Below are 57671 nucleotides of genomic sequence, written 5' to 3' on the forward strand. Positions count from 1 at the left end.
CACTTACGTTTGGCAACTTTGGAACATTAAACGTCACGGCCGGGATCTTGTATCTGGCGGCACAGTCCGCAGCGACATATCCTCCCAAGGCATGTCCCGTCAGGATCTTGTCATAATGGCGGTATTTTTCTTCACTGAAGATCTTTTCTTGCAAATATTTACGGGCCGCAATCACTTGCGCATTGACGGCATCCTGATCAAATCCCGCAGCACCTTTGCCCGTTTTTCCCGGGAAAGTCTCCGTGTCCCGGAAAGCAATCATCATCTCGTTGGTGCGGGGGTTGACAAACACATCGGCTTGCAAGCCGTTCGGAAGCTCTTCCCTTAAACCGGAAACAGCCTCCCAATCTTTTCCCGGCTTGTCCACGGTTTTCTGCCCGACGGTTCCCCCCTTGGATGCCATGGCGGCGATCGCCAACTCCCGGTCGGTCACTTTCCGGTCTTTCAATGTGCCGTTCGGATACAGCCGGTTCTGCATCCTCTGCTTCAGACTGCTGTATGCTCTTTGGACAGTGCTTTGGATCTGCCGGCCGAACTTGCCGAACAATCCGGCGAGGGCTGTGACCACCAGCATCATTCCTCCCGTTATTTTCCCGGCAGTGGATGTCGTCCAATCCCATGCTTGCCGGGCCACATTTTTGGTGGCCATGATGGCGGAATCCCATGCCTTTTGGACCCCGCTTTTTAATTGGTTGAAAAAGCCGGAAATCCCGTCCGCCGCACGATCCGGAAAACCTTTCCCTTCCCCGGTTTCCGCCGTCGGTGTCCCTTTGTCGGGAGCCGGTCCTTCTTTGATCTCACGGAAATCCTCATTGATTTCGGGAACCTCAAACCCTCCGCCGACGGCATGGGCTGAAACCGGAAAAATAACCATGGAAGCGAAAAGAAACAAGAACAAAAGGCTCCCGTCACGTAATCTTTTCATCTTGGCAACCTTTCACCTCTTTACCTGTGAGTCCGTTTCATTAAAGACTTTGAAATCGATGGATTTTCTTCCTTTTTCTTTTGCCAATATTAATAATTATAATAAAAAATTCCATATTTGAGTTAAAAAATGAAGGAATAACTTGATAAATTATCCTTTGTCGACTTGCGATAAGGCAAAAAGATGGACAGAACAAATTTTCTGCCCATCTTTTTTAATGTTGGATCACGGTTTTATATTGATCCAAATCAAGGTTTTCGATATTCACTTTTTGGATGTTTGGGATGTGAATGTTATAGCGATATAACAAATATTTATTTTCATCTTTGGCAAGATCAGCGTTTAACCGGTCATCGTAAACATGGAATTCGAATCCGATCTCATGAAAATTCATATCCCTTAATTCTTTTAGAAATGACTTGATATTTTCGGGAGTCTGTCCTCCGTTTTCATATATTTCACCGGTCACCTCCAAGATATACTTTTCATTCCCTCCATTCTTCAACACGTCAAAGATGGAAGGAATATTTCCGGTATATCTCGTGTCTTTGGCAGTTCCGTCATTATAGGAAACATGGTCAACGCTTCTCACACTCATATGTTTGTTCAACATATCTTTGATTCTCGGGGTCAATTCTTTCGTCCATAATTCCGTGAGATAGGTGTCATCCATTTCCTCTTCTTTTTTCCAAAAAACCGTCGCTTCCGTATCTTTTCCGTCTTTCACAAATCCCCGTACACGGATGAGTCCGGCAGCTTGTCCCTTGTTCACTTCACTCACTTCAAATTCTTTGTTATATGTATCCTTGATATACTGAATGGCTTTTTCTTTGATTTTTTTCTCTTCTGCCTGATCTATATCTCCCTCTCCTCCCGTTCCTGTGCATCCAGCCACAAGGAATACAAACAACAGAATGAAAACGATCCAGCTTCTTTGGATATTCACCTTTTCCACTCTTTTCTTCTCATCAAACAACCACTAAGGTCATTATATAAATGCTGTCCAAGTAATTTAGCCATAAATTTAGGGATGGGCCATTTTTCTTTCGCCCATCCCCGTTTCTTTATTCTTTGATTACTGTTTTATATTGATCCAGATCGTGTTTATCTATATCTATATTTTGGATGTCATCTATAGGAATATTATAGCGATATAAGAGGTAATCACTCTCTTTGGCACCCTCTGGTGCCGTTTTTAGCTTGTCATCGTAAACAAAAACAGCTACTCCGGTCTCATTAAAATTCAACCCTTTTAGTTCTTTTAAAAAGTTTTGGATTCCCTGTTCATATTGGCCATTCTTTTCATAAACATCTAATGTTATGGTTAATGCAAAATCAGGATCCCCTCCGTTTTTCAACATTTTAAAAACAGAAGGTATGTCCCCTTTATATTTATCTTTTTCCGTTCCATTTGAATAAACAAAATGCTCAATCTTTCTCACATCAAAATACTTTTTAACTAATGTTGTTATCGTTGGTTTTAATTCTTCGGTCCATAATTCATCCACATACGAATCTCTGATTCCATCGGGTTCGATAATAATTAACACAGAGGTGTTTTGATCATCTTTTATATTTCCTTCAATGGAGTATGTCTGTCCCGTAAATAAATCTTTACTCACCTCGGATACTTCAAAATCTTTGTTGTATGTATCCTTAATATACTGTATTGCTTTTTCTTTGATTTTTTTCTCTTCTGACCAATCCATGTCCCCCATGCCTCCTGTGCCTGTGCATCCGGCCAACAGGAATACAAACAACAGGATGAAAACAATCCAGCTTCTTTGGATATTCACCTTTTTTCTACTCCCTTCCTATCATCAATCAATCCCTAAGGTCATTATATAAATTCCGCTGTCCCGTTGACTTAGCTATAAATTTAGGGATGGGCGATTTTTCCTGCCCATCCCCGTTTCTCTATTCTTTGATTACTGTCTTATATTGATCCAAGTCAAGACTGTCAATATCCACTTTTTGAATGTCATCGATCACAATATTGTAGCGATACAGAGTATAGCTGCTTTCCTTAACGTCTTCAGGGGCCGATTTCAATTCATCATCTGCAACAAATACTTCCATCATAACTTTATTAAAATTCATTGATTGAGCTTCTTTCAAAAAGTTTTTCAGACCTGATTCATACTGCCCATTATCGTTATAAATTCGTGCAGTAATCACTAAAGTAAAGTCCTTATCTCCACCATTTTTCAACACTTCAAATACAGATGGAACTTCTCCGCTATATTTATGGTATCTCTTCCCATTGCTGTATGAAATACTTTCAATCCGCCTTACATCCATATATTTGTTTAACATTGATGTTATTTTGGGACTCAATTCTTGCCTCCATAACGCTATTACATAAGTATCTTTGATTTCATTGTCCTTCTCCCAAATCACCGTCACTTCCGTATCCTTTTCATCTTTCACTTTTCCCCGTACACGGATGAGTCCGGCGGCTTGTCCCTTGCTCACTTCACTCACTTCAAATTCTTTATGATATTTTCGTTTTATATATTGAACAGCTCTTTCCTTGATCTGTTTCTCTTCCTCTTGGTCCATTGCCTTTGATGAAACATTGATCCCATCCGTCTGGCAACCCGAGAACATCATAACAATTCCAAAAATGATGGGAATCCACCTTTTTCTCAACATGTTCACTCCCTTGAAACAAACATTGCCCTTATGATTTATTTCAGCATGCCCTTTTTGTTCAATTTTTGATTACAGTTTTGTACTGATCCAAATTGTGATGATCAATATCGATTTTTTGGATATCGTCAATAGAAATATTATAGCGATATAAGATGTAATCCCTATCATTGGTACCCTCTGGAGCTGTTTTTAGCTTGTCTCCATAAACAAAAACTGCAACTCCAATTTGGTTAAAATTCAATTCTTTTAGCTCTTTTAAAAAGTTTTTGATTCCTTGTTCATATTGGCCATTTTGTTCATAAACATCCAATGTTACAGATAAATCATATTTGGGATCTCCTCCATTTTTCAATATTTCAAAGATAGAAGGAATCTCTCCTGTATACTTATCTTTTTCAGTTCCATTTGCATAAGTTATATCCTCAATTTCTCTTACGTCAAAATCTTTTTCAACCAAAGATGTAATTTTGGGCTTTAATTCCTCCGTCCATAATGCAGCCACGTATGTATCCCTGATTTCATTCGGTTCCATAATAATGGATACTTGAGTGTTCTTTTGATCTTTGACATTTCCTCTAACTGTATAAGTTTGTCCTGTGAAACGGTCCTTACTTACCTCGGATACTTCGAAATCTTTGTTATATGTATCCTTAATATACTGAATGGCTTTTTCTTTGATTTTTTTCTCTTCTGACCAATCCATGTCCCCCATGCCTCCTGTGCCTGTGCATCCGGCCAACAGGAATACAAACAACAGGATGAAAACAATCCAGATTCTTTGGATATTCACCTTTTTTCTACTCCCTTCCTATCATCAAACAATTGTTAAGATCATTATATAAATTCCGCTTTCCCATTGACTTAGCCATAAATTTAGGGATGGGCCAATATCTTTCTTGCCCATCCCCATATTCATCTAAATCAGTATACAGTTTTATATTGATTCAAATTTATTGAATCAATTTCCGCTTTTTGAATATCATCAATCGAAATTACATATTCGTATAATAAGTATTTTCCTTCATCTTCTTTTGTTGTCGATGTTTTTAATTGATCATCATAGACATAAATCGTTACTCGTACCCTATTAAAATTCATTTCTTTGATTTCCTCTAAAAAGTTTTTTATTGATTGTTCATACTTCCCTCCGTTTTTATAAATTTCTCCAGTCCATTTAAACAAATAATCCTTATCTCCCCCGTTTTTCAGCACTTCATACACGGATGGAATCTCTCCGGTATATTTATTCGTTTTTGTCCCATTGGTATAAGAGATAGTTTCGATTCTCTTTATTTCAAAGTGTTTATTTGAAATTTCCTTGATTTTTGGTTCTAACTCCTGATCCCATTTCACAAGCACATAATCATCTTTTATCTCTGGAGGCATCCAATAAACAGTTATTTCTGTATTGTTCTCATCTTTCACATTTCCCGTTATAAAACAATTGGAATTAAACTCTCGAACACACTCCACTTTTGTTACAACAAACTCTTTATTGTATGTACTTTTAATATGCTGAACAGCTTTATCCTTCAGTTGTTTTTTTTCCTCTTGACTCATTTGCTTTCCCTCTTCCTTTGGTAATGTATCAACGGAATTTGTTTGACAACCGGTCAGCATCATAACAATGACACAAACACAAATGATTGGTATCCACTTTCCTCTCAACCGAATTCACTCCCTTGGGGCAATATTTCCATTATTTTTCTCATATAAATTTGGAATGGGTGTATCTAATTTTTCCTTTGTATCTTCATCGTACCCGGTTGTGAAATTAGAAATGCCATGACTTCCTGAAGAAACATTGATATTTAATTTGTTATCTAGTCCCTCATCTAACGTTACTTTACCGGCTTTATCAATATCATAAGTTTCTCCCAGTCGATAGCCAACCGATCCCACTACATCATCATTAAAACGATAGTTGCGAATCAGTTTATCATATGCGCCTGTGGACTCTTTAATAATATCCACTTGTACATGAGGATCTGTAAGATTTATCACATAACTTCCAGCAGTTAACACAGCAGCCCCTTTAGGACCACCTAAAGATCCAAGCAAAGTACTCCCATTCACATTTGGGAACAGGTTTTTTCCCGGGGCATTAAAAGTGACTGCTGGAATTTTATATCTGGCTGCACAATCAGCAGCTAAATATCCTCCTAAAGAATGCCCCGTAATGGTCTTTTTATAATGCTTATACTTTTCATTACTTAAAATCTGTTCTTTCACAAAAATGCGTGCCTTATTTACTTGTGAATTAACCAAACTACTGTCATTCCCCAAAGCAATGGGCCCATCACCGATTACAATATCTTGCCACTGATCAGGTTCTGTGCCCCGGAAAGCAATAATCATTTCTTTTGTGGTGGAGTTAACAAACACATGAGCTTGTAGCCCATTAGACAAGTCAAGACTTAAGCTTTTATCTTCTGACCAATCTTCACCAAGATAAGTTTCTATATTTTTCTCTGAGATTACATCTTTATAAGTCATATCTGATGCAAATGCCAACTGTCTATCAGTCACTTCACGATCCTTTAACGTCCCATTGGGATATAACCAATTTTCTATTGACTGTCGAACACTGCTATATGCCCGCTGAACTCCATTTTTTATCTGGTGTCCAAACTTACTGAACAATCCGGTGAGTGCTGCGATTCCAAGCACAATTCCCCCGGTGATTTTTCCTGCTGTGGAGGTCATCCAATCCCAGGCTTTTTGGGCCGCATTTTTGGTGGCGGATGCGGCGGTGTTCCAAGCTTTTTTCGCGCCGTTTTTCAGGTTGTTCCAGGTGTTGGAGACCCCGTCTTTTAATTTGTTCCAAGAGCCGGAGACAACGTCTCCCATTTTGCTGAAGAATCCTTTTTCCTGCTTGGACGGGGCAACGTTCAGCTCCTCCGTCGGTGTGGGAGCCGGAGCCGGTTTTCCCTGGTTGAAATCCTCATGGATCTCTGGAACATCGAAACCCCCGCCGCCGGTTGCATAGGCGGTTGGTGTGACCAGGGCACATGCAACCAAAATGAAGCATAAGAAGAGTTTCCCATGATGTATCGTTTTCATTTTGGCAACCTTTCACCTCTTTACCTGTGAGTCCGTGTCATTAAAAACTTTGAAATCGATGGTTTTTCTTCCTTCTCCTTTTGCTAATATTAATAATTATAAAAAAATTCTAAATTTGACTTTAAAAAACGAAGAAATACGTTGGTGAACGATACTTTTCCTCCTGCAATCTGCAAAAAAGATGGACAGATCCCATTCTGCCCATCTTTTTTAATGTTGGATCACCGTTTTTGATCCAAATCAAGGTTTATCCATTTAACCTTGTTCTTTCGGTTTCCTTTTGTGATGATCCGAAGAATATAAAAAACCCCCGCCTTTTCAGCAGGGTTGAAAAGACGGGGAGAATTCTCATTCATTGGAGGAAAAGAGTTTGGACAAGGCTTCTTTGAGAGCCGGATTGGACAGTTCCTCCTGTTGTTTGAGATAGCGATTGATTTCTTTTCGCGAGACTTTGCTTTTTTGCTCTTTTTCCATCCGTTCTTTGAAAGAGGCGTATTTTTCCCGAAAACCGCAAGAACAGACAAAGATGCGCCCCTCTCCTTCCCCGCGCAGTTCCATCCGCTTTCTGCATTCGGGGCAGTGGACATTGGTGATGCGGGCCAGGTTTTTCCGGTAACCGCAGGACCGGTCCTGGCAAACCAGCATTCTTCCTTTTTTGTTCTTGACTTCAAGCAGCCGCTTGCCGCAGTCCGGACAGCGGGTGGCCGTCAGGTTGTCATGGCGGAAGGTGCGTTCGCTGGCTTTGATCTCATGGACCACCCGTTTGGCATAATCCCTCATCTCACGCAAGAAGCTATCTTTTTTCAATTTCCCGTTGGCGATCGACTGCAGTTTTTGTTCCCATTTCGCGGTGAGTTCCGGCGATTTCAACTCCTCCGGGACCAAATCGAGCAGTTGTCTGCCGGTGGAGGTGAGGTAAATGTATTTTCCTTTCTTTTCAATATAATAGCTGTCAAACAATTTCTCGATGATATCCGCCCGGGTGGCCACGGTTCCGAGCCCGCCCGTTTCCCCGATCGTTTTGATCAAATCTTTCCGGTCGGTTTCCATGTATTTCACCGGATTTTCCATGGCGGCGATCAAGGTGCCTTCGGTAAAGCGTTCCGGCGGCTCCGTTTCGCCTTGCGTCAACTTCAAAGACCGGACGTTCAGCTCCTCGCCGGGCTGAACCCGGGATAATGCCGGGTTGATGTCGGCTTCCGGTTCGCTGCCGGCCACTTGTTTCCAGCCGGGGGACAACACGGTTTTCCCGCCGGCGATGAATGGTTCCCCTCCGATGGTTCCCTCCAACTTGATCTCCTCATATTCAAAGGGTGGGAACAACACGGCAAAAAACCTTCGCACCACCAGATCAAAAATCTTTCGTTCCCGGGGGCTGAGGTCTTCCAACCGGACCGGCTCTTCGGTCGGAATGATGGCATGGTGATCAGAAACTTTCCGGTCATCCACGAAATGGGCGCCGGCTTTCACCCCTTGTTTTGCTTGCCGGGCAAACTCCGCATACGGACCCACCCGGCAGGCTTCGATCCGCTCTTTTAACGTATCCACGATGTCAGAAGATAAATAACGGGAATCCGTGCGCGGATAGGTGACCACTTTGTGTGTTTCATACAATTGCTGAAGCGTCGACAAGGTTTCTTTGGCGGAAAATCCGTACCGCTGGTTGGCTTCCCGTTGCAATTCGGTCAAGTCGTAAAGGGCAGGCGCCCATTTCTTTTTCTTTTTCCGGCTGGCATGGGTGATGGAAAGTTTCTTTCCTTTGCCTGCGGACACGATGTTTTCACAAACCTTTTTGCGAAAGCTCCGGCCTTTTTTCCAAGTGAATTTCAATCCTTTGTCCGTGACCGCTTCCACCCCGTAAAACGGCTTCGGCCGGAAATTTTTGATCTCCTCTTCGCGGCGGGCAATCATAGCCAATGTGGGAGTCTGGACCCGTCCGCATGAAAGCGAGGCATTATACTTGCTGGTCAACGCCCTGGTCGCATTAATGCCAACCACCCAATCCGCTTCCGCCCGGGCCACCGCGGAACGGTATAAGTTTTCGTACAGTTTTCCGTCCTTCAGTTTTTTAAAACCTTCTTTGATCGCCTTGTCGGTGACGGAGGAAATCCACAAACGCTTGACCGGCTTTTTGACCCGGGCTTTTTCAATAATCCACCGGGCCACCAGTTCCCCTTCCCGGCCGGCATCGGTGGCAATGACAATGTTTTTCACATCCGGTCGGGACATCAGCTTCTTGATCTGGTGAAATTGTTTGCTCGTTTTCCGGATCACCACTTGTTTCAAGGGTTGGGGCAAAATCGGCAGATCTTCCATCCGCCAGACTTTGTACTTTTTGTCATAGGCTTCCGGTTCCGCCAATGTGACAAGATGGCCGAATGCCCATGTCACGATATATTTGTCTCCTTCCATAAAGCCATTTCCTTTTTTGCGGCAACCGAGGACACGGGCAAGATCCCGGCCGACGGAAGGTTTTTCTGCAAGTACCACTGATTTTTTCATCTTGATTCTTAACATCCTTTCAATCCACGCAAAAAAGATTACCAATCTCACTCTACCACTGTTTTCGGCAGAGTACCAGTTTGCATCCCCCCCTTGTGGAAAACAGGCAAAAAAAATAAGCCTGATCCATCCCATACAGGCTTATGGTTCATCCCGCCGGTGGACATCGTGGGCTGCCCGGATTCCGGATTCAATCGCTCCCTGGATCCATGTTCTCGTATAGGAAGCATGTTCCCCTGCAAAGTACACCCTTCCTTCCGGCGCAATAACGGCCGGAAACAACTCGCTTTCCTGTTCCGGTTTAAACATCGAGAATCCACCGTTGGTATGCGGATATTTTTGCCAACTGAAGGAAGCGCCCGTCACGACATGGTTTTCGATCGAGGGGCCGAAAACTTTCATCAGCTCATCCATGCATTCTTTGATTTGTTGATCCAGGGACAATCCATCCCAAATCAATGCATGATCCTCCCATGTGTAACTGGCCAGCACCACGCCGGTGTCACTGCCAAACCCATGGCTGGGAAAATAGGTGAAGCGGGTCGGCTGGTCGGTGATCATTTTCCCGCCAAACAGTCCCGCGTCTTCCCAAAACCGTTTGTTAAACTGGATTCCGATTTTGGTGGAAGCCACATAATGCAATTGCCGGATCGCCTTCCATTTGGCATGCGAAAAGGAATCGTACGGCTCGACGTCCACATATTGAAAAGCGGAAAAAGGAATCGTGATGATGGCAGCATCTCCGGTCACTTGAACCGTCCTCGAATTTTGATCCAGGGCATAAATGGTGACTTCCCGTTCATTTTGCACAATCCGGGTCATCTTGTGCCGGAACAAAATGTTGGGCCGAAGTTGCGGCAAAAAGGCTTTCGGCAATTGATCCATCCCTCCGGCCACCTCATAAAAAGAAACATCCGGGCTTTCAAGAAGGATCAGTTCACGCAACGCCTCTAGAAAAGACAATTCGGGAAGCCCTTCCAAATCCGCGAGCACCAGGATTTGTTCAATCGCTGCCGGCGACAGGGTCCATCCCACCGGATTGTACCGGAAAAATGAATCGACAGAATATTTGTCAAATTCTTTGATCACCGTAATCCACCGCTGTTCCGGATCTTCTTCGATGAACTGAGTGATCGGGGAAACGGCCAGTTTGAGCAAATTGCTGATCGTTTTCCCTTTTTCAAAGGCATTTACCGGAAACCTCAAGACATCCGGATTTCGTTCATACTCTTTCTGCCGCACCAACACATTATTGACAAAAATCAGATCGTTGGGAGTGGAATTCACAAACGGCCGAAGCATCAGCCCGAATTTCCGGATATACGCCAATGTCAAATGATGGGTATTGGGAATGCGCATGGCTCCGGCCTCCATATACTCCCCGTTTTCAAACGGTGACCGGATGGTATAAACCCTTCCTCCCACACGATCTGAGGATTCCAAAAGGATCACTTCATGCCCGGCTTCTTTCAACAAAGAAGCAGCCACCAATCCGGCCATTCCCGCTCCAACCACAATGATCCGTTTCGGTTGGGATGTCCGGCCGAGTCCTTTTTGGATGATGGAGATCATTTCTTCATTGGATAACGAGGGGATAAAAGGATTCATGATTTACCTCCAAGGACATGGAATACTATATCCTATGCGTTTCCAGTCCTTTTAAGCATCCAAGTCCCCAGTTTTTCCCCATCCGGTCGGATTTACGCGAAAATATCGTAGGACTTAAATTTCCACACCGATTTTTTCTCTTCTTTGAAAACCTCCAAATCCCAACAGGGAATTTCAATCATTTTCCCGTCTTCAGTCTGAATCCGGACCCGGGTGTGTTTCACTTTTTTGGCCTCACAACAAACCTCGGTTCTTTCTTCATTGCCGTCGCGTTTGACCGCGACATACAAGTACATTTTTTGCATGTCCTGCAAAAATTTCTCCACTTCGCTTTCGGTTCCTTCGATGTTTAACTTCAACACGGTTCACTGTCCCCTTCCTTGGATTTTCCATGAAATGGTTGAAGATTTATCCGAAAATAGTATATAATTTACGAAAAATATTTGCAAATTTAGCAAAAATAATTAAATTCTCTTATTTATTCATGATATTTCTGAATGCGAATTAAATATTTAAACAAACCCTCCGGATATTTGGATTACCAAACCAAATAAACGGAATGTTCCCACAAATATATCAACAAAACCGGACGGAAAATTTTTTGAGGTGAATGGAATGAGCAAAGAACAAATTGATCGCTTGGCACTCGGGAAGTTTGTCCGCCAGCAGCGGAAAAAACGAAAACTCCGCCAGACGGATCTGACGGATGAAAAGTTGACCCAACCCGTTTTAAGCTCGATTGAAAACGGCAAAGGGCAAGTCAGTGAGGAAAAATTGGAATATGTCCTGAAAAAGCTGGGAGTGGAAGAAGACTTAACGTGTTTTTCCATGCAAAAGACAAAAGAAGAAAAGATCAATGAGACCGTCAAATTGAAGCTGACGGCCGTCGAAACGATCATCGATCTGATCAGCCCGGACCCGGGACTGGCACAATTAAGGGAACTGAACATTCACGATGACCATCCGCTCTCTGTGTGGGCGCATTATTTGAAAGGCAAAGCTTACGCCGGGAAAAAGAGGGGGAAAAAAGCGCAGAAACATTTTACGGAGGCGATTTTACAACTGGAACAACAATATCCGGAGATGGCCGAAAGCAACTTGCATTCTGCCAGTTACAACGGGTTAAGCCGGCTGGAGTACATGGCAGACCAATACGGTTCAGCACTCCGGTATGCCAAACAGGCACGGGAATGTTTTCAGGAAGAGGGGGAAAGAAGGTATTTAAAAGAAATCATTCTGGTCAATCAGGCCATTTATCTTGAAAAACTGAACCGCCTGGAAGAAGCGCAAAACACCTTGAATGAATTGAAAAAAGAGCAAGCCGGATATCTCAGCAAAGAAGCTCTCCTGCATCATTATGACGTCCGTTCTTCCATCTTGGCCAAAGCCCGGATGCACGCTCAGGCCATCCAATCGGCATTAAAAGGAATTGAACTGGCCCGCGTGGATAAGATGGCGGATCGCCTGATGAAGTTTTGGGGAATGCTGGGCCGGATTTACATCGATTCCGGACAGCTTCATCAAGCGGAAATCTGTCTGGAAACCGCGCAACAGTTGGAAAAAAAGGTGCGAAAGGCGGGATTGTCCGCTTATCTTTACATACAGCTGGCCACGTTGCATGAAAAAAAGAAACAAGCGGAACCGGCCCGCAATTATTCCCTCAAGGCGTTTGCATCCAGCAGAAAAGCAGGCCTGGCTTACCATGAGTGCGAAGCCTTGATGCTCATGGCAAACAGCTTTTTTCTGCAAAACGAAAACCTCAAAGCTTTTCAAACATTAAAGCAAGCGCTCCAAATCGCGACAAACTATTCGTTTTCCGACTTAACCGACCGGATCCATCTTCTGATCGGCACGCATCTGGACAAGCTGGGAGAACTTCATACCCATGCCTTTGCCTTGGATTTCCTCCATTCCCATGTCAAAGGCAGGAAGAAGGAAGAAACCCTGCCCGTGATCCTCCCCGCCGACTCCCCTTAAAAACACGAACACCTCCCGGTCTCATCCCCGGGAGGTGTTCTTCATGGGATATCAGCAATGTTTGTCTCTATAAATATAACATATTTTCGACTTGTCAATCTAAATGATCCACATCCCAGCCTTTAATTTTGCACCTTTTCTTCCAATTGCCGTAACCGCTTCTCCCCCAACAGGGCTTTTCCGGCTTCGCTCAGAACCAGCCCGATGCTGTCGCGGATGAGTTGATCCGCCAAGGAATCAAGCGGTGTGGCACTCTGGTTGATGATGATAACATCCGAACCGGTTTCATGGGCGATCTCCACCAACCCGGCAAAAGGATACACTTGCAAGGACGTGCCCATCACGAGAATCAGATCCGCTTTCTCCACTTCCAGAACTGCCTCATTCCAGGAAGCCGTGTCCAGCGGTTCCCCAAACAGCACAATCGGCGGCCGGAGAGGAGCCTGGCACTGCTCATCGGTACAATAATAAGTGCCTTCACGATACGAAGTGGCCGGATACTCTTTTCCGCAGCCGGAACAAACCAGATGGCGCATGTGACCGTGAATCTCGATCACTTTTTGGCTTCCCGCCCGCTGATGGAAACCGTCAATGTTCTGCGTCAGGATCGCTTTCACCATGCCTTCTTTTTCCAGTTCAGCCAACACATAATGGCCGATATTGGGATGATGTTTCAACAACTCTTCCACCCGCATCTGGTAAAACTCAAAAAAATCTTTCGTCCCGATGGCACCCGGGGTGGCAATTTCATTGGGATCCCTGCCGCTCCAAAGCCCGCCTTGTGAGCGGAAATCCGGGAGCCCGCTTTCCGTGGACATCCCCGCCCCGGTCAAAACCACGAGATGGTTGGCATTTTGAACCTTTTTCACCCATTCTCTCATGCCCTTACCCTCCTTCTCCCATCCATGTTAAGACGATTTTGATCCGGAAGCCAGTCTCGGCTTTATGAACAGATCCACCGGTTAACGCGGTTGATGATGTCTTGGTATTTCGGTTTGCACTGAATCATCATCCGGCTGACCGGATGATGCTCTCCATAGCGCTTCACCACGTCCCGGACCCTTTCATCCAAACTGACTTTTTCCCCTTGCGGCGAGGTTTGAACATCACAATAAGTGACCAAGTCTGTAAACAGCCGGTCTTGTTCATCCAACAGTTCATGATTCAAAGAATAGGTTGGAAGCAAATCGCTTCTTTTTTCCTTGACCGTTTCATAAGCTTCCGAATGAAAAAGGACTGCGGCAATCACCGGCTTGTTAAAACCGGCCTTAAGAGCAAAACAAGCTCCGTCAAAGGGATGAAAGTTGGTTTTGTTTAACTTGGGACTATAACCGATATCGTGGAGAAAAGCGGCTTGAATCAGTTCTCTTTTCACTTCCTCATTCAAGTTTAACTTTGGCAAAATCTCTTTCATAGAACGGACAACACCCAAGATATGATGATACCGGTTTTCTTCAGGCGAAAGAAAGTCTGCCAGTCTATCCGCATTAAACGGTTCGGGAGTTTTCCCGGACGATCTGAGAAGTTTCATCTTCACCAAAAATTTCCTCCTCATTCAAACCGCAATGATTGAAGAGCTTCCTGCCCGATCCCGTACCGGGCCAATGTTTTGATGGTACTTTCACCGGTTAATTGTTCTTCCTTCACTCCAAGCTGTAAAGCCACTTGGATCACATGCTCTTTGGACTCTCCTTCAATCTCCAGATACGGAGGGATACCCGGCCACTCGTCAATCTCCAGTCTCGCACCACTGAGCAAAAAACGGGTTCTCCGGTTTTCCTGGTACCCCTTGGAACGATACCCCAATTTCCCGAGCAACCGGTCGGCCTCCTCAAAGCTGCTCACGGTGATCTCAATCTCTTCCGTTCCGCCGATTCCGTCATGGTACACTTCTTTCACCGCCAGCGTGACTTCTTCACCCGTATCGCGCAGTCGGATCCATTTGCTTTGATCTCCCGGAGTGATTTCATAGACATAACGCCGCATCAAAAATTCGCCGGACTTTTCCCCGCCTGCTTGCAAGATCCGTTCCATCATTTCAGCCGGATCGATTTCCAGGACTTTGGCTTCAAATTCAATGGGCATATGGACTTCCCCCCTTTCTTTTTATTATAAAATCACGATGCTGCCGGGCCGAACCGATTTCCCGCAGGTCTGCACACCGGAAGACCATTTTGTCCAACACTTGGTCCCAGGCTTGAATGAATCGGCGGAGTTGATCCGCTGTCCATTTTTTCTCCCGCTCCCCGATGATGGCCTCAACCGCTTTCGGAGGTTTTTGACATGCACGGCCGATGACCCGGTTTTCGTATAGAAGATGCTTGTCCCGGTTGTATACTTCCAAAACATCAAAAAGTTTTTCTTTCTCAATCCGTTCCACAGTTTTCAGCATACCGCGATAAGCCGCATCATGCGACGCTTTGGCCACCGGCCTTCCATATCCGAAAATTTGTTTTTGTTCTTCATGCCGCTCATAAGTCCCCAACAGGCTGACACACGCATGTACCGCCATCACTCGGACGATCACACGGTAGCCTTGTTGTTTCAAACGCTGAAGCGTGTTGCAAATCGGGCCGTCGGTTCTCATGGTTCCCTCAAAAACGAGATTCCGCTTGGTTCGGATCGCATATTCGAACACATCCCTTGTCCACCGGCGGACGTCAGGATCCGTCAACCGGGCGTAATCCTCCTCTTGCTTTAGCAAAATTTCTTTACTCATGGGATGTTCTTTCCGGAATTCATCGCCATTGATCACCACAAAAGAATGACCGGAAAACCCGTTTTCCGCAAGTGCAATCAGCCCGCCTTTCCCGGCTCCGGGCTGGCCGCCCAAAATCACGGCGGCCGGATGTTTTGCCGGAGCGGTGAACTCCTCCACTTCCTGTTTCAAACGCTCCAAAATTTCGTTATGTTCTTCCTCCGATAACGGATCCATGCATGAATCAACCCGTTCAACCCCCGTGTATTTTTTTCTCACCTTGTTTCCGTATACGGTTAAGATCTTGTGGATGACCTCCCGGTTTCCTGAGTACATGGCTTGTCTTTCTTGCAACAGTTTCCTTTTTTCAGCTTTTAACCGCTCCAGTTTCTCCCGATCGGGCTTTTCTTTCTTTTCCTCGTTCGCGATGGCCCGTCTTTGATCCGAGAGCACTTCGGCCATGACTTCAATAGCGACATCCAGTTTCACCCACTCCGGCATCGCCCGCACAACATCCTCCAAACTCCGGAAGCAAACATCCGACACGAGCACGTTCCCTCCTGTTCCCGTAAATTTTGCCGATAAAACCACTCCTGTCTTTATTCGCCAGACTGTTGTATATTCTTTGTAACAACCTTAACAAGGGAGAATGGACATGACAAAGTGGACAAAAAAAGAGTTCGTCGATGAAGATTTCAGCCATCAACGCATTCCCGACGTATCCATGGAAGACTGCCATTTTCTCCGCTGCCGTTTCAGACAAACGTTTTTGAAGGAAATCAGCACCATCCGTTGTGTCTTTGAAGAATGCCATTTTGCTCATGCAATCCTGAACGGCTCCACGCATCAGGGATCGGCCTTTTTCAATTGTCAATTTGAACACGCCCGGTTGTTTGCTTCGGTTTTTGAAAACTGCAAAATGACCGGCTCTTCCTTCGGCGAGGCCGATTTCACCGGGGTTTCCATCCAAGGCGGAGACTGGTCTTACACCTTGTTGCGAAATCAGCATTTTAAACGTTGCGACCTTTCCGGAATCCGGTTCAAAGAAGCCGACTTATATGGTACAGAGTTTGAAAAATGCAATTTAAAAGAGGCGGATTTATCTTACGCGAATATCCAAGGGGCTTCTTTCAAAGGATCCGATTTGAGAGGCGCCGTCTTGGAAGGAGTGGATTTGAAAAGCTCCAACTTAAAAGGAACCCGCATCGACCTTGCGCAAGCCATCCAACTCGCTCGCTCGTTTGGTGCAACAGTTGAGTAAATTTCAGACGGTTTATCTATGAAACATGTAACTACATCTATACTGATAAAATATCCGCCAGGTTAAAACAACAAAAATCAACCCGGTGACGGTTGGTTCGCCACCAGGTTGATGAAAAGGCTCCGGGCTTCAGATGGTAAACAGCAGGTACAAAGCCGTGCCCCACATAATGAAAGCCGACACCTTGTTCAACATGTTGATCACGTCGGCGGATTGATGGAGCCTTCCCACTTGCTTTCCCATCCATGCCAGGGAAAAGAACCAGATCCAGGATACGGCGACACAGGCAAGCGTAAAAGCAAGCTTTTCGACACCGGTGTAGGAAAGGGAACTGGTGCCGATCACCCCGATCGTATCCATGATGGCATGCGGATTGAGCAATGAAACGGAAACAGCAAAAGCGATTTGCTTTTTGGGGGAAAGCGATGACTTTTGCGGCTGATCCGGGTCCGGTTGGCTTTTGAAAGTCACCCATCCCATATAGATTAAAAAGAGGGTGCCTGCGAGGATCAGCATCACCTTGACCCAATATACGCCAAAAACCACAACCGATACGCCCAAAACAGCCAAAGAGATCAGGAGCGTGTCACAAACCGATGCAGTGAGAACCACCGGCAAAGCCCGGAGGAACTTGGGTTGCGTGGCCCCCTGATTAAAAACAAAAACATTCTGAACCCCGAGCGGCAAGATCAGCCCGAAAGACAAAATGATTCCATGAATCACGGCTTGGATCATTTTATACTGCTTTCCTTTCCGGATCACTTTCAGATTTCTGTTTCTTAACAGAGTAATTTAATTCAGCAAACGCTAAAGAATCCCCTTCTTGAAATCTAAAATCATTTCGCAAAAAAAGCATATCTCTTCAGCTGGATCACAAAAGCAGCCGTCTTCTGAAATCAGTGATCTTCTATTGATCTTTTTCTTTCAGTCCAACCGAAGCTGTCAAACCATTTGCCTTTTTTGTAGTTATCAATGGCCCTTATCGTGTTTACCGGTAATTGATCCAACGGGAAGAACCTTAAATCATCTCATTTATGAGGTTCTTGATTCTTTATTTCTCCTTCCCATTCTTTCATGGTTGCAAAGAAATCGATCCGCTCATCCCCGGCTTTGCGATGCATGACACCGACGATTTCAATGTTCTCTTCTGTCAAATGTACTCCGGCTTCTTCCTTTGCTTCGCGAACGGCAGCTTGTTTAACGGTCTCTCCGCCATCCAAATGACCGGCGACAACAGAGTAATTCCCGTCTTCATAACCCGTATTGAAACGACGAAGCAACAAAATTTGATGATCCTTGATAAAAAAGAGATGAATCGTGACCGGTGCAGTAAATCGCTTGGTTGCCATCTCGGACAACTCCTTTTAGATCAAATCCCGAAATAATCATTATTTTACCAATTCTCTTTCTATCTGTCTATTTAGTACCCCAATCATTGTCCAAAAGAAAAAACACCTCCTCAAAGAGAAGGCGTTTTTTGATTCAAGTCTCTTTCTTTCCAAAAAAGTGCTTCAGCGCATCATAGACTTGCCCTTTTTCCCGGATGACAAAGTGGGCAAAGCGCGGCACTTTCAAATGGCGATACGCACTCATCAAGGTGGAATGGCGGTTATATTGGTTGACTTCCCCGTAGCCAAACATATTGGAACGTTTGAGGATTTCGCGCACCAATTGAACGCAGCGTTCATTATCCGAACTTAAATTGTCTCCATCCGAAAAGTGGAACGGGTAAATATTATACCGGTCATGCGGATAGCGGGAATCAATAATTTCCAGAGCTTTCCGGTAGGCGGAGGAACAAATGGTTCCGCCGCTTTCCCCTTTGGTGAAAAATTGTTCCTCGCTCACTTCCTTGGCTTCCGTGTGATGAGCGATGAACACGATCTCGACATTTTCGTACTTGGTGCGAAGGAAACGGGTCATCCAGAAAAAGAAACTACGGGCAATATATTTTTCAAAAACCCCCATCGATCCGCTGGTGTCCATCATGGCGATTACGACCGCATTGGAATGCGGCACGACGATGTCTTCCCATGTTTTAAAGCGGAGATCATCAACGGAGATTTGGGTCTTTTTGCTTCCTTTCAGTGCATTTCGTTTAATGGCCGCCAGCAACGTGCGTTTTTTATCGATGTTTCCCATCAATCCTTTTTTGCGGACATCATTGAAGCGGATGTCGTCCACCGACATATCCTGGCTTTCTTTACTTTCCAGGTGCGGCAGTTCCAACTCGGAAAACAACATGCCTTCCAATTCTTCCACGGAGACTTCCGCTTCATAATAATCGTGTCCTGCTTGATCGCCGGCTCCCTGTCCTTTTCCCGGCCCCTGATTGCCGGAACCGGGTTCTTTCCCCAACACATCTCCCACCTTGCTGTCCCCATTTCCTTGTCCCACATGCTTCCCTTTGTTGTAGTTATAACGGAAACGGTATTCTTCAATGGAGCGAACCGGGATTTTCACGATCTGCTTCCCGTCCGACATAATGATGCTTTCTTCACTGATTAAATCCGGCAGGTTTTTTCGGATCGCTTCTTTCACTTTTTCCTGGTGCCGCATTTGGTCCTGATATCCTTTGCGATGAAGGGACCAGTCTTCCTCAGAGACAATAAACGGGGGGTGCGCCATGGATTTCACCTCCCTGAAATCAAGCCCTTTAGACTGTTGCGGCAAGGATCCTCCTTCCGACAGAAGAATCCTTGCCGCAATTTTTTGACCATCAGCGGTTTAACAAACTGCCCACATATCTTAAAAGCTCATTGGCACTGGCAGGCGTGTATCCGTATTCGGTCACCAGCCGGTTGATCACTTCATTGATTTTTTTCAATTGGTTTTCATCCGGGGTTTTGGTGGATGTCGTGATTTTCACCACGTCCTTGAGATCGGCAAACAATTTTTTCTGGATCGCCTCACGCAGGCGGGGATGCTGTTTATAATCAAACTTTTTCCCTTTGCGTGCATAAGCCGAAATGCGAATCAAAATCTCTTCGCGGAACGCTTTTTTGGCGTTTTCCGAAATGCCGATCTGCTCTTCAATGGAACGCATCAACTTTTCATCCGGCTCCAGTTCTTCGCCGGTGATCGGATCGCGGATTTTTTGCCAGTTGCAATAAGCTTCCACATTATCCAGATAATTTTCCATCAGGGTTTCTGCCGACTCTTCATAAGAGTAGACAAAAGCTTTTTGCACTTCTTTTTTGGCGATTTCGTCGTATTCTTTCCGGGCGATGGAAATGAAATGGAGGTATTTATCGCGTTGCTCAGGAGTAATGGAAGGATGTTGGTCCAAACCGTCTTTGAGGGAACGAAGAATATCCAGAGCGTTGATAAAATTGGTTTCCGTCTTGATGAGTGCACTGGAAATACGGTTGATGACATAGCGGGGGTCAATGCCGGACATGCCTTCATCGAGATGTTCATTGCGCAATTCATCCACATCGATGTCTTTGGATCCTTCGACCACTTCCCCGTCATACAGGCGCATTTTCGTCAAAAGATCCACTTTTTTCGATTCTTTCAACCGGGTCAGAATGGAAAAGATCGCTGCGGCTCTGAGCGAGTGGGGAGCAATGTGGATGTGGGCCAGGTCACTTTGTCCAATTAATTTTTTATAAATTCTTTCTTCTTCCGTCACGCTTAAATTATACGGAATGGGCATCACGATGATCCGTGATTGCAGCGCTTCATTTTTCTTATTGGCAATAAACGCTTTGTACTCGGCTTCATTGGTGTGGGCGACAATCACTTCATCCGCGGAGATAAGTGCAAAACGGCCGGCTTTGAAATTGCCTTCCTGGGTCAGTGACAACAAGTTCCACAGAAACTTCTCATCGCACTTGAGCATTTCCTGGAACTCCATCAACCCGCGGTTGGCTTTGTTCAGCTCGCCGTCAAACCGGTAAGCGCGCGGATCGGACTCCGAACCGTATTCGGTGATGGTGGAAAAGTCAATGCTTCCCGTCAAATCGGCGATATCCTGTGATTTGGGGTCAGACGGGCTGAACGTTCCAATCCCGACCCGTTCATCCTCGGACAAGATGATCCGTTTCACGGGAACGTCTTCAATCCGTCCGTTGAATTCTTCCTTCAACCGGAACCGGCAAGACGGGCAAAGTTTTCCTTCGATCTTTACGCCAAACTCTTTTTCAAATTCGGGCCTCAACTCTTCGGGAATCAAGTTGAGCGGTTGTTCATGCATCGGGCATCCTTTAATCGCGTAAACGGCCCCTTCGTCGGTCATGGAGTACTTCTCCAACCCCTTTTTCAACAGCGTGACGATGGTGGACTTTCCTCCACTGACCGGTCCCATCAGCAGAAGGACCCGTTTTCTGACATCCAAGCGCCGGGCGGCGGAGTGAAAATACTCTTCGACCAGGCGGGTGATGGCCTGATCCAGCCCGAACAGCTCTTTTGTGAAGAAATGGTATTTTTTATTTCCTTGTGAATCGGTTGAAACACCGTCTTTTATAATCATATCGTAAACTCGGGAATGAGCGGTTTGAGCCACGCGGGGATTTTTCTTCACAATGTCCAGATAGTCAATGAAGGTTCCTTCCCATTCCAAGCTCTTCTCGCGGTTGCGATACTCCTCAAGGCGTCTGAGGAAATGATCCATGGAAAGCCTCCTCTCTAAACTTTCAAACCAAACCGTTGACTTTTCAAATCCCTGGTGACTAACAATCTGAAAAAGGAAAAGAGACTAAGGCGTGATTTTCTATCATATATATGCGCTATTTAGAAAGTTGTTACTTCTATTTTATCAGAATTTAAAGGAAAAAGATAGAAAAACCTCAGGAAAAAATCTGAGGTTTTTCAAAAATCTTCAGCGGATGGATGGCTCAGAATCTCTTTTTTCAAATACGCCGGTTTGCTGTTGGATCGATTCCAACAAGGTTTGAAGATCCCCGGCATCATCAACCGGATACGTCGGTTTTCCCCGGTCAATTTGGTATTCGGATTTCAAATAGAATGTTTTCATTCCCGTGGTGGAAGCCACCATGTCTTCCTGCATATCGTTGCCGATCATGACACATTCTTCCGGCCGGACCCCGATCCGCCCGGCAACTTCCAGATAATATTTGGGATTGGGTTTGCAATAGTGGGCCTCTTCATACACAGTCACCCATTGAAAGGGCAGATCATTGATTCCGGCCCATTTCAACCGCTCCATGATTGCGGCCTTCGGGAAAACCGGATTGGTTGCCACTGCGACTTTATACCCGTGATCCACCGCGGCTTGTACCACTTTCCGGGACAAAGGACTCACCTTTGTATATTTGGAAAGTTTCGGGAAATCTTGTTCATAAAATTGATTGAATAAAGGCCAGATGATTTCCCGGTCCAGCCCCGAACGTTTGAGAAACTCCCGTTCAAAAATTTGTTCGTTGGTCCTTGTCCCGTCCCCGCTTTTAATCATGGCTTCCGTCGCTTCCCAAATGGTTTGGATCAGTTGATCAGGAGCGATCAGGTGCTTCACCTTTCCCGCCAGTTCTTTTAAGTAAATGCGTACGAAAGACTCCGTGTCAAGCGGCAGCAGCGTACCGTCCAAATCAAACAAGCATGCTTTGATCATAAGATGTCCCTCTTTCTGTGTGAATCTCCGTCAGACCAGGTTCTTAAAGCCGGTTTGTCTCAACCCTTCATACAAAACAATGGCAACGGAGTTCGATAAGTTTAACGAACGGGAGACCGGCCGCATGGGAATCCGAATCATGGTATCCTTGTGCGCCTCCAAAATTTCAGGCGCCAATCCTTTGGTTTCTTTGCCGAAAACAAAAAAATCATTTTCCCGGTAAAACGGTTCGGTATAATGTTTTTTCGCAAAGGTTTCCACACAAAAAAAGCGCCCATCCGGGTACTTTTCCTTCAATTCGTCAAAGGAATCATGATATTCGATATCGAGTTCATGCCAATAATCGAGACCGGCCCGTTTTAATTTGCTGTCATCGATCTCAAAACCCAGCGGACGAACCAAATGCAATTTCGCCCCGGTCACCGAACAAGTGCGGGCAATGTTTCCTGTATTTTGCGGAATTTCCGGTTCAACCAGCACGATATGAAACGGCACAGTTTCATCCCTTCCATCTGTCCAAACTTCCTGTCTATTTTACCTGAAAAAGAAAATCCGCTTCAACTGTTCCTATTCAATGCGGAAAAACACATAGCGTGTCTGTGGTGTCCAGGCGGGGGAATCACGATACTCCCAACGGCGATGCAGGCTGTTTTGGGTATGCGCATTGACCAGCGGCTGTCCGTCTGCATCATACGCCGTTACAATCGTATTGTGATTGAAACGCCCGTCTCCTTCCCAATCATAACAAATCACATCCCCCAATAAAAGCTCCCCGGCCGACCCGACCATTCGGCATCTGCCCGTGGAACCCCCTTTTTTCAAAAACAGATACAAACTGTGGGCAACCGACCAGCTGAAACTCCATTGGTGGTTCCTGCTGTCTCTCCGGTACCACCATCCCTCTTTCCTGCTCCCGAAAACCATGGGCATTCCGCCTGCATACAGGCATTGGGAAACAAAATTGGTACAGTCATCTTCAAAAAGCAGATATCCGGGATGGTGGCTGTTCCAGTATCGATTGGCAAAAGCGACCGCCCGTTGCCGGTTGTAAACCATGCTCGTCATCCACAACGCTCCTTTTTCGGTTTTTACAAACATCCTATGAATCCGGCAACGGGATCATTCTCTATTTAAAGCGGCCCACCCAAACCTCCCCCACTTTGACACTGTAAATGGTCTCTTTCTTTCCTTCGCACAAGTGAAGCTCGGTCTGCTGATAAACTTTGCCCAAAATTTGCTTGATCTCTTGGGAAGCGAGGGAGCTTTTTTTCAAATCGCTTTTTGTAAACACATCACTTTCGATATGAAGATTCCAATCCAGTTGATCCAACCGCGCCTTCAACCGGGGAAACCAATTGCCGGGAAAAGGTTTCGGATCCGGATCGGGGTCAAACATCCCCCACGGCGGACGGGATTCACCTGTCGAGACAACAATTTGCGATTCCGTCATGTGCGGAAGAAAAAGCCACAGCTGCAGTTCACAATCTTTCCGGGCTTGCTGCAGTTTTTGCTGCCAGTATTCACTGACATCCAGCAATGCTTCCAATAACAATTGCTGATACCACAAAGGGGGCTTCCTTCTCTTTAAAACATGCAACGGGGGAACACGCTCGTATTCTTCCAATTCCCGAAGAGGTAACGCCATCGCCGCCTGTTTCCAGTGCTCGATTTTCCGGACTTGTCTTTTCCAACCCCGGATCTTTTTCTTTTTTTTCCTGTGATGTAAAATCATATGAATTCCCCCATTCAAAAAGAAAAACGGATGTTTCCATCCGCAGGATCCGTGTTTTGCTTTGTTTATGGTTTTAACCAACCTTCCAGTGTCAGCAGGTATTCTTTAATATGGAGGCCGCCTCCGTATCCGACCAGCGAACCGTTTGAACCGATGACCCGGTGACAAGGGATGACGATGGACAACGGATTTTTATTGTTGGCCCCGCCCACTGCCCGCACTGCTTTCGGCGACCCGATGGCGGACGCGATCTCTTTATACGTCCGGACTTCGCCGTAAGGAATGGTGGAAAGCTGCCGCCAAACCCTTTTTTGAAACGGGGTTCCGTACAGGTCAAACGGAATCTCAAATGTCTTCCGTGTTCCCTGAAAATACTCATCAATTTCGTCCATATACGGGAGCAATGCCTGCTCGTTCTTTTCCAGTGTGTAATGGCGAAACCAATGATTCAACCAGATCCCGGCTCCCAAAACGGGATCGTTTTGTTTGCAAAAGTCCAAGTAAATAAGCCCCCGCTGATTCGCCAACAGGGTGATCAAACCGACCGGACTTTCCATGTGACTCCAAACCATACGTTGCGTCCCTGAGGCCATGAAATAAACCTCCCATTCGGGATTTCGTCACTTGACAAAAAACATCTTCAGATTATAGACGAATCGATTTGCAATATGTTGCAAGAAATTCATATTCAAGGGGTGCTGCCGTCCTGATAAAGGAATACCAACCATCGCATCTTCCGGATGATTGAAACCGAAGATCCTTAAAAGTCTGTTTCACATGCATTATTCTCTAGTGTTTAGAATGAATTCTCTTTATCTGTAAAAACTCCTCTTGATCAACTTGGTTTCAATCGGATGAATCTTTCAGGAGACAACCGGGTCCCCGGCAAAGAATTCCAGGCCTTTGTCAATTTCCCGCAAGACGTCCGGATCGGTTTCTTTTTCTTTGGCTTCAAGCAATGCTTCTTTCGCTTCATCTCCTCCGATTTTGCCCAACGCCCATGCCGCCGTTCCCCGGATGACCGGGCGCGGGTCGTCCCGAAGCAGCCGGACAAGACCGGAAACGGCGGAGCGATCCCGGAAGTGGGCCAAAGCCAAAATCGCATTTCGTTGGATCGGTTTTTTCCCCCGCCATGAACCGGCCATCGATCCGTACGTTTCCTTAAACTCCCGGTTGCTGATGGAAAGCAGCGGCTTCAAAAGCGGCTTCACTTTTTCCGCATCCGGGCGAAATTCCGGTTGATGGTCAAAATCGATCTTCCGGTTTTTCGGGCAAACGATTTGGCAGGTATCGCACCCGTAAAGACGATTTCCGATTTTCCCCCTGTATTCATCCGGCAAAAAACCTTTCGTCTGGGTGAGATAAGCAATGCAGGATTGGGCATTCAATTGCCCCGGTTGCACCAGCGCCCCGGTCGGACAGGCATCGAGGCAAAGCGTGCAATCGCCGCATCCGTCCGTCACCGGTTCATCCGGAGGGAGATACACATCGGTGATCATTTCCCCCAAGTAAACCCAGGAACCAAATTCCTCCGTGATGATCGCCGTGTTTTTTCCGCTCCAGCCGATGCCTGCTCTTTCTGCCACGGCCCGATCCGACAATGCGCCGGTATCCACCATGATCATGGTCCGCGCTTCGGGCACCCACTCTTTTAATGCCGCTTCCAATTGGCGGAGCCGTTCTTTTAACACATCATGGTAGTCCTGCCCCCAAGAAGCCCGGCAAAAATACCCCCGATAAGCCCCTTCTTCCGAGCGCGGGGCATTTTTTAACCGGGAGGGATAACTCAGGGCAATGGCGATGATTGTTTTCGCTTGAGGAAGAGACAGACTGGGATCCACCCGTTTTTCGATGTCCGGCTCTTCAAAACCGGATGCATATCCTTTTTCCCGGCTCTCCTTCAGTCTCTCCTTGAGCTCAGTAAACGGATCCGCGCTGGCAAAACCGATTTTGTCGATTCCGATTTCCTTTGCTTTTTCCTTCAACCGTTGCTTCAATTCCTCTGCATTCACCTTTCTCACCCCCTTTTTAACCTGTTATTATATCACTGTTATCTATCCATTTGATCCATCAGTTTATTCCATCACTTAGGTACAGCCGCACGGGCCAGCTCATCGCAGCGATTGTTCCACGTCACATTGCTGTGTCCTTTGACTTTGACAAACTCCACGTCATGCTTTTCCATCAACGCAAGCAATTTTTTCCACAAATCTTGATTTTCCACCGGCTTTTTCCCGGAGGTCATCCAACCGTTTTTTGCCCATTTCTCATACCATTTTTGCTGCATGCAGTTGACAATGTATGCACTGTCTGAATGCACCTTGACACGGCAAGGTTCTTTCAGCCGGGATAACGCCTCGATGACTGCGGTCAGTTCCATCCGGTTATTGGTGGTCACTTCCTCGCCCCCGGAAATTTCCTTATGGTGTTCTTTATACATCAATACGGCCGCCCATCCCCCCGGGCCGGGATTGTGGGAACAGGCCCCATCGGTATAGACAATCACTTCTTTCAACGCCCATTCTCTCCTTTGACCGCCAGCGTCCGCATCCGGTTGACAGCCGCTGCGATTTCGTATTTGCGGGGAAGTGCCAAATCCCCGGGATGCCCGCGAAACGGGGAAATCCAGTCCAATCCTTTTTCCTTGATTTCCGATTCGATTTCCTCCAGCAATTGCCGCAATGATTTCCTGCCATCTGCTCGCTCTCCGAGCAAACGCAAAATTTGGGCGATGGCACGGGTTTGGCTGGGATCGACCAACTGTTCCAAGTAGGTCAGATCAATCGTGCCGGAACCCAAAAGGATGCTTTTCAATCCTTTGGCTTCCGCCTTTTCTTTCCGGCCCTTTCTCGCATCAAAACTTTTGGCAACCGGGTTGCGGCGGGAAACCTCTCCGAAGGATTCTCCGCCTTCCGGTGCTCTGCCCGATTGATGGACACCGGCAATTTCTTTGGCCTGACGGGTCACATCATAAGGCAGGTAATGGTCCATCATGATCACATGATCCGCCACATCGAAGTAATCCCCGGATCCGCCCAGGACCAAAATGGTGGACACCCGGTTTTCTTCATAAAGCTGGCGCACTTTGTCAATAAACGGGGTGATCGGTTCTTTTCCTTTGGCCACCAAAGACTGCATCCGTGCATCCCGGATCATAAAGTTGGTGGCACTGGTATCTTCATCCACCAAAAGGCAGGTGCTTCCCATTTCGAGGCTTTCCATGATGTTGGCCGCTTGGGAAGTGCTTCCGCTGGCATCTTCGGTGGAGAATTGATCCGTATCTTTGCCCAGAGGCAACCGGCTGATAAACGGGGAAATGTTCACCTTTTCCACCCGGCGTCCGTCTTCGGCCCGAATCTTGACGGCATCTTCCACGGTAATCACATATTCCCTGCCGTCTCCGGCAACATGGTTGTACACCCCGCGCTCAATGGCCTTGAGCAAGGTGCTTTTTCCGTGATAGCCCCCTCCCACGATGAGGGTGATGCCTTCGGGAATCGCCATGCCGGAAATCGGTTCGCCATGCGGCACCGGAATCACCGCTTGCAATGACTCCGGCGAGCGGAATGGAACCACTTTTCCGCTTTTTAAGGGGCGGTTGCTGATCCCGCTTTCACGCGGCAAAACCGCTCCGTCCGCCACAAACGCAACCCATCCGTTTTCTTTCAGCGCTTTGCGGATCGCCTGCTGGTTGTCTGTCAGTTTCATCCGGTCTTCAATCTTTTTTATGTCCTTCTCCGACAGCTTCATTTCTCTGACAATCCGGGGCAGGAAATCAAGCAGCATTTGTTCCGCCTGCCTGCCCAAAACCGTCCGTCCCCGGGCCGGCAATCCGATATGTATCCGGGCTTCCATATATTCCGGTTCCACCACCACGGCCGTTCTCTCCAAAATTTCCTGTCCCGGCCGGTCCATGGTCATCAATCCGCTTTTTCCCGTGCCGGAAGCTTTAAAGGAATACTTCTCCAACCGGTGCGACCATTTCCGGGCCAACCAGTCTTCCAATGCCACTTTTCTCTCCCGGGTTTGAATCCAGGACAGATCGACGGGAACCTCTTTCCGCTCCAATCGCACCCGCACTCTGGACGGAGTGGCAAAAGGATCTCCCTGAACATAATCGATGAATAATTGAAAATCCGGAAATTGATAGGTCCCCTGCAAGTCTTTGTAGGCTTTGTACCCTTTTCCGTCAATGCGTTTTAAAATTTGGCTTAACTGTTTCATTGCGGTTCACCATCCTCATGCTTGTCCTGTTTGGAAGCATTATTTAAAAGTTTTTTGTATACATCCCGGATCTGCTTGAAATCTTCCCAAGACTCCCTTTTGGCGCTTGGGTTCCGGAGCAGATAGGCCGGATGATAGGTTGGCATGAAGAGCACCCCTTTGCGCCGGATCCATTTTCCCCTGACGCGGGTGATCCGGGCAGACGGATCGATTAAAGCCCGGGTGGGTGCTGCACCTAACGTAACAATTATTTTGGGACGAATCAATACAAATTGCTGCCGTAAAATGGAAATACATGTATTCATTTCTTCATCCTTGGGCGTCCGGTTTCCCGGCGGACGACATTTGACAATATTCGTAATAAATATTTCTTGACGGGGAATTTCGGCAGCTTCTAAAATTTTATTCAACAGTTGTCCCGCTTTGCCGACGAAAGGGCGGCCTTGGCGATCCTCATCGGCACCCGGTCCTTCACCGACAATCATCAAAGGAGAACGGGGATTTCCTTCTCCCATCACCACTTGGGTTCTTCTTTGGTGTAACGGACACATGGTGCACTGCTCGTATCTTTTCGCCAATGTCTCAAGGTCCATTCTCTTCTCTCCCTTTTCTTCCGGTTTCTCCTCTGTCAAGAAATATGTTATACTCTTAGGAATTCCATTTCAAAAGCTTTAACAAAAACTCAACCTCCTGTTGATCTTTCTGCTTTATTCCGGAAATAGCAAAGGAGTTGAAAATCATTGGAACTGTTACCTTATCCTTTCTTTGTCTCAGATATTGACGGCACCCTGCTTGACGATAAAAGACAAATTTCCGAAGCCAATAAAAATGCCATCGCATCCTTCCGGAAATCAGGAGGCGTTTTCACCCTCGCCACCGGAAGAACGTATATGGAAGCCAAACGGTTTATTGGAGAATTGGAGATTCAGGTTCCTGTCATTTTGTGCAACGGCGCCGCCATGTACGATCCGGTTTCCAACAAACAAATGCCGGTCAAAACCTTTGAGCGCCAAATGATTCTCCAACTGGTGAAGGAATGGAAGAAAACCATTCCTCCCCAAGTGGACATTTTTGTCTACGGGTTGGACCGGGTTTACGGAACCAAAATCGGGTATGTGACCCAAGCCAGCATCGACGAAGGATTTGAACCCGAAATCATCTCTTCTTTTGATAAATTGCCGGACATTCCTTATTTGAAAGTGGTGGCAATCGCCGAAAAGGAAGAGATGAAGGCCATGCTCGATTGGTCCAAGCAACGGTCGGACGCATTTCCGTTAGATTGCATCTTGTCTTCGGATGAATACTTTGAAATCCTGCCTTCCGGAATCTCAAAAGGAAATGCCGTGTTGCAACTGTTGGAAAGCATTCATCTTCAGGCCGGCCAAGCCGCGGCCATCGGAGACCACTTGAATGACTTGTCCATGCTGGAAATCGTCGGCTTGCCGGCCGCAGTGGCCAACGCCCATCCGCTCGTGTTGCAACAAGCCGCGGTGCATGTGCCGCCACATCACCAAGACGGGGTTAAACATTTCATCCAACACCATTTGCTTCCCCACAAAGCCAAAGCATCGTTATAGAAAAAAGGACGACAGGGACGGATCGGACTTCCTGTCGTCTTTCTTTTGAACATGATTTTTAACACGGAAACGGTTCGTTCCCAAACGGGACAATGCGGTATTCATCCAGAAAAGCCTGCATTTTGTCAACCTCTTGAGGGGTACCGGCCACAGCGATATAGCCGTCCGGCCTCACCAGAAAAACCGAGTTTTTCTGAACTCCTGATTTGCCCATGTCCGGCGTCCATTTCACTTCATGCAAAACCATCGCGTTTTTATCTGCAAACTTTCGCAGGGACGGGGTGGTTTCGCCATAAAGATGAAGTTGCCAATCCACCGATTGCAATGGTTTATAGTTTTCCCCGCCGCCGGTTTGCACCCACGGCAAACGGTCGCCCCCTTGGATCGCTCCGGTTTTTCCGGCGCTGAGCAAACTGCCCCGATAATTGACTTGTGTTTGTGAGACAGTTTTAAAGAACTTTTCTTTTGCTCCCGGAAGTTTGACCAGTTTGGGAAGGAGACGAGGAATAAACACTTCTTTATAAAAGGAGGAAGACAGTCCTTTTCCTTCCATCACCCGAATCACTCCTTTAAAGAACCGGTCCGTGGTGGCGACCAATGTTTTGGCAAAGATCAACCGCTCCTGTTCATATGAATCCAATATTCGTTCATCCGCTTTCTTTTGCAAAACCGCGGCAATCTTCCAACCCAGATTCATCGCATCCCCGATGCCGGTATTCATGCCTTGTCCCCCTGCCGGACTGTGAATATGCCCCGCATCGCCGGCTAAAAAAACCCGGCCGACGCGAAACTTTTCACTGACTCGGTGATGGACTTTGTACGAAGAGTACCAGTTGACTTCTTCAATTTTCACCGGAAAGATTTTTTCAATCAAGGGAATCAGCGGCGTCAAGTCCTCCGGAATGCCCCGGCTTAAAACTTCTTTCGGAATCAGCCCGATAAACCGGGCATGCTCCTTGTCGCGGAGATTGACAGCCAAGCAAAATTCTCTTTCTGAAAATCCGGCTCCCATCCCTTGCAAAGGATTTTTGGTTTTGACATCCGCCACAAAAAAGACTTGCTCATAGGTTCCGCCCGGAAAGCCGAGCCCCAACGCTTTTCGAACCGTGCTGTGCGCTCCGTCACACCCGCACACATAATCATAAGATGGTTCCTCTTTCATTCCCTGCCTTTGAATTATGACATGAACCCTGCTATCCGTTTCCTTTAAATCCAACAGTCCGGTTTCCCACTCGACCCCAACACCTTTGGCATTTAAATATTCGATTAATATGGCTTCATGCTCATCTTGGGCCAGACTTAACAGATAAGGATAAGGGCTGATGTTTTCCGCCATTTTTTCGCCCAATTCCACTTTGGATACCGATTCCGCATCTTTAAAAATTTGTAATTCGGCCACTTTGATGCCGGCCTCGATCAACCGGTCCGCCAAACCGAACTGGCTGTACAGCTCCAAGGTTCTGGCATGAACCGCCATGGCTCTGGAAAGTGTGCCGGGCCCCCGACTTTGATCAATGATCCGAAAAGGAATCCCTTGTTTTTGAAGCGAAATGGCCAGCGCCAAGCCGGTGGGGCCGGCACCGACAATGAGTACTTGGGGTTTCATTCCTTTCCCTTCTTTCCGCTTTAAAGTGAACCATACCATTTTTCACGCCGATTTTTACTTCCTGTATAATAAACAACAGGTTGTTCATTTTCATTATAATTTTTGGATTTCATCCGCAACAATGATCAAAACGGCGGAATCTGTCGGTTATGGAACACTTCCGGATGCAGTGTCGTCCAAAAAGGGAAGGAGGAGCCCGATGCGAAAAAATCAAACGGATCTGCGTGTACTTCGAACGCGGAAAACGATTAAAGAAGCATTCGTGGAATTGATGGAGGAAAAAGGCTTTGACGCGATCACCGTAAAAGACATCACCACGAGAGCCGGGATCAACCGGGGAACCTTTTATGCGCACTATCAGGACAAGTTTGATCTCATGGACAAATATCAGGAAGAGATCCTGACGGAGATGGCAGAAATCGTCAAACGGAATCTGCCGAATGCCCTTTCTGAAATCAATGACTCGTCCCCCACTTTAAAACCGGTGAGCACGATTGTTTCCATTTTGGGATATATCAATCAAAATCACCGGTTTATGAAAACATTGTTGGGCCCCAAAGGAGACTTGACTTTTCAAAACCGATTGAAAGAATTCATGTGGAATGCACTCATCAAAAACAATCCAAACTCCATATTGAAAGAAGAAAATTTGCTGGTTCCGGGACATTACCTGATTTCTTATATTGCTTCCGCCCATATCGGAGTGGTTCAGCAGTGGTTAAACAGCGGAAGAAAAGAATCCCCCGAGGAAATGGCGCGTATCCTATCCACCATCACTGTGAACGGACCATTCTTTGCCGCCGGTTTGAAAAAAGCTTGACCTTCCCTTTGCAAATAAATAAAAAGCGCAGGCCTTTTCTCAAGACCTGCGCACATACCATGAATCCGTCCAGATATCGTTGGTCGGGACGACAGGATTCGAACCTGCGACCCCCTGGTCCCAAACCAGGTGCTCTACCAAGCTGAGCCACGTCCCGCTAACTGGTCGGGATGACAGGATTCGAACCTGCGACCCCCTGGTCCCAAACCAGGTGCTCTGCCAAGCTGAGCCACATCCCGACAATTCGGTTATTTCAGGGCCTCAATTTTCAAACGACGAGTCCCATTTTAACATGCCATCCTTTCCAATGTCAATCATCAATTCTTTCTGCCTTGAAGCCGGAAAGGCTGTCTTCAAAATGCAAAAAGACGTTCACGGAAGCATCCGTGTGAACGTCTCAAAAAATCCTTTCCATTATGATTTGGAATCATCTTTGTACCATTTGCTTTCCGTGGTGGGATCATTAATAATCCCGAGCGCTACCAGAATGGCGATAATCAGATCCACAATCGCATTTCCCTCAGTGATCCCCAGGTCAAAACCGGCATACCGAAGACCTCCGGCAACAAATGCCAACAATGATAACCAGAAACCATAGTTGCGAAACCGAGTCATCCAATTCATCCCGATTCGCCCCCATTCCCTGAATGTAAGCCGGCTGAAAAGCCAGCTCCAGCATCATCATATGCAGGGAAAAGAAAAACATTTTCTGATCAATACCCATTCGGTAAAAAAAGACGTCCGTCCAAGATCCGCCGAAATTCCTCCGGGCCCATCCAATCTCCTTTCATCCCGGAGCATCAAACAATAAAAAAACGGTTTCCTTCATCAGGAAACCGTTTCGCTTTGGTGCCGAAGGTGGGAGTCGAACCCACACTCCATAAAGGAACACGATTTTGAGTCGTGCGCGTCTGCCAATTCCGCCACTTCGGCATGACAGGCGGTTAAAAAATTTCAATCTCGCTTGGAACGATTTTTATTATATACGCTTTATTCTCGAATGTCAAATAAAATTTTTAGAGATTGCCGGACATCAACCGAAGATCCTATACCCCCGAAAACCCCGGATAAAAAGCGGATTTCGGCCCACCCTTCCGATCCATTTCCAACCCGCACTCTTTATTTACGCAATATTAAAAATATATTTTTTGGCAAGATTGACCCATTACGTTCCATCCACCGGGTCAGACGCTTTATTCAACCTTTCCGCAAGGCGGTGCAAAGTTTCATAATCGCCGTATTGGACCGGATATGCTTGGCGATCGTTATTGTGGTAAGTGGCAACTTTTGACTGATCGTGATATGGATACCGTTCCCACAACCAGCCCATGTTTTCGACGATATCGCGTTTATGCCCTGCGCACCAAACACCGGCATGATACAAGCCGACCTTTTGCTCATAAAATTGTTCCCGATTCAGTTCTCCGCTTATCCTCTTTACGTAAAAATCAACAGCCCGCGGAGGAAACCCCAGCGCAAGACCCAACAGGCGATGAAACTCTGTGCTGTCGCGGGAAAGGTTTTCGACTGCTTTGGCAAACCCGTCACGCTCCGGCTCATCCCGAAAGAAAATGTCATAGCCGGGATAAACGGAAAAACGCGGGAACTTTTCGAGTTTTTTCAAAGCATCTGGTGGCAATTGGGCCAAGCATTCATAGCTAGACGGCTTGATTCCCGCAAGAAAACTTTCAGTCGGCATCCATTCCATGAGCGATCCCTCCGGTTAGTTTGATTTCTCTCGACTATCTCATCTTTGCGCAGCATTTGATAGTCGCAACATTTAAAATGCAGTGCGTGTTTTAGTTATATTTTTTATGTATAAATTCATGAAAGAAAATTACTCACGTGATCATACACTTCTTTGGCTGTTTCCAGCAATCCTCGCACGGCTTGTACCCGTTCGGCTGCATCGCGTATCCCCAATACATTAATATTTTGTATTGAAACATTTTTATACCCATTAATGGAACCGTATCCTGTAACAGACCCGATACCTAATATCCTCGTCTTACGCACTTCGCTTGGCATCAAGCACAACCATTCGTGTTACGCCGGCAAAAAATCCTTATCCATTTTTGCCTCACATGAGCAGGCACCTGAAAGGCCTGCTCATGTTTTTCCGATCCGGATTAACAATCAATGACCAACAGGGTATGCGGATGTTGAGACCGGTATTCCTCTTTCCACCCGAGCTTGATTTTCTTCCATGTCTTTCCGGCATCAGCAGACCGGAAAAGCCCCAGATTGTTCAACGCGTAAAAAACCCCGGATTCCGACGGGTCGTTTGCCAATGCAGAAATCAGCATTCCTTCCGGCCCCGGCAAGCCGTCAACCGATTCCATCCATCGATCCCCTTCTTTTCGATAAATGGTGGATGAAGCCTGTTCCATTCTGGCGTGGTGAGCGTTATTCGGATGAATGGAGGCAGAGACAAGCACCCAATCCGGGTTTTTGACATCGACCGCCAACCCGTATAAATAAGGATGTTTCAGACCCTGGCCCAAAGGAATCCAAGATTGGCCCCCGTCACGGCTTTCCATGTAGCCGCAACCTTCACGGAACAATCCGTCGCCGCATGCCGCATACAAACGATCCGGTTGACTGGGATGCACCAACAGGGTATGAGCGTCCAGGGGACCTTGAAATTTTTTGTCTTCCCAGGTTTTTCCCCCGTCCAGACTACGCAGCACAGCGCCAAACTCGATCGAAACATAAATCCGTTCCGATTGCTCCGGATCCGGCGTAATCCACCGGACATGATGCGTGTGCGGCCGGGGAGGGAAACTCCAGGTCCGATGCGAAGGCACGAATTTCATCTCTTTATGTTCCCGCCAGGTTTGGCCTCCGTCTTCCGATGAAAAAAGCGCACTCGGTTCCGTTCCGACATATACCACCCCGTAACCATTCCCTTTTTGATGCGGGCTCACCGCCACGGCAGTGATTTTTTCATAAAGAATTCCTTTTTCTTTTAACGGCTCAAAATAATCACATCCATCCCCGACAGGGTACCATGAATCGCCAAAATCGTCCGAACACCACAAGCCACGGCCGAAGGTCCCGCAGTACAACCGTTCCGGCCGGAACGGATCTTGAGCAATGCAAGTGGGTTGCATGCCTTTGAGACGGGAAGTTGTCCCGGCACTTTCCCCATCATCCAGGTCAGCCACCAATAATTCCCGTTCCATCCCCAGCAAAAGTCGCTTCATTCAATGATCCCTCCACACACTTGTTTTATGGATCAAACCCGATGGATCCATTTTTTCTTTTCCCGGTCATTAAAAAAAATAAAAGCTTGCCAACCCGTCAAACATGTCGGCAAGCTTTTCAAGGTACCACCTTCTGATTCAAAGATTTTTCACAGCGTCTATAGAATAAACGTAAGCCCCCTTAATTATTTATTCGCAAACCAGACGACATTTCAGTTCACCTTTTTCCAAATTTATTTCATTCGCTCAATATGCGCCTGAAGCTTTTCTTTCGGCCAGATCACTTGAACGAACTCGGCCTCTCCCACCAGCGCCTGGTCATGTTCGGCAATCACATCACACACCACTTTTTGCGGAGTCCATTCCTTGACCGTGGCCACAAACGTGACGGTTTTCCCGACCGGGGCCGGCGAGCGGTGGCGGACATTGATGGAAGCACCGATTCCTTCTTCCCCTTCTTCCAAAAACGGCTCGATGACTTTCCTTCCGACCCATTCCATATAATAGACCATGGACACGGTGGACAAGACCGGATGAATCATCTTGCCGTCAAACGAAGCAACCATCTCCCCGGTGACCGTCACGGACATTTTTTCCTGGTATCCTTGATGAAGACCCGGTTTCATGAAACAACCCCCTTCAGAATGGAACCCGATTTCTGCCAAAATCCATCCCTTTTTTCTCGCTTCTTTCCTGAATGAAAATATTTCCTTCTTCCCCAGTCCCGTTTGGGTACCATTCCCGTCATCTTTTCCGGCAGATCCATTCCGTCAAGACATCGGCCCCGGCATTTCCCCTTGTTTCCGGTTTGCCAATCCGTCCAGAAACAAATCCATAAACCGGTCGGCGATCTCCTCCGGCGGCAACTCTCCTTCGGGACGGTACCACTGATAAAGCCAATTTCCCACGGATAAGAGGAGTAACCGGACAAATTTTTCATCCACCTGCCGGAATTCCCCCTCCCGGATCCCTTGGGACACAAGCCGGGCCCACATTTTCTCATACCGGTCCCGTTTTTCCTGGATTTCACAAAACCTTTCCTTGGACAATCCCTTCCACTCATGAAAATAAACGGTTGCCGCTTCCAGGTTGGCTTCCACCACCTTGATATGGGCGATGACCGCTTGTCTTAACTTATCCACTGCCGGTGCATCGTTCTCGACAATGGGGCGAAGGGAATTTAAAAAAGCTTCAGCGCCTCTGTTTGTAATCTCATATAACAAATCTTCTTTTGTGCGGATATGCGCATATAAACTGCCGGATAAAATCCCGCATGCTTCCGAAATATCCCGAATCGTTGTCCCGTGATATCCTTTTTGGCTGAAAAGCCGGCAAGCCGTGCTCAAAATTTGTTCCTTGCGTTCCTGCCTTGTCATGTTTCATCTCTCCTGCGAAACAAGCGCTTGTTCGCTTCCATGATAATAGAAATTTCAGACATTTGTCAAGAATCCATTTATTCCAGAGAGTGTTATTCTTGTTTGGGCTCTGACAAGTGAACCAGTCATACACCGGCTGCCCCGTCAACCAAAAATGGCCCTTTCCTGAAAAAGGATTTTGTCCATTTTTATCTAAGTTTTAGATAAAAAAGATATCCCAAATTTTTGAAGCGGGGAAGAAGGGGGCTCATTCGTGTTATTTAAAAAGAGATCTCATCCTGCAAGCGAAGATGCCTTTATGTCCTTTCATTTCTGGTTAACCTTGGAGGAGATCGAGCAGTTGGAAGCCATCGCACGCGATCACCAAACCGATCCGGCGGCCGTGGTGCAAAAAATTGTCAAAAAAACATTGGAACACTGGCGCCAGTTGGAAACTGAGGAAGAAGAAAAAGAAACCGTGGAAAAATAGAGCAAAAAACGGAAGAAAGGAACCTCTTTCCTCCGTCTTGCTTTCAACCGGGTTCAGTAAATGAGGTCAATGAAATCATCTTTGGAAACGGCTCCGAAATAGTGCTTGATATCCAGGCCGTCCAAGGATTTTTCAATTTCATCCCGTTCATACCGGATTCCCGTCAAGCGGTCTTCAATGTCTTTCACATCGCCGATTCCAAAGAAATCGCCGTAGATCTTGCAGGACCGGATGATTCCTTTTTGCACATTCAACCGCACGTCGATGCTTCCGACCGGAAAACGGCGGCTGTGTTTGACATTAAATGCCGGCGACTCGCCGAAATTCCATTCCCATTTTTGATAGCGCGATTCGGAGATTTCCCGGATTTTTTCCCAGTCTTTCTCGGACAATACATACTCGGGAATCGGTTTTTGCCCCTGAAAGATATGTTCCAACAACAATTGGCGAAACTCCAAAATGGTCATAGGCTCTTTCAAAAAGTCAACGATATTGCCCACCCGGCTGCGGATCGATTTGATGCCTTTGGACTCGATCTTTTCCTTTTTCACTTGCAATGCCTTGGTGACGTGATCAACATTGACGTCAAACATCAGCGTTCCGTGGCTGAACATCCGCCCGTTGGTTGAAAACTGGGCGTTTCCCGATATTTTCTTCCCGTTTGCCAAAATATCATTCCGTCCGCTTAATTCCGCATCAATCCCCAGCGATCTCAGCGCCTCGATCACCGGCTCCGTAAACTTCCGGAAATTGGCGAAGCTTTTTCCGTCATCTTTCGTGATAAAGCTGAAATTGAGATTGCCCAAATCGTGGTATACGGCGCCTCCCCCGGATAAGCGGCGGACCACATGGATTCCGTTTTCCCTGACATAATCCACATGGATTTCCTCCACTGTGTTTTGGTGCTTTCCGATAATGATGGAGGGTTCATTGATATAAAAAAGCAAATAGGTCTCATCAATATCCAAATGTTTCAGCGCATATTCCTCAATCGCCAGGTTCATGCGCGGATCGGTCATATTTTGGTTATCTATGAATAACATGATAGATTCCTCCCGTCTTTGCCCGGACATTCCGTGATGGATCCGGGCTCCTCTGTTTCCATTGACCATTGTACCCGTTTCCCGGGACAAAATCACGTTTGGGCGAATTTGAGCAAATCCCGGTTTTATTATACCTTTATTAAAGAGAACAGAGAGAAGAGCGAGCAGGGGGATCCGTCATGTCGATGGAACAAGCGGAATTGTTGTTGCAAAAATACTTTGGTTACTCTTCATTTCGAAGCGGACAAAAGAAAATCATCGAAAGCATCTTATCCGGCCACCATACCATGGGGATCATGCCGACCGGAGGCGGAAAATCCATTTGTTATCAGATCCCGGCTCTTATGTTTCCCGGGATCACGTTGGTGATCTCTCCGTTGATCTCATTGATGAAAGATCAAGTGGACCGTTTGCGCCAGCACAACATTTCGGCCACCTACATCAACAGTTCGCTTCCGCATGCCGAAATCAAGCGGCGCATGAAAAAGCTGAGAGAAGGGGTTTACAAACTGCTCTACATCGCTCCGGAACGCTTGGAATCCCTGGCCTTTCAAGAAATTTTCTCCACCCTTCCGGTTTATCTGGTCACCATTGATGAAGCCCACTGCATTTCCCAGTGGGGACACGATTTCCGGCCCAGCTACCGGTCCATGGCCAAACAACTTTTATCCCTGCCCCGCCGGCCGCTCATTGCCGCTTTAACCGCCACCGCGACGCCGGATGTGAAAGAAGATATTTCCCGGCTTTTGCAAATCGATCCGTCGCGGATCTATTCCACCCGGTTGGAACGGCCGAATTTGTCCTTTCAAGTCATACACGAAGAAAACAGGCTGGATTACATCAAGCAATATTTAAAAGACCATCCCCGCCAAAACGGGATCATTTATTGTGCCACCCGCAAAGATACCGATCATGTCTATGAAGCACTGGTGCAATCCGGCTTTTCCGCAGCCAAGTACCATGCCGGGCTGACCGATGAAGAAAGAGAAAAAGCACAGGAGCAATTTTCATATGACCGGGTGCAAACCATTGTCGCCACGAATGCCTTTGGCATGGGCATCGATAAATCCAATGTCCGGTTTGTCATTCATTATCAATTGCCCCGCAATCTGGAATGTTATTACCAGGAGGCGGGACGAGCCGGCCGGGACGGGGAAAAAAGCGAATGCATTTTATTGTTTTCGCCGCAAGACATCCCGATGCAACGTTACCTGATCCGGCATTCCGATCTTTCCCCGGAAAGAAAAACGTTGGAATTCAGCAAGTTGCAAAAGCTGGTCAATTATTGCCACACCCAACGGTGTTTTCAAGAGGAAATCGTCCGGTACTTCGGGGCCGACATCATGCAACCATGCGGAACATGCGGAAACTGTCGCAAAAAAATGGGGGATTTGGTCAATTATACAATTGAAGCACAAAAAATCTTCTCCTGCATCAAACGGTTGAACGAACAGTACGGACTCACCATCATCGCAAAAGTCCTCAGGGGTTCCAAAAACAAGCGGCTGAAGGAATGGAAGCTGGACCGGATTTCTACATACGGGACCATGAGGGAGTACACGGAGAAAGAAATCCAGCGGTTGTGCCAACTTTTGGCCTCTGATGGTTATCTCTCCCTGGTCTACGAAGGGCGCCCTTATCCGCTGGTCCGCCTGACCCCGAAAGCAGTCGCGGTGCTGAAAGGAAAAGAACCGGTTTATCTGCACAAAGAGACCGAAAAATGGCTCAAAACCCCCGAAACCAAAACCCACCGCCTCTTGGATGAGCTGGTATCCTTGCGCAAACAGTTGTCCGAAACCGAAAAACTTCCGCCGTACATGATCTTTCCGGACAGCACTTTAAAAGAGATGTGCCGCCGCTTGCCCGTCACGGAAGAGGAGATGCAAGCGATCTCCGGGGTCGGGGAAATGAAATTTCAAAAATACGGGGCTCATTTTTTAAAAATAATCCGGGAATATGTCCAAAATCACGGGGAAAAACCGGTCCGGGAAAAAAGCACGGGAAAACCGTCCAGCCATTTCATCACTTATCAGATGTTCCTTCAAGGCAAAACCATTCCCGAAATCGCCAAAGAGCGCAACCTGACGCGCGGCACCATCGAGGATCACTTATTGCGCGCCGGCTTGGAAGGCTTGGAACTCGACTGGGATGCTTTTATTCCCAAAGAATATGAAGCATTGATCATGGAGAAAGTGGAAGAACTGGGCGCCCAAAAATTGCGCCCCATCAAAGAAGCTTTGCCGGAATCCGTGGATTATATGGCCATTAAAGCGGTCATTGCCAAAAGAGAAAGATTGCAAGCTTTGAAAAAATAGCTTCATTCCATGAATCTGCGGTGGAATGAAGCTGTTTTTTCCCTGTCTTCCCTCCTTCAGGGAAACCGCCCGTCCGATATCATGACCTTTTTCCTCCAAACGTCCGTATTTTTATACCAGTCACTCCGCATCCAAAGCCACCACGATTGCATCCGGAGCCAAGCATCATATATGATACCCACAGGAAAACCAGAAAGAGTATAAAAAGAAAGAGTGAGAGCAATGATTAAACTATTTATCAGCGACTTGGACAACACCCTGTTCGACCATGAAAAACAAATCCATCCGGAAGACCAAAACGCCTTGCACAGACTGATGGATGCAGGCCTTGAAATCGGGTTGGCTTCCGGAAGAATGGACTTTGAACTCGTTCAGGTGATGAACCGGATTCAAGCCCGTTTTCACCGGATCAGCCAAAACGGGGCTTTCATCTATACCAAAGAAGGAAAATGTTTGCAAAGGGTCACCTTTCCCGGAAACATTTCCAAACAAATCTATGAAGCGGCCCGTCCTTTCGGGCTTGTTTGCTTTGTCAGCGAGGAAAACGAAATGTTTGTCGCCGAAAAGACGGAAAAAGCCCGGGCCATTGAAGAAAGGATGAAGATGCCTGTTCATTCCCGCCCCCAATTGCATGAAGAAATCGGAAAATCACTGTTTCCCAGCAAGGTTTGCTTCTTTGGGGAACTGAACGATTTAAAACGTTTGGATCAACATATTCACCAACGGTTCCCCTCCCAAGTCGACTCCTTTATTTCGGACACCGATTGCCTCGATTTCATGCCGACCGGCATTTCCAAGGGGAATGCGCTGGAAAAACTGGCGGATGAACTCGGCCTGAAACCGGAGGAAATCGCAACCGTCGGGGATTCGTTTAACGATGTTTCCATGCTGGAATGGACTCCCCACAGCTTTGCCATGCGCCATGCCCCGGAAGAAGTAAAACAAAAAGCCGGCCGGGTCGTTTCTTCCGTCCGCGAAGCCTGCGAATGGGTTCTTCAATATAACCAGTCTTCATAAGAAAGGAATGGGTTGCACGATGCAATGTTATTTTTTGGGTACCGGTGCCGGGGTTCCCTCCCGGAACCGCAACGTGTCCTCCCTGGCATTGATCATGCCCGAGTATAACGGGCAGATTTGGCTTTTTGACTGCGGCGAAGCCACACAGCATCAAATCTGGGACTCGCCGGTGAAACTCGCCAAAATCAACCGGATTTTCATCACTCATTTGCACGGCGACCATCTCTTCGGTCTGCCGGGGATTTTGGGAAGCCGTTCGTTCCAAGGCGCCACCTCCCCCCTCACCTTGTACGGTCCGAAAGGGATTCAAGCGTTTGTCGAAATCTCTTTAAAGACAAGCCGCACCTTTCTCCGGTATCCGCTGGAAATCGTCGAAATGGAAGGGGATTGCCAATTTGAAGCGCCCCCTTTTTCCATCCGGGCCAAAAAGCTGGATCACGGCATCCCTTCGTACGGATATCGTCTGGAAGAACCGGATCAACCCGGCAGATTGAATGTGGAAAAGTTGCAAAAAGCCGGGATTCCGACCGGTCCTCATTACCGGTTGTTGAAGGAAGGGAAAACCGTCACCCTTCCCGACGGACGGGTATTAAAAGGGGAAGATTATGTCAGCCCCCCGAAAAAAGGAAGAACCTTGGCGATTCTTGGAGACACCCGGTACACTCCCGAAGCCTGCATCCTGGCAAACCGGTGCGATTTGCTGATTCATGAGGCAACTTACCGCCGGGATCAAGAAGATCTGGCCCGCAAATATTTTCACTCCACTTGCACGCAAGCCGCCGCCGTCGCCAAAGAAGCCGGGGTGAACCATTTGATCTTGAATCATATCAGCACCCGGTTTCAAGAAGAAGAATGCGAGGCTTTGCTTCAAGAAGCCAGAGACGTCTTCCCGTCGACCGATCTCGCCCGGGACCGGTGGAGCTACACCCTTCCCCCGCACGGCACCTCCTGACCGGAAACACTTTTCCTTTGTTTCCGGTGTCTTTCTCCTGTCAAAATGGATTAAAATAAAATTAACCGATCAAAGAGGAGGAATGTGGGCCGTGTACAAAAAAACCGGCATCCATCTGTTGCTGGTCACCGCGCTGATTCTACCGTCCCTCGCTCCGGCAACCGCTTGGGGAAACGAATTTCATGGAAAGACTTCCGTGCAGCTTCATGCCTCCGACCGCCTCCCGGACAACAACCCGGTCTGGGGAGATTCACGCCCGACCCGTCCGGTTCTCCAACCGGGGTCTCCCGAATCTTGCGGCATGGTAAATAAACCGCTCCTTCACATGGACACCATTCTCCGTCAGGCCATCCGGGAAAACATGACTCCGGGCGCCGTACTCCTCGTTGCACGCAAAGGAACCATTGTGAAACACCAAGCCTATGGATATGCCGTCCGTTATGCCGATGACCGACAGACTCCCGTTCATCCCCCGGTCCCCGCACGGAAAGACACCATCTACGACCTCGCATCCGTCAGCAAGATTTTCACATCCGTGGCCGTGATGAAATTGTATGAAAAAGGACGGTTTGAGCTGGATGATCCCGTAGCCAGATACATCCCCGAATTCGCCCAAAACGGAAAGCAATCGGTCACCATCCGCCAGCTTCTGACGCACACTTCCGGCTTTCGTTCCGGCATTCCGCTTTATCAAATGGGAAACAACCGGGAAGAACGGTTGCAAATCGCTTTGGCTTACCCGCTGGACCATCCGCCCGGAACCACTTACACCTACAGCGATCTCAACATGATTACACTGGGGGTTCTTGTCGAACGCCTTTCCGGTCTGCGGTTGGATCAATTTGTCCAAAAAGAAATCACGGGCCCGCTTCACATGCATGACACGTTTTACAACCCTCCGCAAAAGTTGAAACGCCGGATTGCCGCAACGGAATATCAGCCGTGGACCGGCCGGGGGTTGGTGTGGGGAACCGTGCATGATGAAAATGCGGCGGCACTGGATGGAGTGGCGGGACATGCCGGGGTTTTTTCCACTGCCCGCGATTTGGCCGTCTTCGCCCATATGATGTTGATGGACGGGAAATACGGATCCACGCGGATTTTAAAAAAAGAGACCGTCCGTCTGATGGAAAACAACTATAACACCGACTTTCCCGGCGATGATCACGGTCTCGGCTGGGAATTAAACCAAGGTTGGTACATGGACGCACTCAGCGGTCCGGATGCGATGGGCCACACCGGATTCACCGGAACTTCGCTGGTGATCAACCGCAGCCAGGGAACAATCGCCATCCTTTTGACCAATCGCGTCCACCCGACCCGGGAAACCGAATCCATCAATCCGCTGCGAAGAGAAGTGGCACGCATGGCGGCGGACGCCATTCCCGTGAAAATCCCGGGCAAGGTTCCGGCTTGGTTTTCCGGTTACGGCGACCAACTGTCCCGTTCGCTGGTGGCATCCCTGCCGCTTTCGACTCACGATCGCACCCTTGTATTTACGACTTGGCACCGGATTGAACCGGTTCATGATCAAGCCACGGTGGAATTTTCCGCCGACGGCCGGCATTGGTCCGCGGCGGAGCAATTCAGCGGAAACCGAAAAGATTGGAAGACTTACGCCATTCCGGTTCCCGAAGAAGCCCGTTTCATCCGCTTCCATTATCAGACCAATGAAAGTGTCAACGGACGCGGCTGGTACATCATGGATCCGGTCCTTGAAACCCGCGGAAAAACCATTCCGCTTCAATGGCAGGGGGAAGGATGGGAACGCCGGACCTATTAATTCAGCCGGCGGACCAGCTCACACCGCTTGTTTTTCTTTGGATTTGAACGAATTCATCCGGTTGCCCATCTTCTCCAATAAAATCATCAAAACATAACCGGCCAGCATGCATCCGATGGTGATGAACAACATTTCCCCGCCTGCTTTTTCAATGGAAAAACCGCCCAAAGAAGGGCCGAGAATGCTGCCCACACTGAAATGAACCGAAGCGATGGCATTGGCGGCAGGCAAAAAGCGGGCAGGCAGCAAGTCCGTGGCACAAGCCAATCCCATGGAGTAAAGGGAGCCGACCAATCCGCCAATCAATATGAAAGAAACAAAAAGATAAATCTCGTTGGACAAAAAATGCGGGATGACAAACATGCCGGCCGATCCGGCCGAACAAACCAAAATCAGCAGATTTTTACGGCCGATCCGGTCCCCCAACACCCCGAGCGGCACCTGAAAGAGCAAACTGCCCCAGACAAATGCGGAAATCAAAAGGGAAATAAAGCCTTGGCCCATGCCTTCTCGTATGCCGATCACCGGGAAATTCCCCGTCAAAGCGGTTTCCAAAAACCCGTAAATGAACGGGGAGCAAAAAGCAATGAAGCCAAGCCGGTAAACCGTTCGCAATGATCCTTGCCGGTTCGCATCCTTTTCTTTCCATTCGTTGTCCAAAGATTCGGCGATCGTTAAACGGCCGGTTAAATAAATGGAAAAAAAGAGGATACACAAAACAAAGAGAAACGGAACCGTTTCTCCAAAATGAACCAGATTCAGCCCCAGCGGACCGATCCCAAATCCCAATCCATAAGCAAACCCGTATTGGGAAATCCGGCGTCCCCTTTCTTTCACGGGAGCATGGATGGTGATCCACAATTGGGTGGCATAGTGCAACAAACTGTCGCCGATGCCGACCAGAAAGCGAAGCCCGGTCCATACCCAGAAACTTTGAAAAAACGGAAAAAAACAAACTGCAACAGTGACAATGTACAACCCGGCAAGAATCGATTTCTTCACGCCGATTCGCCGGACCATGGCCGGTCCGAGGGGAGCCGCGAGCAAGATGCCGAGATAAAGCGCAGAGGCACTCAGGCCGTTAAAATCGGCTTGCACTCCTCTTTCTTCCAGAAACATCGTCAACAGCGGAATCAATAACCCCTGGGTCATCCCGGCCACACAAATCATCCAGACCATTCCTTTGAACGTCCGGAGAGACCAGGCCATGTTTTCGCCCCCCTTTTCAAAATCTTTTCAAACCATTATATTGGTTTTAATCATGATTGCTCAACATCCAAAGAGGGGGACACGCAAGTGATAAACATGATATTGAAACTCGATTGGGGATCGATTCTTGCATCCGTCATCGCAATCGGGATCATCATTTTGCTTTCAATCATCAGCATCATCATCGCCAGAAAGTTGATCATCCGCCTGACCACTCACAGCCGTCTCAGCAAAGGGACGCAGCTGAGGTTAAAAACCATTCAAAGCATTTTGATCAATGTCACCACCTATGTGATCATCTTCATCGCATTGGTCTCCATCCTGGCCGAATTTCACATCAACATTTCTGCCATTTTAGCCAGTGCCGGCGTCCTGGGGCTTGCCATCGGTTTTGGCGCAAAAGATCTGGTTTCCGACATCGTCTCAGGATTTTTCATTTTGTTGGAAGACCAGGTGCAAGTCGGGGAAGATGTCACCGTCAACGGATTTTCCGGCACCGTGGAGCATGTGGGCCTCCGCGTCCTGAAAATCCGCGATCCGGAAGGGGATTTGCACTTTATTTTAAACCGGGATATCAAATCCCTCACCAATCATTCCCGCGGACACATGCTTGCCAAAGTAGACCTTCCGCTTTCAACCAAAACCGATCTGGATCAGGCCCTCGCTTACCTGGAAGAACAATGCCGGCACCTCCGGGAATCGTTGCCGGACGTGATCGACGGTCCTAACGTGCTGGGCGTGGTGGATGTGACCCCGCAGTCGTCCATTGTCCGGATCCAGGCCCGGGCAGAAAACGGGAAACAAGGTGAAGTGGAACGCCGGTTGCGCAAAGAATTGGTCCAAGCCACCGACAAAGCCGGTTATTTATTGACCGAAACCACATAACCATTAAAAATGATATAATAAAGTTATACTTTTAAATTTTCATTCGAGGTGATCCGGATCCGTGTATCACATGACGGTATATGATATGGATGGCCAACTGCTTTATGATGGTCCCATCAATGCCACGAGTGACGACGAAGCCAAAAAGCTCGGCTATGCCTGGATTTCCGAAAACGGCCATCAAGATAAACCTCACCGCATTTTCCATGTGACAGGACGTCTTGTTTCCTTCAAACCGCATCCCTACCGGGGAAATGCTTCATCCAACAAAGCCTGAAAGAGATTATCTTTCAGGCTTTTCCTTCATCTTAAAAAATACGGGTCTGAAGATTCCCATCTGCCATTCATTGAGCGGGATAAAAGCGGAAATCCTTTGTTTTTTACTTTGAATCGGCTTTTGTCTCACCCGACCCCTGATTGTAACAATTATTCCATTTATTTATAATATTCCCGTAACTGTACATACCGCCGAAGGAGGATATCGATGCGACATGCCAATGGTTTGCGAATGACTGTTTCTTTCCTGTCAACCCTTTTGCTGATGGTTCCCGCCTCTTGGTCCTTTGCAAAAGCCGATGCAGTGTTTGCCGAAGCTTCCCCCCACTCTCCCGTGGCCAGCGACGGCAAAATCATCAAACAATCCACGCAGTCGGGGGACATTGTCCAAACCTCCGGGGGCGCCTACAGCAAAGGGCATCAAGGAAACATGCTGAAAGCACGTGAAAAAAACCTTTCCCAAAATGGTGCATCCGCCGAATCTGTCATCGGGCCGGATAACCGGACGCGTGTAAAAGACACTTCCAAATACCCCTACAGCGCTGTCGTCCAGATCCAAAGCGATCTCGGAAACTGCACCGGTTGGCTGATCGGACCGGACACCGTTGCAACGGCCGGCCACTGCGTCTTTGACCCGGATGAGAAAAAATGGGCCTCTTGGGCAAAGGTTTATCCCGGACGGGACGGCGACCGTTTGCCATTTGGTTATGCGAAAGCCACCCGTTTTTACTCGGTTGTCGGATGGACCCGGTATGGAAACACCAATTATGATTACGGAGCCGTCAAATTGAACAAAAACGTGGGAAACCAAACCGGCTGGTTCGGATACCGCTGGCAGAGCGGATCATTGGACGGCACCCGGGTGAACATCAGCGGTTATCCCGGTGACAAACCGCAAGGCACCCAATGGGAACACAGAGACCAAATCCGCGAAACCACCCCATACAAGTTGCTGTATGACAACGACACTTATTCCGGACAAAGCGGATCACCCGTCTATCAGGAACAATATCAGAATTGCGGGGTTTGCAGCATTGCCATCCACACCAACGGAGTTTACGGAAATAAAAAGAGCAACCGCGGAACCCGCATCACCAAAGAAGTTTTCGATAACCTGAACACTTGGAAAGACCAATAGATTCCAACCGGTTGGAACTTTTTCCCCTGAAGGAAAGTCATATAAAGTAGCCGTACCATTCTGAGAGGATCTTTCCTCTCTCTTTTTATTCAAGGGGGGATTTTGCTTGATGAAATGGAAATGCGGATTCACCATCCTTCTGTTCACCCTTTGTTTCCCGCTCTTTTTCGGCTGTGAAAAAACACCGGATGCCGGACCCGTGTCCAAAGTGAAAGTCACCGGAACCGTCACGGATGAAAACCATTCGCCTGTCTCCGGCGCTTTGGTCGTCCCGAAACCGAAAGAAGACGTCAGCGGACCCGTCCCGGAAATCGCCAGATATACCGATGAAAATGGCCGTTTTACATGGTATGTGCCCGCCGGATCGTACGAATTTGTCATCGAAAAAGAAGGTTACAAACCGCGCCGCCTTCCGGTTCAATCCAAAGATGCCGGAAAACCCGTCCACTTGAACGTCATACTGGAAAAAGAATAAAAAAACAAGCTCCAAAAATCTCTTTTTGGAGCTTGTCATGATGCTTTTTACTGCAATTGTTTTTTCAGCTCTTCCAAATCGGTCACCGGCGATTGGCAGGCATAATTTTCACAGATGTACACTTTGGGGCCAAGCGTTTGGGACGCCTCTTCTTCAGACCGGGGAACAAACCATTTGATGGTGGTGGCATCACTTCCGCGCGGATCCAGGGAAATGACCGCTTCCGGCAAGTAAGCCCTTTGGATCAACCGGATCATTTCTTTGGTTTTCACATCATTGGGCGAACCGGAAATGAAAATTTCTTTGCTTTTCCCCAGCACCAACATCACCGCCATCAGGAAAAAGGAATGGGAAATCGGTGAAGCTTCCACCGCTTTGGCAAAAGCCCGGATTTGTTCCCGCGCCTCCTGAAGCAAAGATTCATCCGATGTCAGCTTGGCCAACCGGATCAAATTATAGGCCGCCACCGAGTTGCCGGACGGAGTCGCACCGTCATAAATCTCTTTGGGCCGGACAAACAAGGACTCTGCATCTTTTCCGTAAAAATAAAATCCTCCTTGTTTTTCGTCTTTGAACAGCGCCAGCATTTGCCGTGTCAACACCAAAGCTTGCTCGATAAACCGGGGCTCAAAAGTGGCTTCGTACAACTCCGTCAAACCCCAGGTGAAAAAGGCGTAATCATCCAGATAGCCGGGATAGGCCACTTCCCCGTCACAATAGCGGGCAAACAGACGGCCTTTCTCATCGATTAACCGTTCTGAAAGAAAGCGGGCCGCTTTGACCGCGGCATCGGTGTATTCCGTTTCTCCGAGAACCCGGCCGCCCCGGGCCAATGCCGCAATCATCAATCCGTTCCAGGACGTGAGGATTTTGGTGTCTTTTCCTGGGCGTACGCGTTGCTCTCTGGCTTCAAATAATTTCCGGCACCCTCTTGCCAGCATTTCCTCCAATTCATTCAGCGGCAGCTGATACCTCTCGGCAATCTCCCCGAGGCGAACGCCAATTTGGTTTAAGACGCTTTTTCCGTCTTCAAAATTTCCTTCTTCTGTCACGCCGTAAGCCGCACAAAAGATTTCAGCCTCTTTTTCTCCCAACACCTCCGCGATTTCCTGCGGGGTCCAAACATAAAACTTTCCTTCTTCCCCTTCGGAATCAGCATCCTCTGCCGAATAAAAACCGCCTTCCGGCGCCTGCATGTCTCTTGTCACATAACGGAAAATGCCCCGTGCCACTTCGGCGTAACGTTCCTCAAGGGTCACCTGGTACGCTTCCAGATAAGCCAAAGCCAGCAAAGCATTGTCATAAAGCATTTTTTCAAAGTGGGGAATCAGCCACTCCCTGTCCACGGCGTACCGGGCAAAGCCATGGCCCAAGTGGTCATAAATCCCCCCTCTGTGCATGGCTGTGAGCGTGCGGGTCACCATCTGGAGGGCTTCCTCTTCTCCCGTCAGCCTGTGGTACCGGAGCAAAAACAGCAAATCATGCGGGCGGGGAAACTTCGGCTCATCGCCGAAACCTCCAAAATCCGGATCAAACTGGCTGGCGAACTGTTCATACGCATGATCGATGACCCCCAAGTCCACCTCCCCGGCTTCCGCCGCATTTAAATAAGACTTGACCGCGTGGACAATTTTGTCCCCGACTTCATCGGCCCGGTTCCGCTCCTCTTTCCACAGCATCGAAACCCGTTTCAACAAATCAATCAGGCCCATGCGTCCGTACATGGTTTGCTTGGGCAGATAAGTGCCTGCAAAAAAAGGTTTTTGCTCCGGCGTCATGATGATGGTGAGCGGCCATCCTCCCTGGCCGGTCATCGCCTGACAAACGGTCATGTATACTTGATCCACATCCGGCCTTTCTTCCCGGTCCACTTTGACCGGGACAAAATCCCGGTTCAAAATGGCAGCCACTTCCTCATCCTCAAACGATTCACGTGCCATGACATGGCACCAATGGCAGGTGCTGTAACCAATACTTAAAAAGACCGGTTTATCCTCTTTCTTGGCCTTTTGGAAAGCTTCTTCCCCCCATGGGAACCAATTCACGGGTTGATGCGCATGTTGGAGAAGATAAGGCGATTTTTCCCGGATCAACCGGTTGGACTTTCGCTGATTGGATTGATGAACACTCATAAATCAGTCCTCCAAAATATTCATGTATGTCACCCGTCGGGATTTCCATAAAATTCTTGTCTCTCCCAGTAGTTTAGCACAAAAAAAACGGAGGCATGCAACCCGCCTCCGCAATCCGGTTGATCCAAATCAGTTCATCCTTGGCAAAACCAACATCCACCCGTCCGCCAAACAGCTGATGGCGGAAATCCCGGATTGAATTACTCAATGATTTTTAATGCTTCGAGAACATCTTTGGCACTGCTGACCAAAGAAGCGAGTGTAGCAGTCAGGGTGATCAAGCCGCCGTATTCTTTCACGAATTCATTGCACTGTTTTTTCAGCTTCCGGATCGTTTCTTTCTTGATCTTTTGCTGCTTTATTTCATTGAGGGCTTGTTCCGTGCTTTCTTTCAGTTTCAGTGCGCTCTGGAGATAGATCACATTGTCTTTCTGATAATATTTTCTGGCCCGGGGAATCGCCCGGCCGTATTTGAATCCGTCGCCCTGATCGGTTTTGGCTTTTTTTCGGGCCGGACGGGGCTTGATCTTCTCATTTTGATCCATGCTGGTTAAAAGAGCTTCCAATCGCGTACGGAGCAATTGATTCTGCTCCGGTGTCAAATCCATCGAAGATGCCATTTGATCGACTCCTTTATCTGCCGGATTCCACATGATGATCTCCCGATCGAAAAGAAAGTTTTTTCAGCCTCCATTCAAACCTGCTGATCCATTTCACTTTCATAAAAGCATTTATCACCCGCTGTGCCGATAGCCGCCCGTTACCTGTTGAGGATTTCAGAATCCGGCTTTTTCTGTTTCTCCTTGGATAGCATGAATGTATCCCCGTGCTTGCGGAAAACAATCCGCCCCGCTTCTTGCCCGGCGGCTTGCATCAACCGTTCTAACGGCTCATCCAAAGGTTCGGCCGACAATACAAAGGTGTCCCAATGAATGGGAGCCAACCATTTCGCACCCGTATCGCGAAACATGGCCCAAGCCTCTTCCGGCGTGCAATGTGCCCATCGCAAATGATCGGGGGAATAGGCTCCGATCGGCATAAAAGCAAGATCCACCGGCCCCGTATCAGACAACTTGCGAAATTGATCCGTAAAAGCCGTATCCCCCGGAAAAAAGATCCGGGTTCCTTTTTTCTCTATCAAATAACCGTTATAGCCGTACCGGCGATTCCAAGGGTAACGGTTCCCCCAATGTTTGACGGGGACGCCCAGAATCTTGATTCCCAGTTCTTCAATCTCCAGTTGTTCATCCCATCCCAGCTCAAAAACTTTTTTAAACGGCAAGTGTTTGATCAGACGGGCCGTGTTTTTGGGAGTCACCACATAACACCCTTCATGGGCCAATTGCGACAAGCTGGGAACGTCAAAGTGGTCAAAATGGGCATGGGACAAAAGGATCAACTGCACCCTCTCCAAATCTGAAAGAGAGACAGCCGGCTCGGTATGGCGTTTCATCCCGATCTGCCGGTTCAACCATTTGATGGACTCTCCCACGCGTTTCCCCAAGACGGGATCGGTGAGAATGCGTGTATCATAAAGTTGCATCAAAACCGTGGAATGCCCGACCCAGCCAACCGTCACCTCTTCCCGGCTCCATTCCTGCGGTTTCAGCATCTTTTCAGGCTTTTTCAATGGCAGCCGGGGCAAACGGTTGAACCGGAACCACATTCCCAAACCAATGATTCCAACCATCACCACAAGCAGAATGAACAGTATTTTCATCCCCAAACATCCTTTAAACTCTTGTTGTCGAATTTCTTTTTGTTTTAAAAATGCAAACGGCTTCGGAATTTTTCGTATACAGCTTTTTTATTTTACATTAGCGGTCTTTGGCTCATCAACCGATCCCGCCGCCACCATGCCGTTATTCCCCCGCATCAAAAAGAGCCTGCCCGCCTCCAAAGGAAAAACCGGACGGTCCAAAGGGAGTTCCTTTTTTTCCGTCCGGCTTCCGTCTTGCCAAAATGTCCTGGCTTTCCATATAATTCTTTTTCCGGTTCAGTGAATCGTAAAGAAAGTTCCCCGATTTCCGATCAAGGCTGGCCGTGATGAGCGACAGCGGGGAAGTATCCGGAATGTTGCCCGGAAAACTGATCACCGGCAGGTTGTAAAACAGATGCTCCGGATCCTCCTGATGGATATTCCACCGCCCTTGTAGATGAATTTTAAAAACTTCGCCCACATACCGCAACAGGCCGTCCAACGTCATTTTTTCTTCATCTTTCAATATCTCATCCGGCGAGGAGTAATTTTCCAACACCCATGCTTCCACTCTCAGCAGGGACTCCGGAGTGTAATCCAGATCCAAATGCCCCAGCTTCTTTTGCAATTTTTCCAGTTCATCCGGATGGATCATCAGCCATTCTTCGAACCAGTCTCGTTGATTTTCCTGTACCACTGCCTTTTTCCCTCCTTTACGGTTAATTACCGGAATTCCACCTTAATTCCTGCCGCTTTTAATTCATTGATCAACGGCTGGCTGGCATCGGCATTTTCAAACACCCAGGTGATATCCCAATTTTCCACTTGCACCAGATATTTGTCCTTTTCCAGTTCATCCCGGATGTGCACATCTCTTGAAAAATACCCTCTGCTTCCATCGGTTTTGGTCGTGGTCTTATGTTCAACCGCTTTTAATGTTTTGGGATCGGCAATGTCGATAATCCGCACACCAAGTGGGGTGTCCACACTGTGTTGCATGGTGGAGTTTTCCCAGTTGAGGGTTTTCCGGTAATTTTCCACCAATTGGTGCGACCGGTTTGCTTTTTCCATGTTGGCATCATACGTTTTGCTCCATTGTTCATAACTCCATTTTCCGCCGTTTGCCTTGTAAATCTCCCACCGGTTTTGTTTATGTTCCGGGGTTCACGGAACCAATGAGATGTCTTTTTCCACTTTGGGCGTTTTCGGATCCGGTGTGCGGTTTCCGCAAGGCAACTCGATCATTGCCGTGTAACGTTCGGTGGACCGGGCTTTTAAACACCTTTGAAAGCTGTCAAACAGTTCATCCGTTTCTGATTTGACCGCCGGTATGCCGAGATCGAGCTGTTTCACTTTGTTAAACACGGGCACGGCAAAAGCGGTGACCCCGACCAACGCCGCACCACCGACACCGGCGATGATCGCATTCTTCCAGTTGATGCCGCGTCCGTGAAGCAGATCATCGGCAACGCTGGTTCCGGATCCTTCCACCGCACCCACGACACCAGCTCTGGAGAAAATGGAACGAAGCGGCCCCGGCAATTTCGTAACCCCATTCCGAATCCCGGAAGCCAGCGGCCCCAACAACCTCGAACCGGTGATGGATGCAATCAGCCGGCTTCCCAATGAACCGGCCAATGCCCGGGCCGCTCCCCCGGCAATCCCCAATCCGATCGCCCCCAATACACCGCCGAGGGCTGCTTCCAAAAAGGTGTCCTGCGTGATTTCGCCATTCATCAACCAGCTCATTCCAAAAGAAAGGCCCATCCCGATTAACACCGAAGCTCCCAGCGGTGGAGCGACAAAACATAATACCACTCCGACCACCAACACCACTCCGGCCGCGATATATCCAATATTCTCCTTAACCCATTTCCAGGCAGCGGACAGTTTGTCCACCACCACTTCCTTCATCTTGGCACAAACTCCGGTGAATCAGTCCCATAAGTCCCCCAAAAATTCCTTTGTTCCTTCCCAAACTCCCTTTACTTTTCCCTTAAACCAATTCCACGCTTTACCAATCGGATTACCCGATTTTTCGGAAGAAGGGCTCTCTTTCTTCACTTCCTGTGAGACCGGTTGCTCATCCGCCGGGCCCGGACCCGGTTTCACTTCCTCAAAATGGTCATCCACCTTCGGGACCTCAAAACCTCCGCTTTCGGCAAACGAAATGGGAAAGCCGGCCGCCATCATAAAAAAAAAGGGCTGCCAACCCCGGAAGGATCAATTTTCGCATGTTCCCCGTTACGGAAAAAATTGTGTCTGCGCCCGTTTTTTCTGTTCTGTCGGTAAAATCGATCCGTACGCCGATAATTGATTAATCATCCCGTAGCCTGCACACCTCCTTTTTTAACTCTATTCAGCTATTTCACAAGAGACTGATTTATTCTATTTTACAAAAAGATAAGCCGTTTTTGTTAAAAATCATGAAGTTCGCTTTTTTTACGGACTTCTTTGGCTTCCCGGAATGTTCACGGGATGCTTTACACAAATAAAAAACCCCGTCCCCCAGAATGACAGACGGGGTTGGGTTTGCACTTGCCATTTCCGTTTGGCTCACCATGAAAATTGCCGGCCACTGCCAATGGTGCGGCGTTTTTCCATCGATTCTTCCTCCGGATTTCGCTTTTGATCCGGTCATGAGTTCGAAAAAATTTCAGAAAAAAGGGCAATTGTCAACAGAACCAGAATAACGTAAATGATCATATGAACCTCTTTTTGCATTTTCCAACTCCCTCTCGGTGAGTAAATGGATCCGTTTGAACGGAAAAAGAATCGAATTGCAACCCTGTGACATTGGAAAAACGGGTCGTTTACACCAACGGTTTGCCTTTTTTCTGAGTAATCATTGCAACTGGATTCATTCAATACACAAATCGATGTTTTATTTTGATTAAATAGAATATTTTTAATTTTATTTTAAATAAAATGATGGGCTTCATCAAGATCGCTTCCAAAAAAACCGGAGCAGACAAAGCTCCGGTTTTTTCTTTAAAGCGCAAAATGGGAATATTCCCCGACAATCCGTTTCATGAGGTCGCTTTCGGGCGGGATTTGTGTGATCTCATAAATGGTGTTCTCCAATCCCTTTTGCCGGATGCTTTCCTGAATTTGAACGGCCTCGGGATCTTCCTGGTAATCATACCGCAGGGCAGCGGCAATGCCTTTGGCCAGTGAAACCGGCTGCTCCTTCAGATACGTGATATATTGGGCAGCCGGACTGACCAGACGGTCTTGGGGTCCCAGTTTCCGTATGGGGGAACGGCCCACCCGGGTCACGTCATCAGAAATATGCGGGTTGACAAAACGCCGGATGATGGTGTCGATGTATTTTTGATGTTCCTCTGGGTTGAACCCGTGCTTTTCAACCAACAGTTTTCCGGTTTCCTGCAAAGTGTTTTTCACCAGGCTTTGGATCTTTGGATCCGCCATGGCTTCATCAATGGTTTGGTAACCGGCTTGGTAGCCGAAGTATGCGGCCACGGCATGGCCGGTGTTGACGGTGTACAGCTTTCGTTCAATATACGGCATTAAATCATCCACCAAGGTCATGCCGGCCACTCGAAGTTCTCCCACCACTTGTGAACGGTCCACCGCCCACTCATAAAAGGGTTCCACCACCACTTTTAACGGATCCGCATGGGACTGGTTGGGAACAATCCGGTCCACCGCCGCATTGGGGAAACCGACCATTTCATCAGCCTTTTCTCTTTCTTCTTCATCCAGTTTGGAATAAACTTCTTTTTTTAGCAGGGCGCTGCCGCCAATCATGTTTTCACAAGCAATGACATTCAAGGGCTTGGTTCCGGTTGCCATCCGCTGTTTCAACCCTTCGGCAATCAGTCCGGCAATCAGCGGCAAGACATTGGGACCGACCGCCGTGGTGACCAGATCCGCACCGGCAATGGCCGACATCACTTGCTCCGGATGGTCTCCGCTGTGAATGGCGTAAACATTTTTGACGATGATTTCTTCATTGGAATCATCGGCCAACCCGATGGAATAGCTTTTCCGTTCGTTGATCAAATCCACTATCTCCCTGTTCACATCCACAAAACAAACCTCATATCCCGATTGGTGAAGCAGGCTGCCGATAAATCCGCGTCCGATATTTCCAGCTCCAAAATGTACTGCCAGCATGTGTGTCCACCTCTTAAAAGAATTTCATGATTTCTTCGGCTGTTTCCGCTTGAACAATTTGATGCACGTTTTCCTCCTCGGCAACCACCAGAGCGATCTTGGATAAAATCTCCAAGTGCTCATCGCCTTTTGCGGCAATTCCGATCAAAAGTTTGACGATGTTGCCGTCGCCAAAGTCCACGCCGTCAGGAACCTGTACGATCACAATGCCGGATTCGATAACATTTTCCTTGCCTTCTTCCGTTCCATGGGGAATCGCAACATAATTGCCCATATACGTCGAAGTCAATTTTTCCCTCTCCAGCATGGTATCCACATAAGCCGGTTTGACGTAACCTCTTTCCACCAACAATTGGCCCGTTAAGCGGATCGCTTCCTCTTTGCTGTCCACGCTTGCATTGAAACGGATGTTTTCCGGAGATAAGATCGATGATGCCATGTCAAACACTCCTTGTTTCTTTTAATTTCTCTTCAAAGAATCGTTCAAACCGTTTAGCGAGGTAAGCGGAAATTGCCTGGCGGTCTCCCGACTGAAACAAGGCAATCCCCTCATCATTTTCAATAAACAGGGAACTGATGAAACTCAAGACTTCCAACACCGGACCGGAAACCTTCTCCGGCGCCAACAACAACAGCAACGTATCGGCACGGATGTCCGATTGATCCATGCCCTTCATCACAAACGGCTGCTTCAGAAAACAAACCGTAAAGGAGGGGCGAACCACCTGTTTGCTCCGTGTGTGGAAAAGTGCGAGCCGTGTCCCGGGAATTCCCAATCCCCCTTTTTCCTCCCGCTTTAATAAAGCTTCCACCACCGGCGCCACCCTTTGGATCACCCCTTCATCCCGCAATCGCAAACAGGCTGCTTCCAAGGCTTCCGGGACAGATCCGGCCTCTTCCGCAACAAAACATTGGAACCCTTGGAGGATGGTGGCGATCCCCCCCGAATACTGATGGATCTTTTGCATGTTGGAGACGGTTTGTTCCAGCTTTTGGGAAGGGGCCGGATCCGGACGCCCGGAAGAAGGTTTGAAGCCCTGTCTCTTTTTGCGCCTTTTTTCCCGGATACAGGCCCGGATCTTTTCCACTTCATCGCGGGTCAAAATGGGACTGACCACCAGATAATTCTCTTGGAAATAAGGCAGTTGGATGGTGGAAATGATGAGGTCAAACGCCTCCGGGTCCTCCTGATCGATTTCAAAAACCGACCGGTTGGTCAAATTTTTGATCTCAGGAATCTCCTGCCGGATCCGGGTTTCCAGCATTTTGGATGTGCCAATCCCGCTGGAACAAATAATGAGCGCATGCAAATCCTGATCTTGTTTGTTGAGCAATG

The 57671-nt window shown here is 47.7% G+C and carries 60 protein-coding genes and 3 tRNA genes (2 of these 63 running past the window's edge); 13 read left to right on the forward strand and 50 right to left on the reverse strand.

Annotated features, from left to right (window positions below):
- The 10 genes from FA954_RS11330 to FA954_RS11375 all read right to left on the reverse strand — a co-directional run.
- Positions 1 to 925, reverse strand: the 5' portion of a protein-coding gene (locus FA954_RS11330; RefSeq protein WP_138615115.1) for an alpha/beta hydrolase family protein. Its footprint begins 260 nt before the window's first position; only the first 925 of its 1185 coding nucleotides appear in the window; it begins with the start codon at positions 923 to 925; its stop codon lies beyond the left edge, outside the window.
- A gap of 214 nt (positions 926 to 1139) precedes the next feature.
- Positions 1140 to 1880: a hypothetical protein gene (locus FA954_RS11335; RefSeq protein WP_138615116.1), complete on the reverse strand. Its 741-nt coding sequence runs from the start codon at positions 1878 to 1880 to the stop codon at positions 1140 to 1142.
- Between the two features lie 109 nt (positions 1881 to 1989).
- Positions 1990 to 2634, reverse strand: coding sequence for a hypothetical protein (locus tag FA954_RS11340; RefSeq protein WP_138615117.1), 645 nt, complete (start codon positions 2632 to 2634; stop codon positions 1990 to 1992).
- Positions 2635 to 2842: 208 nt separating this feature from the next.
- Complete coding sequence (locus FA954_RS11345; protein ID WP_138615118.1) at positions 2843 to 3577, reverse strand: hypothetical protein; 735 nt, start codon at positions 3575 to 3577, stop codon at positions 2843 to 2845.
- A gap of 61 nt (positions 3578 to 3638) precedes the next feature.
- Entirely contained in the window at positions 3639 to 4283 is a 645-nt protein-coding gene (locus FA954_RS11350; protein WP_138615119.1) for a hypothetical protein, read from the reverse strand.
- Between the two features lie 218 nt (positions 4284 to 4501).
- Complete coding sequence (locus tag FA954_RS11355) at positions 4502 to 5248, reverse strand: hypothetical protein (RefSeq protein ID WP_138615120.1); 747 nt, start codon at positions 5246 to 5248, stop codon at positions 4502 to 4504.
- Positions 5249 to 5254: 6 nt separating this feature from the next.
- Positions 5255 to 6643, reverse strand: coding sequence for a Tle-like phospholipase domain-containing protein (locus tag FA954_RS11360; RefSeq protein WP_138615121.1), 1389 nt, complete (start codon positions 6641 to 6643; stop codon positions 5255 to 5257).
- Between the two features lie 348 nt (positions 6644 to 6991).
- Positions 6992 to 9145: a DNA topoisomerase III gene (locus FA954_RS11365; protein WP_138615122.1), complete on the reverse strand. Its 2154-nt coding sequence runs from the start codon at positions 9143 to 9145 to the stop codon at positions 6992 to 6994.
- 141 nt (positions 9146 to 9286) lie between these two features.
- Complete coding sequence (locus FA954_RS11370; RefSeq protein ID WP_425329143.1) at positions 9287 to 10756, reverse strand: flavin monoamine oxidase family protein; 1470 nt, start codon at positions 10754 to 10756, stop codon at positions 9287 to 9289.
- A gap of 89 nt (positions 10757 to 10845) precedes the next feature.
- Positions 10846 to 11115, reverse strand: coding sequence for a hypothetical protein (locus FA954_RS11375; protein ID WP_049719708.1), 270 nt, complete (start codon positions 11113 to 11115; stop codon positions 10846 to 10848).
- A 253-nt stretch (positions 11116 to 11368) separates the two neighbouring features.
- Between FA954_RS11375 and FA954_RS11380 the strand changes: the two genes are divergently transcribed.
- Positions 11369 to 12730 (forward strand): helix-turn-helix domain-containing protein, encoded by a 1362-nt coding sequence (locus tag FA954_RS11380; RefSeq protein WP_037994255.1) that lies wholly within the window; start codon positions 11369 to 11371, stop codon positions 12728 to 12730.
- 122 nt (positions 12731 to 12852) lie between these two features.
- Here FA954_RS11380 and FA954_RS11385 read toward each other — a convergent pair whose 3' ends face one another.
- The 4 genes from FA954_RS11385 to FA954_RS11400 all read right to left on the reverse strand — a co-directional run bounded on the left by FA954_RS11385 (position 12853) and on the right by FA954_RS11400 (position 15974).
- On the reverse strand, positions 12853 to 13611 hold the full coding sequence (locus FA954_RS11385) for an NAD-dependent deacylase (protein WP_037994253.1): 759 nt from the start codon (positions 13609 to 13611) through the stop codon (positions 12853 to 12855).
- A 62-nt stretch (positions 13612 to 13673) separates the two neighbouring features.
- On the reverse strand, positions 13674 to 14261 hold the full coding sequence (locus FA954_RS11390) for an HD domain-containing protein (RefSeq protein WP_231855177.1): 588 nt from the start codon (positions 14259 to 14261) through the stop codon (positions 13674 to 13676).
- Positions 14262 to 14281: 20 nt separating this feature from the next.
- On the reverse strand, positions 14282 to 14815 hold the full coding sequence (locus FA954_RS11395) for a class IV adenylate cyclase (RefSeq protein WP_049719704.1): 534 nt from the start codon (positions 14813 to 14815) through the stop codon (positions 14282 to 14284).
- A complete protein-coding gene (locus FA954_RS11400) occupies positions 14805 to 15974 on the reverse strand; it encodes a zeta toxin family protein (protein WP_049719703.1) in 1170 nt (389 codons plus the stop codon). Before FA954_RS11400 ends, FA954_RS11395 begins: the two co-directional genes overlap by 11 nt.
- A gap of 109 nt (positions 15975 to 16083) precedes the next feature.
- On the opposite strand from FA954_RS11400, the gene FA954_RS11405 reads away from it, so the two are divergent.
- The gene (locus FA954_RS11405) at positions 16084 to 16689 is read left to right on the forward strand and encodes a pentapeptide repeat-containing protein (protein WP_037994249.1); all 606 of its coding nucleotides are present in this window, start codon (positions 16084 to 16086) and stop codon (positions 16687 to 16689) included.
- Positions 16690 to 16818: 129 nt separating this feature from the next.
- On the opposite strand, the gene FA954_RS11410 is transcribed toward FA954_RS11405, so the two are convergent.
- The 13 genes from FA954_RS11410 to FA954_RS11470 all read right to left on the reverse strand — a co-directional run bounded on the left by FA954_RS11410 (position 16819) and on the right by FA954_RS11470 (position 28810).
- Entirely contained in the window at positions 16819 to 17424 is a 606-nt protein-coding gene (locus FA954_RS11410; RefSeq protein ID WP_037994309.1) for a LysE/ArgO family amino acid transporter, read from the reverse strand.
- Between the two features lie 293 nt (positions 17425 to 17717).
- Complete coding sequence (locus FA954_RS11415; RefSeq protein WP_138615124.1) at positions 17718 to 18038, reverse strand: NUDIX domain-containing protein; 321 nt, start codon at positions 18036 to 18038, stop codon at positions 17718 to 17720.
- 133 nt (positions 18039 to 18171) lie between these two features.
- Positions 18172 to 19317, reverse strand: a complete 1146-nt coding sequence (gene yhbH / locus FA954_RS11420) for a sporulation protein YhbH (protein WP_037994248.1) — start codon at positions 19315 to 19317, stop codon at positions 18172 to 18174.
- 91 nt (positions 19318 to 19408) lie between these two features.
- Positions 19409 to 21304: a PrkA family serine protein kinase gene (locus tag FA954_RS11425; RefSeq protein WP_037994246.1), complete on the reverse strand. Its 1896-nt coding sequence runs from the start codon at positions 21302 to 21304 to the stop codon at positions 19409 to 19411.
- Between the two features lie 207 nt (positions 21305 to 21511).
- Positions 21512 to 22261, reverse strand: a complete 750-nt coding sequence (locus FA954_RS11430; protein WP_049719701.1) for an HAD family hydrolase — start codon at positions 22259 to 22261, stop codon at positions 21512 to 21514.
- Positions 22262 to 22291: 30 nt separating this feature from the next.
- A complete protein-coding gene (locus tag FA954_RS11435; RefSeq protein ID WP_037994242.1) occupies positions 22292 to 22756 on the reverse strand; it encodes a tRNA (cytidine(34)-2'-O)-methyltransferase in 465 nt (154 codons plus the stop codon).
- 72 nt (positions 22757 to 22828) lie between these two features.
- Entirely contained in the window at positions 22829 to 23326 is a 498-nt protein-coding gene (locus FA954_RS11440; protein ID WP_175413209.1) for an amidase domain-containing protein, read from the reverse strand.
- Between the two features lie 61 nt (positions 23327 to 23387).
- Positions 23388 to 23993 (reverse strand): hypothetical protein, encoded by a 606-nt coding sequence (locus tag FA954_RS11445; RefSeq protein ID WP_131470852.1) that lies wholly within the window; start codon positions 23991 to 23993, stop codon positions 23388 to 23390.
- A gap of 65 nt (positions 23994 to 24058) precedes the next feature.
- The gene (locus tag FA954_RS11450) at positions 24059 to 24586 is read right to left on the reverse strand and encodes a methylated-DNA--[protein]-cysteine S-methyltransferase (RefSeq protein WP_037994238.1); all 528 of its coding nucleotides are present in this window, start codon (positions 24584 to 24586) and stop codon (positions 24059 to 24061) included.
- 270 nt (positions 24587 to 24856) lie between these two features.
- Positions 24857 to 26005, reverse strand: a complete 1149-nt coding sequence (gene queG / locus FA954_RS11455) for a tRNA epoxyqueuosine(34) reductase QueG (RefSeq protein WP_049719699.1) — start codon at positions 26003 to 26005, stop codon at positions 24857 to 24859.
- 71 nt (positions 26006 to 26076) lie between these two features.
- Positions 26077 to 26508, reverse strand: coding sequence for a ribonuclease HI (gene rnhA, locus FA954_RS11460; protein ID WP_037994234.1), 432 nt, complete (start codon positions 26506 to 26508; stop codon positions 26077 to 26079).
- Positions 26505 to 28217: an ABC-ATPase domain-containing protein gene (locus FA954_RS11465; RefSeq protein ID WP_037994232.1), complete on the reverse strand. Its 1713-nt coding sequence runs from the start codon at positions 28215 to 28217 to the stop codon at positions 26505 to 26507. The genes rnhA and FA954_RS11465 overlap by 4 nt, the downstream gene beginning before the upstream one ends.
- Positions 28214 to 28810, reverse strand: a complete 597-nt coding sequence (locus FA954_RS11470) for a uracil-DNA glycosylase (protein WP_049719697.1) — start codon at positions 28808 to 28810, stop codon at positions 28214 to 28216. The genes FA954_RS11465 and FA954_RS11470 overlap by 4 nt, the downstream gene beginning before the upstream one ends.
- A gap of 147 nt (positions 28811 to 28957) precedes the next feature.
- On the opposite strand from FA954_RS11470, the gene FA954_RS11475 reads away from it, so the two are divergent.
- The gene (locus FA954_RS11475; protein ID WP_062842834.1) at positions 28958 to 29794 is read left to right on the forward strand and encodes an HAD family hydrolase; all 837 of its coding nucleotides are present in this window, start codon (positions 28958 to 28960) and stop codon (positions 29792 to 29794) included.
- 58 nt (positions 29795 to 29852) lie between these two features.
- On the opposite strand, the gene FA954_RS11480 is transcribed toward FA954_RS11475, so the two are convergent.
- Positions 29853 to 31400, reverse strand: coding sequence for an FAD-dependent monooxygenase (locus FA954_RS11480; protein WP_138615125.1), 1548 nt, complete (start codon positions 31398 to 31400; stop codon positions 29853 to 29855).
- A gap of 199 nt (positions 31401 to 31599) precedes the next feature.
- On the opposite strand from FA954_RS11480, the gene FA954_RS11485 reads away from it, so the two are divergent.
- Positions 31600 to 32220, forward strand: coding sequence for a TetR/AcrR family transcriptional regulator (locus FA954_RS11485; RefSeq protein ID WP_037994228.1), 621 nt, complete (start codon positions 31600 to 31602; stop codon positions 32218 to 32220).
- Between the two features lie 80 nt (positions 32221 to 32300).
- Here the strand turns inward: FA954_RS11485 and FA954_RS11490 are convergent.
- From FA954_RS11490 to FA954_RS11530, 9 genes are all read right to left on the reverse strand, one after another.
- Positions 32301 to 32377: transfer RNA gene (locus FA954_RS11490), tRNA-Pro, on the reverse strand.
- A gap of 5 nt (positions 32378 to 32382) precedes the next feature.
- Positions 32383 to 32459: transfer RNA gene (locus FA954_RS11495), tRNA-Pro, on the reverse strand.
- Positions 32460 to 32634: 175 nt separating this feature from the next.
- Complete coding sequence (locus tag FA954_RS11500; RefSeq protein WP_037994225.1) at positions 32635 to 32844, reverse strand: phage holin; 210 nt, start codon at positions 32842 to 32844, stop codon at positions 32635 to 32637.
- Between the two features lie 223 nt (positions 32845 to 33067).
- Positions 33068 to 33153: transfer RNA gene (locus FA954_RS11505), tRNA-Leu, on the reverse strand.
- Between the two features lie 232 nt (positions 33154 to 33385).
- A complete protein-coding gene (locus FA954_RS11510) occupies positions 33386 to 33928 on the reverse strand; it encodes a hypothetical protein (protein ID WP_037994224.1) in 543 nt (180 codons plus the stop codon).
- Between the two features lie 116 nt (positions 33929 to 34044).
- Positions 34045 to 34248 carry a hypothetical protein gene (locus tag FA954_RS11515; protein WP_138615126.1) on the reverse strand — a complete coding sequence of 68 codons (204 nt, stop codon included), beginning with the start codon at positions 34246 to 34248 and terminating at the stop codon, positions 34045 to 34047.
- Between the two features lie 101 nt (positions 34249 to 34349).
- A complete protein-coding gene (locus tag FA954_RS11520) occupies positions 34350 to 35426 on the reverse strand; it encodes a WD40/YVTN/BNR-like repeat-containing protein (RefSeq protein WP_138615127.1) in 1077 nt (358 codons plus the stop codon).
- 233 nt (positions 35427 to 35659) lie between these two features.
- Complete coding sequence (locus FA954_RS11525; protein WP_037994221.1) at positions 35660 to 36052, reverse strand: thioesterase family protein; 393 nt, start codon at positions 36050 to 36052, stop codon at positions 35660 to 35662.
- A 144-nt stretch (positions 36053 to 36196) separates the two neighbouring features.
- Positions 36197 to 36802, reverse strand: coding sequence for a TetR/AcrR family transcriptional regulator (locus FA954_RS11530; RefSeq protein ID WP_037994219.1), 606 nt, complete (start codon positions 36800 to 36802; stop codon positions 36197 to 36199).
- A 253-nt stretch (positions 36803 to 37055) separates the two neighbouring features.
- Between FA954_RS11530 and FA954_RS11535 the strand changes: the two genes are divergently transcribed.
- Entirely contained in the window at positions 37056 to 37271 is a 216-nt protein-coding gene (locus FA954_RS11535; protein WP_037994218.1) for a hypothetical protein, read from the forward strand.
- Positions 37272 to 37324: 53 nt separating this feature from the next.
- Here the strand turns inward: FA954_RS11535 and lplA are convergent, their stop codons facing one another.
- Positions 37325 to 38314 (reverse strand): lipoate--protein ligase, encoded by a 990-nt coding sequence (gene lplA, locus FA954_RS11540; RefSeq protein WP_049719722.1) that lies wholly within the window; start codon positions 38312 to 38314, stop codon positions 37325 to 37327.
- A gap of 179 nt (positions 38315 to 38493) precedes the next feature.
- Here lplA and recQ point away from each other — a divergent pair, with 179 nt between their 5' ends.
- From recQ to FA954_RS11560, 4 genes are all read left to right on the forward strand, one after another.
- The gene (gene recQ, locus FA954_RS11545) at positions 38494 to 40629 is read left to right on the forward strand and encodes a DNA helicase RecQ (protein ID WP_049719691.1); all 2136 of its coding nucleotides are present in this window, start codon (positions 38494 to 38496) and stop codon (positions 40627 to 40629) included.
- 222 nt (positions 40630 to 40851) lie between these two features.
- Positions 40852 to 41646 (forward strand): HAD family hydrolase, encoded by a 795-nt coding sequence (locus FA954_RS11550; RefSeq protein WP_037994216.1) that lies wholly within the window; start codon positions 40852 to 40854, stop codon positions 41644 to 41646.
- A 19-nt stretch (positions 41647 to 41665) separates the two neighbouring features.
- Complete coding sequence (rnz, locus tag FA954_RS11555; protein ID WP_037994214.1) at positions 41666 to 42598, forward strand: ribonuclease Z; 933 nt, start codon at positions 41666 to 41668, stop codon at positions 42596 to 42598.
- A gap of 82 nt (positions 42599 to 42680) precedes the next feature.
- A complete protein-coding gene (locus FA954_RS11560; protein ID WP_037994212.1) occupies positions 42681 to 44381 on the forward strand; it encodes a serine hydrolase domain-containing protein in 1701 nt (566 codons plus the stop codon).
- Positions 44382 to 44399: 18 nt separating this feature from the next.
- Here the strand turns inward: FA954_RS11560 and FA954_RS11565 are convergent, their stop codons facing one another.
- Complete coding sequence (locus FA954_RS11565) at positions 44400 to 45590, reverse strand: MFS transporter (RefSeq protein WP_037994210.1); 1191 nt, start codon at positions 45588 to 45590, stop codon at positions 44400 to 44402.
- A 96-nt stretch (positions 45591 to 45686) separates the two neighbouring features.
- Here FA954_RS11565 and FA954_RS11570 point away from each other — a divergent pair, with 96 nt between their 5' ends.
- The 4 genes from FA954_RS11570 to FA954_RS11585 all read left to right on the forward strand — a co-directional run bounded on the left by FA954_RS11570 (position 45687) and on the right by FA954_RS11585 (position 48364).
- Positions 45687 to 46475 carry a mechanosensitive ion channel family protein gene (locus FA954_RS11570; protein ID WP_037994298.1) on the forward strand — a complete coding sequence of 263 codons (789 nt, stop codon included), beginning with the start codon at positions 45687 to 45689 and terminating at the stop codon, positions 46473 to 46475.
- 70 nt (positions 46476 to 46545) lie between these two features.
- Positions 46546 to 46752: a YhzD family protein gene (locus FA954_RS11575; protein ID WP_069201535.1), complete on the forward strand. Its 207-nt coding sequence runs from the start codon at positions 46546 to 46548 to the stop codon at positions 46750 to 46752.
- A gap of 207 nt (positions 46753 to 46959) precedes the next feature.
- Entirely contained in the window at positions 46960 to 47889 is a 930-nt protein-coding gene (locus FA954_RS11580; protein ID WP_049719689.1) for a trypsin-like serine peptidase, read from the forward strand.
- A gap of 109 nt (positions 47890 to 47998) precedes the next feature.
- Positions 47999 to 48364: a carboxypeptidase-like regulatory domain-containing protein gene (locus FA954_RS11585; protein ID WP_231564590.1), complete on the forward strand. Its 366-nt coding sequence runs from the start codon at positions 47999 to 48001 to the stop codon at positions 48362 to 48364.
- 47 nt (positions 48365 to 48411) lie between these two features.
- On the opposite strand, the gene FA954_RS11590 is transcribed toward FA954_RS11585, so the two are convergent.
- The 11 genes from FA954_RS11590 to FA954_RS11635 form a co-directional block, all read right to left on the reverse strand.
- A complete protein-coding gene (locus FA954_RS11590; protein ID WP_062842831.1) occupies positions 48412 to 50496 on the reverse strand; it encodes a thioredoxin domain-containing protein in 2085 nt (694 codons plus the stop codon).
- A gap of 73 nt (positions 50497 to 50569) precedes the next feature.
- On the reverse strand, positions 50570 to 50704 hold the full coding sequence (locus FA954_RS14025; protein WP_255347190.1) for a hypothetical protein: 135 nt from the start codon (positions 50702 to 50704) through the stop codon (positions 50570 to 50572).
- Positions 50697 to 51116, reverse strand: a complete 420-nt coding sequence (locus FA954_RS11595; protein WP_138615128.1) for a hypothetical protein — start codon at positions 51114 to 51116, stop codon at positions 50697 to 50699. The genes FA954_RS14025 and FA954_RS11595 overlap by 8 nt, the downstream gene beginning before the upstream one ends.
- Before the next feature lie 140 nt (positions 51117 to 51256).
- Positions 51257 to 52216, reverse strand: coding sequence for an MBL fold metallo-hydrolase (locus FA954_RS11600; RefSeq protein ID WP_037995213.1), 960 nt, complete (start codon positions 52214 to 52216; stop codon positions 51257 to 51259).
- A 142-nt stretch (positions 52217 to 52358) separates the two neighbouring features.
- The gene (locus FA954_RS11605; protein ID WP_037995212.1) at positions 52359 to 52892 is read right to left on the reverse strand and encodes a hypothetical protein; all 534 of its coding nucleotides are present in this window, start codon (positions 52890 to 52892) and stop codon (positions 52359 to 52361) included.
- A 26-nt stretch (positions 52893 to 52918) separates the two neighbouring features.
- Positions 52919 to 53266, reverse strand: a complete 348-nt coding sequence (locus tag FA954_RS11610; RefSeq protein ID WP_037995209.1) for a hypothetical protein — start codon at positions 53264 to 53266, stop codon at positions 52919 to 52921.
- A gap of 93 nt (positions 53267 to 53359) precedes the next feature.
- A complete protein-coding gene (locus FA954_RS11615; RefSeq protein WP_037995208.1) occupies positions 53360 to 54109 on the reverse strand; it encodes a hypothetical protein in 750 nt (249 codons plus the stop codon).
- Between the two features lie 21 nt (positions 54110 to 54130).
- Positions 54131 to 54328, reverse strand: coding sequence for a hypothetical protein (locus FA954_RS11620; RefSeq protein ID WP_131470854.1), 198 nt, complete (start codon positions 54326 to 54328; stop codon positions 54131 to 54133).
- An 858-nt stretch (positions 54329 to 55186) separates the two neighbouring features.
- Positions 55187 to 56335 carry a mannitol-1-phosphate 5-dehydrogenase gene (locus FA954_RS11625; RefSeq protein WP_049719686.1) on the reverse strand — a complete coding sequence of 383 codons (1149 nt, stop codon included), beginning with the start codon at positions 56333 to 56335 and terminating at the stop codon, positions 55187 to 55189.
- A gap of 13 nt (positions 56336 to 56348) precedes the next feature.
- Positions 56349 to 56774 carry a PTS mannitol transporter subunit IIA gene (locus FA954_RS11630; RefSeq protein ID WP_037995198.1) on the reverse strand — a complete coding sequence of 142 codons (426 nt, stop codon included), beginning with the start codon at positions 56772 to 56774 and terminating at the stop codon, positions 56349 to 56351.
- Position 56775: 1 nt separating this feature from the next.
- A protein-coding gene (locus FA954_RS11635) for a BglG family transcription antiterminator (RefSeq protein WP_037995196.1) crosses the window boundary here: on the reverse strand, positions 56776 to 57671 show its 3' end. The gene runs 1228 nt beyond the window's last position; 896 of the gene's 2124 nt are visible here — the last part of the coding sequence; the start codon falls outside the window, past its right edge — the gene reads right to left on this strand; it ends in the stop codon at positions 56776 to 56778.

Origin of the sequence: Thermoactinomyces vulgaris (assembly GCF_005886755.1) — a bacterium.
Lineage (GTDB): Bacteria > Bacillota > Bacilli > Thermoactinomycetales > Thermoactinomycetaceae > Thermoactinomyces > Thermoactinomyces vulgaris.

Bases quoted from the DNA above. Each gene is read 5' to 3' on its own strand.
- FA954_RS11340 (WP_138615117.1), bottom strand. From the start codon at position 2,634: ATGGATTGGTCAGAAGAGAAAAAAATCAAAGAAAAAGCAATACAGTAT.
- FA954_RS11350 (WP_138615119.1), bottom strand. From the start codon at position 4,283: ATGGATTGGTCAGAAGAGAAAAAAATCAAAGAAAAAGCCATTCAGTAT.
- FA954_RS11360 (WP_138615121.1), bottom strand. From the start codon at position 6,643: ATGAAAACGATACATCATGGGAAACTCTTCTTATGCTTCATTTTGGTT.
- FA954_RS11365 (WP_138615122.1), bottom strand. From the start codon at position 9,145: ATGAAAAAATCAGTGGTACTTGCAGAAAAACCTTCCGTCGGCCGGGAT.
- FA954_RS11380 (WP_037994255.1), top strand. From the start codon at position 11,369: ATGAGCAAAGAACAAATTGATCGCTTGGCACTCGGGAAGTTTGTCCGC.
- FA954_RS11385 (WP_037994253.1), bottom strand. From the start codon at position 13,611: ATGAGAGAATGGGTGAAAAAGGTTCAAAATGCCAACCATCTCGTGGTT.
- FA954_RS11390 (WP_231855177.1), bottom strand. From the start codon at position 14,261: ATGAAACTTCTCAGATCGTCCGGGAAAACTCCCGAACCGTTTAATGCG.
- FA954_RS11395 (WP_049719704.1), bottom strand. From the start codon at position 14,815: ATGCCCATTGAATTTGAAGCCAAAGTCCTGGAAATCGATCCGGCTGAA.
- FA954_RS11405 (WP_037994249.1), top strand. From the start codon at position 16,084: ATGACAAAGTGGACAAAAAAAGAGTTCGTCGATGAAGATTTCAGCCAT.
- FA954_RS11410 (WP_037994309.1), bottom strand. From the start codon at position 17,424: ATGATCCAAGCCGTGATTCATGGAATCATTTTGTCTTTCGGGCTGATC.
- FA954_RS11415 (WP_138615124.1), bottom strand. From the start codon at position 18,038: ATGGCAACCAAGCGATTTACTGCACCGGTCACGATTCATCTCTTTTTT.
- yhbH (WP_037994248.1), bottom strand. From the start codon at position 19,317: ATGGCGCACCCCCCGTTTATTGTCTCTGAGGAAGACTGGTCCCTTCAT.
- FA954_RS11425 (WP_037994246.1), bottom strand. From the start codon at position 21,304: ATGGATCATTTCCTCAGACGCCTTGAGGAGTATCGCAACCGCGAGAAG.
- FA954_RS11430 (WP_049719701.1), bottom strand. From the start codon at position 22,261: ATGATCAAAGCATGCTTGTTTGATTTGGACGGTACGCTGCTGCCGCTT.
- FA954_RS11440 (WP_175413209.1), bottom strand. From the start codon at position 23,326: ATGACGAGCATGGTTTACAACCGGCAACGGGCGGTCGCTTTTGCCAAT.
- FA954_RS11445 (WP_131470852.1), bottom strand. From the start codon at position 23,993: ATGATTTTACATCACAGGAAAAAAAAGAAAAAGATCCGGGGTTGGAAA.
- FA954_RS11450 (WP_037994238.1), bottom strand. From the start codon at position 24,586: ATGGCCTCAGGGACGCAACGTATGGTTTGGAGTCACATGGAAAGTCCG.
- FA954_RS11465 (WP_037994232.1), bottom strand. From the start codon at position 28,217: ATGAAACAGTTAAGCCAAATTTTAAAACGCATTGACGGAAAAGGGTAC.
- FA954_RS11470 (WP_049719697.1), bottom strand. From the start codon at position 28,810: ATGGACCTTGAGACATTGGCGAAAAGATACGAGCAGTGCACCATGTGT.
- FA954_RS11480 (WP_138615125.1), bottom strand. From the start codon at position 31,400: ATGAAACCCCAAGTACTCATTGTCGGTGCCGGCCCCACCGGCTTGGCG.
- FA954_RS11485 (WP_037994228.1), top strand. From the start codon at position 31,600: ATGCGAAAAAATCAAACGGATCTGCGTGTACTTCGAACGCGGAAAACG.
- FA954_RS11500 (WP_037994225.1), bottom strand. From the start codon at position 32,844: ATGAATTGGATGACTCGGTTTCGCAACTATGGTTTCTGGTTATCATTG.
- FA954_RS11510 (WP_037994224.1), bottom strand. From the start codon at position 33,928: ATGGAATGGATGCCGACTGAAAGTTTTCTTGCGGGAATCAAGCCGTCT.
- FA954_RS11515 (WP_138615126.1), bottom strand. From the start codon at position 34,248: ATGCCAAGCGAAGTGCGTAAGACGAGGATATTAGGTATCGGGTCTGTT.
- FA954_RS11520 (WP_138615127.1), bottom strand. From the start codon at position 35,426: ATGAAGCGACTTTTGCTGGGGATGGAACGGGAATTATTGGTGGCTGAC.
- FA954_RS11525 (WP_037994221.1), bottom strand. From the start codon at position 36,052: ATGAAACCGGGTCTTCATCAAGGATACCAGGAAAAAATGTCCGTGACG.
- FA954_RS11530 (WP_037994219.1), bottom strand. From the start codon at position 36,802: ATGACAAGGCAGGAACGCAAGGAACAAATTTTGAGCACGGCTTGCCGG.
- lplA (WP_049719722.1), bottom strand. From the start codon at position 38,314: ATGTTATTCATAGATAACCAAAATATGACCGATCCGCGCATGAACCTG.
- recQ (WP_049719691.1), top strand. From the start codon at position 38,494: ATGTCGATGGAACAAGCGGAATTGTTGTTGCAAAAATACTTTGGTTAC.
- FA954_RS11550 (WP_037994216.1), top strand. From the start codon at position 40,852: ATGATTAAACTATTTATCAGCGACTTGGACAACACCCTGTTCGACCAT.
- rnz (WP_037994214.1), top strand. From the start codon at position 41,666: ATGCAATGTTATTTTTTGGGTACCGGTGCCGGGGTTCCCTCCCGGAAC.
- FA954_RS11560 (WP_037994212.1), top strand. From the start codon at position 42,681: ATGTGGGCCGTGTACAAAAAAACCGGCATCCATCTGTTGCTGGTCACC.
- FA954_RS11565 (WP_037994210.1), bottom strand. From the start codon at position 45,590: ATGGCCTGGTCTCTCCGGACGTTCAAAGGAATGGTCTGGATGATTTGT.
- FA954_RS11570 (WP_037994298.1), top strand. From the start codon at position 45,687: ATGATATTGAAACTCGATTGGGGATCGATTCTTGCATCCGTCATCGCA.
- FA954_RS11575 (WP_069201535.1), top strand. From the start codon at position 46,546: ATGACGGTATATGATATGGATGGCCAACTGCTTTATGATGGTCCCATC.
- FA954_RS11580 (WP_049719689.1), top strand. From the start codon at position 46,960: ATGCGACATGCCAATGGTTTGCGAATGACTGTTTCTTTCCTGTCAACC.
- FA954_RS11585 (WP_231564590.1), top strand. From the start codon at position 47,999: ATGAAATGGAAATGCGGATTCACCATCCTTCTGTTCACCCTTTGTTTC.
- FA954_RS11590 (WP_062842831.1), bottom strand. From the start codon at position 50,496: ATGAGTGTTCATCAATCCAATCAGCGAAAGTCCAACCGGTTGATCCGG.
- FA954_RS11595 (WP_138615128.1), bottom strand. From the start codon at position 51,116: ATGGCATCTTCGATGGATTTGACACCGGAGCAGAATCAATTGCTCCGT.
- FA954_RS11600 (WP_037995213.1), bottom strand. From the start codon at position 52,216: ATGAAAATACTGTTCATTCTGCTTGTGGTGATGGTTGGAATCATTGGT.
- FA954_RS11610 (WP_037995209.1), bottom strand. From the start codon at position 53,266: ATGGAAAAAGCAAACCGGTCGCACCAATTGGTGGAAAATTACCGGAAA.
- FA954_RS11615 (WP_037995208.1), bottom strand. From the start codon at position 54,109: ATGAAGGAAGTGGTGGTGGACAAACTGTCCGCTGCCTGGAAATGGGTT.
- FA954_RS11625 (WP_049719686.1), bottom strand. From the start codon at position 56,335: ATGCTGGCAGTACATTTTGGAGCTGGAAATATCGGACGCGGATTTATC.
- FA954_RS11630 (WP_037995198.1), bottom strand. From the start codon at position 56,774: ATGGCATCATCGATCTTATCTCCGGAAAACATCCGTTTCAATGCAAGC.